We start from the raw sequence: 54681 nt of genomic DNA on the forward strand, positions 1-54681 counted from the left end.
ACCACCTTTCCCCCCACCCCCCGCAGGGCCTGGGGCTATACCCCGGTGTTTATCTACCCCCTGGGTTAGTCCCCCCCGCCGCGGCGCCCCCGGGCACCTGAAACCGGGGGGCGCCGCTGTCGTCGTCCCCCCCCGCCTGTCACGCCGCCCCCCGTCACGCTGCGCCCCGCGCCCCTTCACCGGGCCGGGGCGTTCGTCGTCCTCCGGGGTGAGTGGAATAGGCTCAACTTTGTGTAAGTTGGTTAGGTCAGGTACGAGCGACAGGAGGAGACAGCGCACGTGGACGCCGAGCTGACGAACCGGAGCAGGGACGCCCTCAACGCGGCGAGCAGCCGCGCCGTCGCCGGGGGGCACCCGGACCTCACCCCCGCACACCTACTGCTCGCCCTGCTCGACGGGGAGGGCGACCGGCCCGCCGAGAACATCATCGACCTGCTGGCAGCGGTGGAAGCCGACCAGGCGGCGGTGCGCGCCGGCGCCGAGCGGCTGCTCGGGGAGCTGCCCAGCGTGACCGGGTCCACCGTCGCGCCCCCGCAGCCCAGCCGCGAGACGCTGGCCGTCATCGCCGACGCCGCGCAGCGGGCGAAGGACCTGGGCGACGAGTACCTCTCCACCGAGCACCTGCTGATCGGCCTCGCCGCGAAGGGCGGCCGGGCCGGTGAGATCCTGGGCGAGCAGGGCGCGACGGCGAAGAAGCTGCTGGCCGCCTTCGAGGAGAACAGGGGAGGGCGCCGCGTGACCACACCGGACCCGGAGGGCTCGTACAAGGCCCTGGAGAAGTTCGGCACCGACTTCACGGCCGCCGCCCGGGACGGCAAGCTCGACCCGGTCATCGGCCGGGACCAGGAGATCCGCCGGGTCGTCCAGGTGCTGTCCCGCCGCACCAAGAACAACCCCGTGCTGATCGGTGAACCGGGCGTCGGCAAGACCGCCGTGGTGGAGGGGCTCGCCCAGCGCATCGTCAAGGGCGACGTACCGGAGTCGCTGAAGAACAAGCGGCTGGTGTCGCTGGACCTCGGGGCGATGGTCGCCGGGGCGAAGTACCGGGGCGAGTTCGAGGAGCGCCTGAAGACCGTCCTCGCCGAGATCAAGGGCAGCGACGGCCAGATCATCACCTTCATCGACGAGCTGCACACCGTCGTCGGCGCGGGCGCCGGCGGCGACTCCGCGATGGACGCCGGCAACATGCTGAAGCCGATGCTCGCCCGCGGCGAGCTGCGCATGGTCGGCGCGACCACCCTGGACGAGTACCGCGAGCGGATCGAGAAGGACCCCGCGCTGGAACGCCGCTTCCAGCAGGTGCTGGTCGCCGAGCCGACCGTCGAGGACACCGTCGCCATCCTGCGCGGGCTCAAGGGCCGCTACGAGGCCCACCACAAGGTGCAGATCGCGGACAGTGCGCTGGTCGCCGCCGCCACCCTCTCCGACCGGTACATCACCTCCCGGTTCCTGCCGGACAAGGCCATCGACCTGGTGGACGAGGCCGCGTCCCGACTGCGGATGGAGATCGACTCCTCGCCCGTCGAGATCGACGAGCTCCAGCGGGCCGTCGACCGGCTGCGCATGGAGGAGCTGGCCCTCGCCAAGGAGACCGATCCCGCCAGCCGCCAGCGCCTGGAGAAGCTGCGCCGCGACCTCGCCGACAAGGAGGAGGAGCTGCGGGGTCTGACCGCCCGCTGGGAGAAGGAGAAGCAGTCCCTCAACCGGGTCGGCGAGCTGAAGGAACGCCTCGACGACCTGCGCGGACAGGCCGAACGGGCCCAGCGCGACGGCGACTTCGACACCGCCTCCAAGCTGCTCTACGGGGAGATCCCCGATCTGGAGCGGGACCTGGCGGAGGCGTCGGCGGCCGAGCAGCAGGCGGCCCGGGACACCATGGTCAAGGAGGAGGTCGGCCCCGACGACATCGCCGACGTGGTGGGTGCGTGGACGGGAATTCCGGCCGGACGGTTGCTCGAAGGGGAGACGCAGAAGCTGCTGCGGATGGAGGAGGAGCTGGGCCGGCGCCTGATCGGGCAGGCCGAGGCGGTGCGCGCGGTGGCCGACGCGGTGCGCCGCACCCGGGCCGGCATCGCCGACCCCGACCGGCCCACCGGCTCGTTCCTGTTCCTCGGCCCGACCGGGGTTGGCAAGACGGAGCTGGCGAAGGCGCTGGCGGACTTCCTCTTCGACGACGAGCGGGCCATGGTCCGCATCGACATGTCCGAGTACGGCGAGAAGCACAGCGTGGCCCGGCTCGTCGGGGCGCCCCCCGGCTACGTGGGCTACGAGGAGGGCGGCCAGCTCACCGAGGCGGTGCGCCGGCGCCCGTACAGCGTCGTCCTGCTGGACGAGGTGGAGAAGGCGCACCCCGAGGTCTTCGACGTGCTGCTCCAGGTCCTCGACGACGGGCGGCTCACCGACGGCCAGGGCCGCACGGTCGACTTCCGCAACACCATCCTCATCCTCACCTCCAACCTCGGCAGCCAGTACCTGGTGGACCCGCTGACCGGCGAGGACGAGAAGCGCCGCCAGGTCCTCGACGTGGTCCGGTCCTCCTTCAAGCCGGAGTTCCTGAACCGTCTGGACGACCTGGTGGTGTTCACCGCGCTGGGCCGGGAGGAGCTGACCCGGATCGCCCGGCTCCAGGTCGGCCGGCTCGCCGGGCGGCTGGCCGAGCGACGGCTCACACTGGAGGTGAGCGAGGAGGCGCTCGCCTGGCTCGCCGAGGAGGGCAACGACCCCGCGTACGGTGCCCGGCCGCTGCGCCGGCTGGTGCAGACCGCGATCGGGGACCAGCTCGCCCGGGAGATCCTCGCGGGCGAGGTGCGCGACGGCGACACCGTCCGGGTCGACGCCTTCGGGGACGGTCTGCTCGTCGGCCGCGCCGGCGGGCCCCCGGACGGAACGACGGATTCCGGGGCTCCGCGGGAGGGGTCCGCGACGGGCGGAAAGACGCTCTGAGCGAACCCCGAGGGGGCCCGGTGGCCGAATTCGGCCACGGACGCGCAAAGCCAGCCGGGCGGGGGTTGCCAGTACCCGCCCGGCATGAGGGAGGATGACTCAATCCGTTCGAAGGGAAATACACGGTGAGCATCGACCCGTCCTCGATTCCGAACTTCGGGGGCCAGCCCGAGCCGCAGCCCGGCGGGCCGGCCGGCCCCGTCGTTCCGGATCAGGACCTCGTGAAGCAGCTCCTGGAGCAGATGGAGCTGAAGTACGTCGTCGACGACGAGGGTGACCTCGCGGCGCCGTGGGAGGAGTTCCGCACGTACTTCATGTTCCGCGGCGAGGACGAGCAGCAGGTCTTCTCCGTGCGGACGTTCTACGACCGGGCGCACGTCATTGAGGACAAGCCGGCGCTGCTGGAGTCCATCGACGACTGGAACCGGCGCACGCTGTGGCCCAAGGTCTACAGCCACACGCACGACGACGGCACCGTCCGGCTGATCGGTGAGGCGCAGATGCTCATCGGCACCGGGGTGAGCCTGGAGCACTTCGTCTCCTCCACGGTGAGCTGGGTGCGCGCCGCGATCGAGTTCGACCGCTGGCTGGTCGAGCACCTGGGCCTGGAGAAGGACGTCGACTCCGCCGAGGGGTCCGGCGACGACGCCGGCGACGGCGACGACAAGTAGTCGGTCGCCCCGCGCGTCTCGTCCGTCTCGTCCGCCCCGCCCGTCACAAGGGGGCGCGGCCGAAGGCGATCAAGAACGCCCCGTAGGACAGGGAGAGCCCGGTCAGGAACGCGATCACCACGATCGCGGGTCCCGGCCGGGCTCTCGCCGTGCGGGCCAACGCCCGCGCCAACGGGATCAGCAGCGGGAACGCGGGCAGCAGGAACCGCGGCTTGGACTCGAAGAACCCGGCGCCGCCGAGGGCCACCACCAGCAGCACCCCGGCGTAGACGACCAGCGGCAACGGTGTCCGTTCGACCAGCAGCAGCACGAAGAGCAGCACCGCAAGCAGCACGATCAGCAGCGCCATCGGGTACACGAACTTGCTGGTCCGGGCCAGCACCACGCCGACGAAGGCGAACGCGCCCTGCCCGAAGTCGAAGCGGGAGCCCCAGTCCCGTTGCACGGCGAAGTAGCCGCCGAGCGGGTCGCCCCGGCGCTGCCCCACCCACAGGACGTACCCGCACCAGCCGGCGGGCGCGAGCAGCGCCCCCGTCCACAGCCTGTGGACGGAGCCGCGCCCCTGCGCCCCGTACGCCCGCGCTCCCGCCCCCCGTACGCCCGACCCGGCCGGCCGCGGCCCGCGCGCCCCGACCTCGTGCGGGTGCGCCTCCCGGTGGCGGCGCCACAGCTCGTGGGCCGCCGCGGCCAGCACCGCCGCCGCCACCGCGAACCCGTTGGGCCGGGACAGCCCGGCGAGCGCGGCCAGGGTGCCCGCCCACACCCAGCGTCCGGTGAGCGCGGCGTACAGCGCCCAGGCGGCGAACGCGGTCAGCAGGGGCTCGGTGTACGCCATCGACAGCACCACCGAATGCGGGAGCACCCCCCACAGCAGTACCAGGACCACCCCGGTGGGCCGGCCGTACAGATGGCTGCCGAGGGTGAAGATGCCGCAGGCCGCGGCTGCCGCGGCGGTCCACGCCACCAGGAGGCCCGCCGCGCCCCAGGACACCGGCAGCACGGCCTCCACCCCGCGCACCAGCCCCGGGTACAGCGGGAAGAACGCCAGGTCGCTGAAGACGACCCCGGGCCGGTAGTGGGTGGTCCGGTGCCCGTAGCCGTACACCGCGATCCCCAGGTACCAGGCGGAGTCCCAGGACCGGCCGAGCATCCGGAGCACCGGCCGGTCCGTCGCGAAGGCGGCGACGGCGACCGCGAGCACGCCGGCGAGCCGGACCGCGGCGAACAGTCCGAGCGCGGAGACGACCGGCGGTAGCCGCCGCAGGCGCCGCGACCGCCACAGGCGCCGCAGGGGCCGCAGGGGGCGGGGGAGGTCCGGCCCGGCGGCGGGCGGCCGGGGGGCCGGGGGCGCGAGGGTGCTGGGGTGGCTCACACGGGAACCTTGGCGTCCCGCGCACCGTCCGGTCGCCGAGGCGCGGCGGGGTCCCGCCGAGGCCCACCCGATCCGGTGCACGGGCGACGCGGGCCCGGGGCGTCCCTTCCGGGTGCGTCCTGGTGTGCCTGCGCTGGTGCGTGCGGGTGCGCTGGTGTGTTGCGCAGTTCCCCGCGCCCCTGGTGGGGTACGCCTTGCCGTCGCGGTTCCGCCCGCCTGCCGGGACGCGCCCGCTGGGGCGCCCTGCCAGGGGCGCGGGGAACTGCGCGGGTGACCACGACGCACCCGCAGCGTCCCGAAACCTCGGCGGGGCCCGCTCAGGCCCACCCGATCCGGTGCACGGGTGGCGTGGGCGCGCCTCGCCGTCGCGGTTCCGCCCGCCTGCCGGGACCCGTCCGCCGGGGCGCCCCGTTAGGGGCGCGGGGAACTGCGCGGGGGACCACGACGCACCCGCACGCACGAGCGCAGGCCCGCGCCGGGGCTCGGGCCGCTGCGGGAGCGCCCCCTGGAAGTCAGACCACAATCTGAGTACAGTCTGAGTATGGGCGTCATACACCTCGGAGCGGAAACCGTCTCCTTCACCGACCTCTCCCGCAACCCGAAGGGCGTCGCGGCCAGGGCGGCGGCCTTGGGGCAGCTCCGCGTCACGCACCGGGACGCGCCGGACATGGTGCTGACGACCGCCGTGCGGGCCGAACACGCCGAGGAGAATCTGACCACCGCGTCCCGCCTCTTCCTCGCGCTGATGAAGCAGGACGACGGGGCCAAGTCCCTACTGCTCGCGCTGCCCGAGGTGTTCCCCTGGGTGCGACACCTGGACGCGGAGGAGGTCCGCGCCTTCACCGTCGAACTCCTCGACGCGCTGTCCGACGCGGCGGAGCTGGGCGCGGGCGAGGCCGTGCACCGTGCGATCGTCTCCTGGCGCGCCACCGCCCGTATCAACGCTGACCCCGAGCAGCTCGGGCAGTCGCTGCGCCCGCTCGACGGCGACGACCTCGGCCAGGTCGAGGTGCGTGCGTGAGCCCGAAGAAAGGGGACCGGGTCAGCGTCCCGCCGCTGAGTGGCTGGAACGTCGTCTTCGGGACGACGGACGCCGTGACGGGCTGAGAAGAGTTGTGTCGAGCGGCGCTGCCGAACGCCCATCGCTGCTTGGAGGCGCTTCGCAACGACCCCCAGTCCCGATCGAACTGGAACCGTCAGCACCAACTCCGTGGGCGGCACGCCACCAAGGAGTGGAAGGGGTCCGAGTTGGAGCAGTGGGAGTACGAGGTGACTAGCGGCGGCCGGGTCCGCTACCTGGTCAGTCCGGAGACCTCTACCGTCGTCCTCGTGTACGCCTCCCCGCGGCATCCGAAGGACACCGAGTGACCCGGGCTGACGGGTGCGCGGTGATGGTGCTGCGCACGCGGTAGGTGCCCCCGCACGCGCTCAGGTCGTGAGTTGCTTGAGGCGGTGGACGGCCTCAAGCAGGACCTCCTCGCGCTTGCAGAACGCGAACCGCACGAACGGCGCGCCCGCCTCCCGGTCGTCGTAGAAGACGGCGTTCGGGATGGCGACGACGCCCGCGCGCTCGGGCAGGGCGCGGCAGAACGCGAAGCCGTCCCGCTCGCCGAGCGGGCGGACGTCGGTGGTGATGAAGTACGTGCCGGCGGGGAGGTACACCGCGAAGCCCGCCTCGGTCAGGCCCCGGGCGAGCAGGTCCCGCTTGGCCCGCAGTTCGGTGCGCAGCCCGTCGAAGTACGCGCGCGGCAGGGACAGGGCCTCGGCGACCGCGTACTGGAACGGGCCCCCCGACACGTAGGTGAGGAACTGCTTCGCCGAGCGGACGGCGGCGACCAGCGGGGGCGGTCCGGTGACCCAGCCGACCTTCCAGCCGGTGAAGGAGAAGGTCTTGCCCGCGGAGGAGATCGTCAGCGTGCGCTCGCGCATCCCCGGCAGCGTGGCCAGCGGAACGTGCCCCCCGGCGTCGGCCTCCTCGGCCCCGTCCGCCCCGTCGCCCCCGTCCGCCGAACCCGCCGGCTCGGCGAAGACCAGGTGTTCGTACACCTCGTCCGTGAGGACGAGGAGGTCCCGTTCCACCGCGAGGCGGGCGATCTCGGTCAGCTCGGCCCGGGTCAGCACCGTGCCCGTCGGGTTGTGCGGGGTGTTGATCAGCAGCAGCCTGGTGCGCGGGGTCACGGCGGCCCGCAACTCGTCCAGGTCCAGCCGGAACCGGCCGTCCCGGGGCCGCAGGGTGACCGGGACCCGGGTGCCGCCCGCCAGCGCGATGCTCGCGGCGTACGAGTCGTAGTACGGCTCCAGGGCCACCACCTCGTCCCCGGGCTCCACCAGGGCCAGCAGGGAGGCCGCGATGGCCTCCGTGGCGCCGGTAGTGACCAGCACCTCGGTGCCGGGGTCGTACGCCAGCCCGTAGCGGTCGGCCTGGTGCGCGGCGATCGCGGTGCGCAGCTCCGGCACGCCGTCGCCCGGCGGGTACTGGTTGCCCCGACCGTCGCGCAGCGCCCGGACCGCCGCTTCCCGCACCGACTCGGGCCCGTCCGTGTCGGGGAAGCCCTGGCCGAGGTTGATCGCCCCGGTCCGGGCGGCCAGCGCGGACATCTCGGCGAAGATCGTCGTGCCGAACTCGGCGAGGCGGCGGTTGAGCAGCGGGCGGGCGGCGGGGCCGGGGGACGAGGTCATGGGCGCCATCCTGCGCCGAACCTCTGGACTTCCTCAACTTCGCTTTGGCGCGTCCGCGGCGGGGGCATCTCCGTTGCACACGGCGAGCGGGCCCCTCCCCGGGGCCGCTCACGGGGGAAGAGTCAGAATCGGCGCGAAACGTACAACGCGCCCGGGGCGGTCGTCGCCGGTCGGCGGCGGACCACCCGGCAGGGGCCCCGCGCGCGGGGTCAGGGAGGGGGAGTCATGGTCGTGGGCATCCTGGTCATCACGGGAGTCGTGGTGATCGCGGCCATCGCGGTGATCACCGCCAGCAGGACCCAGCGTCCGGCGAGGCGCAACAGCCGCAGCTGGTACACGGGCAGCAGCAGCACCAACCACGGAGGAGGGGGCGGGGGCGGGCACTCCTGCTCCGGCGGCGGCGGGTCTTCCTGCGGTGGGAGTTCCTCATCCTGCGGTGGGGGCGGGGGTGGGTGCGGCGGGGGCGGAGGCAGCTGACACGGGGCAGCTGGTCCGTCCACCCGCGCACACCGTGCAGCGCCCGTCGGCTCCGGCCGGCGGGCGCTGCGCCGTGTCCGGCCCGGCAGGAGGCGCCCGATGCGTGAGGGGGGCGTGCGAACTCGGTGCACTCCCCGGTCCGGGAGTCCGTCGCGCACCGTCCGTCCCATGAGTGCCGTTCCGTCATCACCGGTTCCCGCAACGGAGGTTGAACACGTGAGCAGGGCAGCCCTCTGGGGGATGGAATGCGCATGAACTTGGGTAAAAACGCTGTGGTGGCGCTGAAGTTCATGATTCCCTCTTAACGTCAACGCAGCCCTCGGACACCTCGTGGGCACGAGCCGGCATGCAGATCGCCCGGAACCGCTCCGGACCGTATCCCCCGCGCCCGCCGCGGGCGCCCCGCCGGCCCCCTCTCCCTTTGTGTGCTAGCGGAGCCGACCCATGCTCACGACCCTGAAAACCTCCTACACCGATACCAGTGCCACCGACCTGGCCTGGGCGCTGGGCCGGGAGCCGCTGCCCGCCCTGGCCACCCTCGACCTAGAACTGTCCGGCGCCAAGCTCCAGTTGCGCCTGCTCGGCGCGTCCCACCAGGTCCTGCTGGAGGAGGAGCGCGGCACCTGTTCGGAGACCGTCGCCTGCATCCCCGGCAGCAGCACCCCCCTCCCGCTCGGGGTGGCGGAGCGGGTCGGCGACTGGGAGTACGAGTTCGCGGCCCGCGTCGAGACCTTGTCCGGCGGGCAGTTCGCCGGTCGGGCGCAGGAACTCATCGCGCTCGTCTCGGACCACCCCAACGGTCTCGCGGGAGTCTTCCCCGGCGATCCGCACGCCTTCACGGCGATGCTCGCCCAGCTCCACAACGGCCATGTGCACTGGCGGACTTGGCACGCGTACCCGCAGGACGGCCAACTCGTCGCGACCCGTACCCGGGTGGGCGTGCGGGTCGCCGCCACGCTCTAGGCGCGCGTCGCCCGGGACGGCGTCCGGGGCAGCGTCCGGGACGGCACCTTCCCCCACCGCAGGTCCACACGTGTGGGTGACCAGCCCCGGTGAAACGGTGACGTACCGTCGCAACGTGATCGAATCGCCCCCGCCGGTCCCGGTCGCCGTTCCGCCCGGTGCGTCCCCCCGCGCGGAAGGCCGGACACCGCTGCCCGTTCCCGCGGGCGCGGCCCGGTTCCTCGTCCTGGTGGGCGTGTTCGTCTGCGCGGCCTGCGGGCTCGCCTACGAACTCGAACTCCTGGCCGTGGCCTCCTCCTTGTGGGGCGATTCGGTCACCCAGGCGTCCCTGGTGCTCTCCGTGATGGTCTTCGCGATGGGCCTCGGCTCGCTCGCCGCGAAACGGTTGCGCAGCCGTGCAGCGGTCGGCTTCGGACTCATCGAGGCCGTCCTCGCCCTGATCGGCGGGTGCAGCGGCATGGCCCTCTACGCGGCGTTCACCTGGACGGGCGGACCCGGTGCCGGAGCGGGCGGCGGGCCCGCGGCCTGGGCGCAGGACCACCGGGTGCTGCTCGTCGGGTTCTCCCTCGCGATGGGGGTGCTCATCGGCGCCGAGGTGCCCCTGTTGATGGTCCTCATCCAGCGCATCCGGCGCCAGGACGCCAGCGGCGCCGTCGCCGACCTGTTCGCCGCCGACTACGTGGGCGCCCTGGTCGGCGGGCTGGCCTTCCCGTTCCTGCTGCTGCCCGTGTTCGGCCAGCTCACCGGGACGCTGCTGACCGGCGTGGTGAACGCCGTCGCGGGCGGGCTGCTGGTCCTCGGGCTGTTCCACCGGGACCTGACCCGGCGGGCCCGGCGCCTGGTGCTCGCCGCCAACGTTATCGCCCTGGCGCTGCTCGCCGCCGCGGCCCTCCTCGTCGACGACTTCGAACGGACCGCGCGGCGGACGATGTACGGGGACGACGTGCGGTCCACCGCCTGGACCGGACAGCAGGAGGTGGTCCTCACCGGCGGCGGCGACCGTCCCGTCCACCTCTACGTCGACGGCCGGGCCCGGTTCGCCGCGGGGGACGCCCGCCGCTCCCACGAGCCCTACGAGGCCCTGGTGCGGCCCGCGTTGGCCGGGCCGCACGCCCGGGTACTGGTCCTGGGCGGCGGCGACGGGCTGGCGGCCCGCCAGGTCCTCGCGCACCCGGGGGTCCGCCGGCTCGACCTGGTGGAACCCGACGCCGGACTCGTCCGGTTGGCCCGTACCGATCCGGCGCTCACCGCCCTCAACGGCGGCGCCCTGCGCGATCCGCGGGTCCGGACCACCACGGCGGACGTCTTCGACTGGCTGCGCGCGGGCCGCGCGGGTCCGGCCGCCCGGGGCCGCTACGACGTGGTGATCTGCGATCTGCCCGGGCCCGGCCGGGTCGAGAGCGCCAAGCTGTACTCCCGGGAGTTCTACGAACTGGCCCGCCGGATGCTCGCGGACGGCGGACGGGTGGCCGTCCGGGCGGGCGGCCCGGAGGACGGCGCCCACGGCCCGCGCACGTTCTGGACCGTCGAGGCGACCGTACGGGCCGCCGGACTGCGGACCGTCCCGTACGCCTCGCCCGCGGCGGGGGTGCGCGGCTGGGCGGTCGTACTGGCCGGGCGCCGGGCGCCGACCCCCGGCGCGCTGCCCGCCGCGGGCCGCCCGAATGCCTCCGAGCCGCCGCCCGCCGTGCTCACCGCCCGGGCGCTCGGGGACGCGGTGCGGCGCGCGGCACGCGAGCGGCCGGCCGGGGCGCCCGTCTCCACCCTGGTGCACCCGCGGTACGCCTGAGGGACCCCCGGACGCGCCCGGCACCCGATCCGGGGGAACCGATCCGGCGGTCCGGCGGCCCGGGGCGGAGGACGTCGGTACGCTCGGGTCCCATGAAGCACGAGGTGTTCCTTCCGCTCGGGGTAGAACCTCTGCGCGCCGCGCTCGCCGATCCGACGACGGTGACCCGTTCGGTCCCGGGCTTCCAACAGGACGCCGGGGACGCACCCGGCACGGGTCGGCTCAAACTGCGCGCCGGCGGCACCACCATCACGTACCGGGGTGCCCTCCGGATCGGCGATGCCCCCGAGGACCCGGGCGGCCCCGGGAGCGTCACCCTCCGGGCCGAGGGCACGGAGGCGCGCGGCACGGGCACCGCGGACGTCACGGTCACGGTGACCCTGACGCCCACCGGGGAGGGGACCACCGCGGTCTTCACCGTCACCGGCAGCGGGGACGGCCGGGCCGCGGAGCTCACCGCGGAGGCGCTGGAGTCCGCGGGCGTACGGCTGCTGAACCGGTTCGCCGAGGCGCTGACCACCGAGCTCGGCGCGGACGTGGACGCGGCCGATGCCGATGCCGATGCCGATGCGTACGACGGCGACGACCTGAGCGCCGACCCCGGGACGGACGCGCCGCCGGCGACCCCCGACCCGGAGTTCGTCGACGTCGAACCCGGTACCTGGGCCGACGGGGACGGTACGGGTGAACCCGCGGACGCCGAGGACGAGCCCGACGCCGGCACCGAGGAAGACACCGACGGCGTCGACGAGGCCCCCGAGGACCAGGGCATCGAGGGCGTAGAGGACATCGATCACGTCGAGGACATCGAAGCGGTCGAACACATCGAGGGCATCGAGCACGTCGAAGGCGTCGGAAGCGCTGAGGGGCTGGACGTCGCGCACGCCGACGCGCCGCCCGTGGAGGCCGCGCACGCCCGGCGCACGATGATCGGCCGCAGCGCCGAGGAAGTGGACCACGCGCCCCCGCGCGGACGGTACGCCCCCGTGCCCGCGCCGGAGGCCACCGCCCCGGGCGCCACCCTGCGCTGGGCCGCGCCCGCCGCCGCCCTGGCGGTGGCCACCGCGATCGTCGTGGGGCGGGCCCTGCGCCGGCGGCGGTGACCGCTGACCGTAGGGTCGGACCGTGAGCAACGACAAGATCACGCTGACCGCGGGCGACGCGGAGGTGACCGTGCTGCCGGGCGACGGCGGCCGGATCGGGAGTCTGCGGATCGACGGGACGGAGCTGCTGCGCCAGGGCGGGCGCTACGGCTCGTTCCCGATGGTGCCCTGGTGCGGACGCATCCGCGACGGACGGTTCCGGGACGGCGCCGAGGTCCACCAGATGCCGTTGAACGCCGCCCCGCACGCCATCCACGGCACCGCCCGGGACGGCGCCTGGCGCACCGCCCGCAACAGCCTCGCCGCCGACCGCGCCGTCATCACCCACCAGCTGACCGAGCCGTGGCCGTACCCCGGGCTCGTCACGCAGACGGTCGAACTGACCCCCGACTCGCTGACGCTGGGCCTGGCCGTGGAGACGTACGACTCGTCCTTCCCCGCGCAGGTCGGCTGGCACCCCTGGTTCAACCGGCAGCTCGAACCGGAGGGCCCCACCGTCGAGATCGCGTTCGACGCCGCCTGGCAGGAGGAGCGGGGCGCCGACCACCTGCCGACCGGACGTCGCATCGACCCGCGGCCCGGCCCGTGGGACGACTGCTTCGGCATGCCCGACGGGGTGGACGTCACCCTGAGCTGGCCGGGCCGCCTCGCCCTCACCGTCACCTCCCGCGAGCAGTGGGTGGTGGTCTACGACGAGCAGGAGGCCGCCGTGTGCGTGGAGCCGCAGACCGGCCCCCCGAACGGCCTGAACACCGCCCCCCGGCTCGTCACCCCGGTGCAGCCGCTGGAGGCCACCACCACCTGGACCTGGCGCCGCCCGTGAGCCGGCGGCCGGGCCCCGGAGCGCGCGGCGCACCCCGGGGCCCGGCCTAAGCTGGCGGCATGAGCGACGCACGAAACGCCCTGCTGAAGCAGATCAAGGACAAGGCCGTGGTCCACGGCAAGGTGACCCTCTCCTCGGGTATCGAGGCCGACTACTACATCGACCTGCGCAGGGTCACCCTGGACGGCGAGGCCGCGCCCCTCGTCGGTCAGGTGATGCTCGACCTCACGGCCGACCTGGACTTCGACGCGGTCGGCGGGCTCACCATGGGCGCCGACCCGGTCGCCGCCTCGATGCTGCACGCCGCCGCGGCCCGCGGTCAGCGGCTCGACGCGTTCGTCGTCCGCAAGGCCGCCAAGGCGCACGGCATGCAGCGCCAGGTGGAGGGCCCGGACATCAAGGGGCGTCGCGTCCTGGTGGTGGAGGACACCTCGACCACCGGCGGTTCCCCGCTCACCGCCGTCGAGGCGGTGCGCGCGGCGGGCGCCGAGGTGGTCGCCGTCGCCACCATCGTGGACCGGGCGACGGGCGCCGCCGAGAAGATCACCGCAGGGGCCTCGGTGCCGTACCTGCACGCCTTCGGCAAGGACGAGCTGGGCCTCGACTGACCCCGTCGCACCGCCCGAGTGGCCACTGTGTCCGGTGTGACCCGGTTTCGCCGGGACACCCCGGACCGGGGCGGCCTTCCGCATCTGGAAGGATGGGTACGACGATGACGTCGCCACCCCGGAGCAGCGCCTGACGACGCGGCGGTGTCCGGGTCCGGAACACCTAGGTCGGGGTCGGTCAGAACCACATCCCGCACAGCATCGAGGAGCGGACAGATGCCCATCGCAACCCCCGAGGTCTACAACGAGATGCTCGACCGGGCGAAGGCAGGCAAGTTCGCCTACCCGGCCATCAACGTGACCTCGTCGCAGACCCTGCACGCCGCCCTCCGTGGTTTCGCGGAGGCCGAGAGCGACGGCATCATCCAGATCTCCACCGGTGGCGCGGAGTTCGCGGGCGGGCAGTACAGCAAGGACATGGTGACCGGCGCGGTCGCGCTCGCCGAGTTCGCGCACATCGTCGCCGCCAAGTACGACATCACGGTCGCGCTGCACACCGACCACTGCCCGAAGGACAAGCTGGACACCTACGTCCGGCCGCTCATCGACATCTCCGCCGAGCGGGTCTCGCGCGGCGTGAACCCGCTGTTCCAGTCCCACATGTGGGACGGTTCCGCGGAGACCCTCGCGGACAACCTGGCCATCGGCCAGGAGCTGCTGGCCAAGGCCGCCGCCGCCAAGATCATCCTTGAGGTCGAGATCACCCCGACCGGCGGCGAGGAGGACGGCGTCACCCACGAGATCAACGACGAGCTGTACACCACCGTCGACGACGCGATCCGCACCGCCGAGGCCCTGGGCCTGGGCGAGAAGGGCCGCTACCTGCTCGCCGCGTCCTTCGGCAACGTGCACGGCGTGTACAAGCCGGGCAACGTCGTCCTCCGTCCGGAGCTCCTGAAGGACCTCCAGGAGGGCGTCGCCGCCAAGTTCGGCAAGCAGGACCCGTTCGACTTCGTGTTCCACGGCGGCTCGGGCTCCACCGTCGAGGAGATCGCGACCGCGCTGGAGAACGGCGTCGTCAAGATGAACATCGACACCGACACCCAGTACGCGTTCACGCGTCCCGTCGTGGCCCACATGTTCCAGAACTACGACGGCGTCCTCAAGGTCGACGGCGAGGTCGGCGCGAAGAAGCAGTACGACCCGCGCACCTGGGGCAAGCTCGCCGAGGCCGGCATGGCCGCGCGGATCACCGAGGCGTGCGCCAACCTGCGCTCCACGGGCACCCGCATCAAGTAGTCCCGCACCCGCGTACGACGGAGGTCCGGCTCCCCGCCCCGGGGGCCGGACCTCCGTCGTGTCCGGTCCCCCCGGGTGGGAGCCGTAGTGCAGGAAGCCGTAGCGCAGGAAACGGAAGCGCTTCCCCCGCGCGCGGTGCGCGCCCCCGCGCACACGCTGGGTGAGGGCACCCACATCCCGCCACACCCCCCGCACCACCCCGGGGCACCTGGGAGACTGGAACCCATGGCCATTCACGAGAACCTGCTCGGGGGACCGCCCCCGACCCATCTGCCCGACGACCCCGGCCCGCGCGAACTGCTCGCCCAGGGCACCGCGTCCGCCGATGTCGCCGCCCAGTACCCCACCTCCTCCCTCGCCTGGGCGCAGCTCGCCGACGAAGCGTTCCAGCGGGGCAGCGTGGTGGAGTCGTACGCGTACGCCCGCACCGGTTACCACCGGGGCCTCGACGCGCTGCGCCGCAGCGGCTGGAAGGGCCACGGCCCGGTGCCGTGGGAGCACGAGCCGAACCGCGGCTTCCTGCGCGCCCTGCACGCCCTCGCGCGCGCCGCGCAGTCGATCGGCGAGCAGGAGGAGCACGCGCGCTGCGCGCAGTTCCTGAAGGACTCCTCCCCGACGGCCGCCCACACCCTGGGCTGACCCGCCGCGGTACCGGGCCCGCCCCCCCCCGTGGTGGTGCGGCCCGCACGGCCCGCCCGCCGTTCCCGGCCCGGGCGGGCCTTGCCGTGTTCCGGGTGATCGCGGAGGATGCCGGTGGGGACCGGGGCGTCCTGTCGGAACGGCAGGGGCGGACCGCTACCCGGAACACGCACGGAGACAGCGATGTCCCACCAGGCACAGCAGGGCGGCGCCGCCCCGGGGGCGCCCGAAGCGCCGCACCTCGACTTCCACGGCACGACGCCGTACGAGGACTACGTCCGCGCGGACGTGCTCACCCATCTCCAGCAACCCCTGTCCGACGATCCCGGGGAAATGGTCTTCCTGGTGACGACCCAGGTCATGGAGCTGTGGTTCACCGTGATCGTCCACGAGTGGGAGACCGCGTCGGCGGCCCTGCGCGGCGACGACGTGCCCGCCGCGACCGCCGCGCTGAAGCGGTCCGTCCGGGAACTCGACGCCCTCAACGCGTCCTGGCGCCCGCTCAGCGGACTCACCCCCGCCCAGTTCAACTCCTACCGGGACGCCCTCGGCGAGGGTTCCGGCTTCCAGTCCGCGATGTACCGGCGGATGGAGTTCCTGCTCGGCGAGAAGTCCGCGTCGATGCTGGTCCCGCACCGCGGCGCACCCCGCGCGCACGCCGAACTCGACGAGGCGCTGCACGCACCGAGCCTCTACGACGAGGTGCTGCGGCTGCTCGCCCGCCGCGGCCACCCCGTCCCCGCGGCCGTACTGGACCGTGACCCCGCCGCCCGCTACGAGCCGTCGCCGCAGGTCGAGGACGTGTGGACGTCCCTCTACGCGGCCGAGCAGCCCACCGGCAGTCCGGAGCCCACCGGTAGTCCGGAGTCCGCTGCCGGCGACGGCCCGCCGCCCGACCCGGAGCTGTTGCGGCTCGGCGAGGCGCTGACCGACGTGGCGGAACTCGTCTGGCGCTGGCGCAACGACCACCTCTCCGCCACCCGCCGGGCCATGGGCGCCAAGCAGGGCACCGGCGGTTCGGCGGGCGTGGCCTGGCTGGAGAAGCGGGCCGCGAAGAACGTCTTCCCCGAGCTGTGGACCGCCCGGAGCCGGGTGTGAGGCCCGCACTGGAGGAGAAGGCCGCCGCCCTGGACGCCGCCGACCCGCTGGGCGCCGTGCGCGAGCGCTTCGTCCGCGACGAGGACGTCACGTACCTGGACGGCAACTCGCTCGGCGCGCTGGCCCGTTCGGTGCCCGGGCGCATCGACGAGGTGATCCGCCGCGAGTGGGGCGAACTGCTGATCCGCTCCTGGGACCGGAGCGGCTGGTGGGACGCCCCCGAGCGCGTCGGCGACCAGATCGCCCCCTTGGTGGGCGCCGCCCCCGGACAGGTCGTCGTCGCCGACTCCACCAGCGTGAACGTCTTCAAGGCGGTCGTCGCGGCGGTCCGCATGGCGCGCGGCGCGGACCCCGGCGGCGCGGTACGGGACGAACTCGTCGTCGACTCCACCACGTTCCCCACGGACGGCTACCTCGCGGAGTCCGCCGCCCGGATGACCGGCTGTGCGCTGCGCCCGGTGGAGCCCGGGGAGGTGCCCGCGGTGCTCGGTCCGCGCACCGCCGCGGTGCTCCTCAACCACGTCGACTACCGCACGGGCCGCCTCCACGACCTGCCGGGCCTCACCCGGGCGGTGCACGCGGCGGGCGCGTACGCGGTCTGGGACCTGTGCCACAGTGCGGGGGCGCTGCCCGTCGACCTGGACCTGCACGGGGTGGACCTCGCGGTCGGCTGCACGTACAAGTACCTGAACGGGGGGCCGGGCGCGCCCGCGTTCCTCTACGTGCGCCGCGACCTCCAACCGCGGTTCGACTCCCCGCTGCCCGGCTGGACGGGCCACCGCGAACCCTTCGGCATGCGCCCCGCGTACGAGCCGGCGCCCGGTGCGGGACGCGGGCGGGTCGGCACGCCGGACGTGCTGTCCCTGCTGGCGCTGGAGGAGGCGCTGACCGTCTGGGACGGCGTCACCGTCGAGGCCGTCCGCACGAAGTCGCTCGCCCTGACGGACTTCTTCCTGGAGTGCGTGACGGAGTACGTCCCGTCCGGCCGCGTCGAGGTGGCCACGCCCGTGCCGCACGGCGAGCGGGGCAGCCAGGTCGCGTTGCGCTGCGAAGGTGCTGCCGCTGTGATGGGGGTGCTCGGTGAGCGGGGGGTGATCGGGGACCATCGGCCCCCGGACGTCCTTCGCTTCGGCTTCGCCCCGTTGTACGTGGGCTTCGCGGAGACGGAGCGGGCGGCGCGGGTCCTCGCGGGGGCGTTGGCGTAGGTCCCGCGGGGTCCTACGGTGCGCTGTTCGGCGCGGGTGCGCTGGGGTTGCCCGCGCCGTTCCCCGCGCCCCTATCGGGACGCCCACCTGCGGTCGAGTGAGGAGTCGGACAGCGTCATACCGATTCGAGCAGACCGTTGAGGATGGCCTTCTCGGCGAGGTAGAAGACGAGACCGCCCACGGGAGCGAGCACGGCGCACAGCCAGTACCGGCGCACCCCGGCGCGTGCCAGGTAGACGGTCAGGAGGGCGGTGAGCAGCACGCCGACCGTCAGGAAGGCGACCGCTTCTCCCCAGTAGTTGAGCGCCAGCCCCAGCCAGCACCCCTCGCCCAGCACCACCATCGCGATGACCGCTCCGGCTACCGGCCGCAGGTCGCCCCGCCCTCGTCGTACCGTCCACCCCGCCCATCCCAGAATGGGCCCTCCGACCAGCCCCGCCACCGACCACACGGCGGCAGTTCCGAGCGCTCCGCTCCCGAAGGTGTCTCCAAGAGTGGACGCCGCGTAGTAACCGCCGCAGGTGGTGAGCATCATCAACGCCCCGCCCCAGACGGCGAGCCGCCGGTCACGGATCAGCACACCGGCCAAGGCGGTCCAGATGATCCAGGTGGACGTCGAGTTGGTCACCCGCTCCAACAGGGGTGTCGTTCCGTGCAGGGCGTACGTTGCCCAGCCGAGCAGCAATCCGAAGACGCCGGTCGCGGTCAGGACGGCGACCGGGGTGTCGTAGCGGGATGCGGTGGTCACAAGAGCCATGCTCAGGACTATACACGTGGTGTATACGCTCGATGTATAGTCGTTTGGAGGTTCCCAGGGCCGCCCTGGGCGGTGTGTCCTGGCGCGCGAAGACCCCGTCGTTCTTGAGGGGATCGACGGGGTCGTGAGGGTCTGTCCGCGGGAGTGGTGCAGTGGTCGGCCCTGGTGATCAGGCGGTGTCGAACTCCCCGGTCTTGACGCTCGTGACGAAGGATGCGAAGGCGGGGGCGGGGAGATTCAGTATGGGTCCGCTGGGGTTCTTGGAGTCGCGGACGGGGACCGTGCCGGTTGCGGTGGCGTGTGCGGGCGCCCACTCGACGCACGTGCCACCGCTGCCGCTGTACGTGGACTTGGCCCACTGGGGGTCAGCCGGGTCAACGTTCACCTTGGAGCCCTTCCTGGTGCCGAAGGTCAGCGTGCGCTGAAGCCTGCCGTCTTGACGCCCGTGACGAACGACGCGAAGGCGCGGGCCGGGAGGTGCAGTACCGGTCCGTTCGGGTCCTTGGAGTCGCGGACCGGGACCACCGCGGTTGCGGACACGTGTGCGGGCGCCCACTCGACGCACGTGCCGCCTTGTCCGCTGTAGGAGGACTTGGTCCACTGAGTGTCAGCCGGGTCAACGTTCATCTTGAAGTCCTTCCTGGTGCCGAAGGTCTAGAGCGCGTTGAACCCACCGGTCTTTACTCCAGTCACGAAGGACGTGAAGGCGTGGGTGGGGAGGTTCAGTACGGGCCCGCTGGGGTTCTTGGAGTCGCGGACGGGGACGGTGCCGGTTGCGGTGGCGTGCGCGGGTGCCCACTCGACGCACGAGCCGCCTTGTCCGCTGTAGGAGGACTTGATCCAGACATGGACTTCTACGGTCACGAGATGCCCTTTCGTACCTGATCGATCATGTCTACGGACGCCGTTTGTGAGAGCGAGACGCCTTGAAGCTGATGGTAGGTCCTCACCAGCGGTAGGACAGAAGTCAGTTCGCGGTCTAGAAGTCCCTGCGTCTCCGATTCGACGTAGGACATCACGGATCGATCTGGCATGGTCAGCAGGTTCACCAGCCTTTTAAAGGGGCGACGCTCGCCCAAACTGAAGGGCGCGACTTGCAGCACGGTGTGTGGCTGCTCGGCGAACTCGATCAGGCTTGCCAATTGCCCGTCCATCACCTGGAGCCCTCCCACCAACCGGCGAATGCAGCTCTCGTCCAGCACGACGATCACGACGGGCGGTACCGGGCGCACCACTGCGGCTTGTCGCTCCGCCAGGAACTCGATCCGCTCAGCCGCCTGTTCCGGCGGGATCGCGCCGTGGGTGACGACGCTCTGCTCTATGGCCGCTGCGTACTCAGGCGTCTGAAGGAGTCCAGGGATGGCGCCCACCTCGAAGAGCCGAATCTCAGCCGCCCGGGCTTCGTAGCGGACGTACTCCGGGAAGCCCTCAAGAAGGCTCCCGTTCTTCATGTCCCGGTAGGCGCGCTCGAACGACTCGGATGCCGTTCCCAGCAGGCCAAATGCCTCGTCAGCTTTCCTCGAACTATGAAGGGTTGGAGGTTTCCGAGCAGTTTCCAAGGCCGAAATGTGCTGACTTGAGCATTTCATCGCCTCGGCTAGCTGCTCCTGGGTCCAGCTCCGTGCCTCGCGTGCACTGCGTAGACGTGCGCCGTACGCCGCTACGGGTCCCGCGTCGGGGTTCAGCGTCTTTCGGTTCAAGATCCGTTCCAACCCTTCCTTCGGTTGGGCCAAGTTGAAGGCAACCCGGCCCTGGGCCACTCTCGAAGCGCTTGGTGGCAGAGTCGCTACGGAGAGGAGCGGTCGTGTGCGGTGAGACCGTAGTGCCGCAAGGACAGTCAGGCGAACTCGCAGTGGGTGACCTCGTGTTCGACACCGTGCGGGGTGTCGTGGGGGTGGTGATGGATGTGACGTGGGGTCCGGTGTATCTCCGTCCGCCGGGTGGGGGTCTGGAGTGGCACGTGTGTCGTGAGGATGTGCGTGTGGCGACGGTGGTGGATCGGTTGCGGCCGGCGTTGGCGGAGTCGAACGTGCGCAGCAGTCGGGGTGGTGGGCTGCGGTGAGTCGGAGGTTTCGTCACATCGAGTGGACGTTGCGGCGGTTGGACTTCTGGGGGGCGCGTGCGTATGTGCAGTGCGTGTCGGGGTCGCCGTTGTGTGGTGCGGTGCCGCCGCGGGGGTCGGAGTGTCGGTCGGACGAGGGTTCGTTGCGGTGGGCGGAGTCGCATTTCCGGGAGACGGGTCATCGTCGGTTCGACCGGGCGTTGTTCGAGACGGTGCAGTGGGACCCGCCGCAGGACGTGGACCCGGGGACGTTGCCGGGGGTGACGACGTGATCGGTCACCGTCCGCGGAGGGGTCGCCGGGGGCCGGCGGTGCTGGACGATCCGGTGCCGTTGTACGTGGCGGGGGTCGTGGACCGGTGCGCGTACCGGACCCTGGTGGTCGTCGGCGCCCCGCGTCGCGGGCGGACGGTGCTGGGGTCGTTCGTGAGCCCGTATCCGGGGCGGGTGTTGCGGGGGCTCCGCGTGCAGGCGGTGCGGTGACACGTGACGCGCTGCTCGGCGGGCCGCCCGCCGAGTCCGGTGCGCACTGTTGCCTCTGCGGTTGCTGGACCGCGGCTCCCGTGGTGATCGGGTACGGCAGCCAAAGCGGCGCGAACTTCGTCACGCACCGGGTCTGCCCCCGCCACGTGCACACCCCGGGACCGTGCACCGCGAACCACGACGTACCGTTGCACGGGCTCACAGAGGAGTACGAACATGAGTGATCCGCACATCCTGTTGAGCGGCGAAGCGCTCGCCCTCGCGATGCCGCGCCAGGACATGCTGCCCAAGTACCACGCGTGGGAGAACGACCCCGGAACGATCAGCGGGTACGGGAACCAGTGGGCGCAGTCCTGGGAGGTGCGTGCCGCCGGCTACGAGCGTCAGCGCGGCAACGAGCGCTTCCAGCAGTTCGAGGTGGTCCGGTTGGACGACGGTACGCCCGTGGGAATGACGATCCTGGAAGTCAACACCTACGTGCGCACGGCCGAGTTCGTGATGGTCCTCGCCCCCGAGGAACGCGGGAAGGGTTACGCCGCGGAGGCGGCTCGCCTGACGCTGGACTGGGCGTTCCACCTCGCCCACCTACGCATGGTGTGGCTCAAGGTGCTGGAGCCCAACGCGGCCGGAGCCAGCGCGTACGAGAAGGCGGGGTTCCGTCCCGGCGGCCGGCTCCGGCGGTCCGGGTACTGGCTCGGCAAGCCCGTGGACGAACTGTTGATGGACGCCGTACCCGAGGACTTCCCCGGAACGTCCGCCGTGGCCACCGCTCTCGGCAGCTGAAGCCGGGTCGGGGCGGTGCGCGACGGCCCCCACCGGTCGGGTGTGCGGTGCGCACCGCACACCGTGCCCGACGCGGTGACGGCCACCGCACTCGTACAACGGGGTAGTGGGTGTGGAGCAGCCCCCACGCACCCGCACAGCACAGCGCACCGCAGGCAGAGCCCCGGTAGGGGCGCGAGGAACTGCGCGGCCAACCACCACGCACCCGCACGGGACAGCGCACGGGACCCCGCAGGGGGACGTCCCGAAGGGGCGCGGGGAGCCCCTGGTACGGTCCCGCCGATCAGTTCCGCGCGAAACGGAGGGCCGAACATGCCGGACGAAGACGACGACCCAGAAGCCGCAGCCGCAGCCACCGCAGAGGAAGCGTCCGCGTTCTCGCACCCGACCGTCCCCCCGGACGCCACCGCCGCGTACGGCCCCCACCCCGACCAGGTGATCGACTTCTACGCCCCCACCGCGCAGCGGAACCCCAGCGGTCCCGCGTCCGCCCCCCTGGTCGTCGCGTTGCACGGCGGCGCCTGGCGGGCCCCGTACGACCGGGCGCACCTGAGTCCGTTCGTCGCGCACCTGGCGCGGACCGGTCTCGCCGTCGCCTCCGTCGAGTACCGCAGGGGCCCGGCGCCGCTGCCCGCGCAGCGGACGGACACCGGCGCCCCCGCCGGACCGGTGGCCGGCCGCTGGCCCGACACCCTGGACGACGTCGCCGCGGCCCTGGACGCGCTGCCCGGGCTCGTCGCGCGGCTGCTGCCGGTCGCGGACGTCCGCCGCACCGTCCTGACCGGCCACAGCGCCGGCGGCCACCTCGCGCTGTGGGCCGCGTCCCGGCACGCGCTGCCGCCCGACGCGCCGTGGTTCCTGGAGCGGCCCCCCGCCCTGCGCGGAGTCGTCGCGCTCGCCCCGATCGCGGACCTGCGCACCGCCGCCGCGCTCGGCGTCTGCTCCGACGCGGCCCGCCAGTTCCTGGGGGGCCCGACCGCCTTCGAGGCGCGGCTGCCGTACGCCGATCCGGCGGCCCTGCTGCCCACCGGGATCGCGACGGTCCTGGTGCAGGGCGCCACCGACCGGGACGTGCCCCGGGCGGTCGCCGACGCCTACGCGGACGCCGCCGCGCGGGCCGGCGAGGAGGTGGGGCTCACCGTGCTGCCGGACGTCGGGCACTTCCCGTTGATCGACCCGGCGGCGGACGCCTGCGCGGTGGTCGCGGAGGAGATCGCCCAGCTCGCCTGGTGATCCCCGGGCCCCGACCCCCGACCCATGGGCCCGGGACCGCCGCGTAGGCCGTGTAGCCGCGTAGTACCTGAGGGGGACCCCGGGGAACCCGTCTCGCAGGGGACGACCGGGTCCGGCCGGGCGCTTACCTTCGTAGGGTGACGCAGACCCAGCAGATACCGAGTCCGAGGCCGGCCGCCGGTTCCTCCAGCCCCGAGTACGACCTCGTGAAGGACGTGTTCGGCGGGCTGCACGAGGACATGTTCCGGAACGCCTTCGCCTACCGTCCCCTCGCCCCGCTCACCGCGGACCGCGGGATCGCCACCTGGTTCGGCGGGCGCGGCAAGTGGGCGCCGCACGTGCTGGTCACCGCCCTCGCGGCGTTCACCTGCTTCGCCGGGGCCGTGTCCGCGTACGGGGCCCCGGAGCTGGCCGCCCTGATCATGGGCGCGCTGCCCGCGCTGGCGGTGCTGCTGACGATGGTCCGCCCGGTGCTCGCGTTCTTCGCCTCGCTGGCCTCGGTGCCCGTCATCGTGGCGCTGAGCGGTTTCGACGGGGGCACCTGGCCGTGGACCGGGGCCGGGTTCTTCGCGCACCTGGTGATCGTGACGGTGGTGACGATCCGGACCCGGACCCGTACGGGCCTGTGGATGTGGGTGCTGACCGCACTGTTCGCGACGGTCGTCGCCTCCGCGGACCGCGGGTACAACTCGGACTCCTGGGCGATGGTGATCCTGTCGGGGGTGCTGGTGCTGCTGGTCACGCTGTGGCACGTGCGGCGGGAGGCCAAGCAGGTGGTGGCCGCGGAGCGCACGGTGACCGCCGTGGAGCGGGACCGGCGCACCCTGCTGGAGGAGCGCACCACCATCGCCCGCGAGCTGCACGACGTGGTCGCGCACCACATGTCCGTGGTGGCGATCCAGGCGGAGGCGGCCCCGTACCGGGTGGAGAACCCGCCGCCGGAGCTGGAGCAGGCGTTCGTCACCATCCGGGAGAACGCGGTGGCGGCGCTCACCGAGCTGCGCCGCGTGCTCGGGGTGGTCCGCGCCGAGGACTACGAGGCGCCGGACGCCCCGCAGCCGACCCTCGCCGATCTGGACTCCCTGCTCGCCAACGTCCGGGACACGGGTCTCGACGTCACCAAGACGGTGACGGGCGCGGTCCGGGAGCTGCCGCCGGGCGTCGAGCTGTCGGCGTACCGGATCGTGCAGGAGGCGTTGAGCAACACCCTGCGGCACGCGCCGGGCGCGGCGGCCCGGGTGGAGGTCGGCTACGTGCTCGGCGGCCTCGGACTGCGGGTGGTGAACGGGCCCGCGCGGGGTCTGGTGAAGCCGTCCCCGGGCGCCGGTCACGGGATCACCGGGATGCGGGAGCGGGTGGCGATGCTGGGCGGCGAGATGACGGCGGACGACCAGGAGGACGGCGGCTACGAGGTCGCGGTGTTCCTCCCCGTCCGGGCCGTGGAGGAGCAGGCATGACGATCCGGGTGCTGGTCGTCGACGACCAGATGATGGTGCGCGAGGGCTTCTCGGTGCTGCTGAACGCGATGCCCGACATCGAGGTCGTCGGGGAGGCGGTCAACGGCCGCGAGGCGGTGGAGCGGGTGCGGGAGCTGGCGCCGGACGTCGTCCTGATGGACATCCGGATGCCGGAGCTGAACGGGTTGGACGCGACCCGGGAGATCGTCGCGGCGGGCGGCAGGACGAAGGTCCTCGTCCTGACCACCTTCGACCTCGACGAGTACGTGTACCAGGCGCTGCGCGCGGGCGCCTCCGGCTTCCTGCTGAAGGACGCTTCGGCCCGGCAACTCGCGGACGGGGTGAGGGTGGTGGCCGCCGGCGAGGCGCTGCTCGCACCGAGCGTCACCCGACGTCTGATCACCGAGTTCTCCAAGCTGTCGGACGAGCCGCGGTCCCTGGTCACGACGCAGAGCGCATACGGGGAGCTGACCGAGCGGGAGACGGAGGTCCTGGTGCTGATCGCGCAGGGCCTGTCCAACCAGGAGATCGCCTCGCGGCTGGTGGTCGCCGAATCGACGGTCAAGACCCATGTGAGCCGCATCCTGGTCAAGTTGGGGCTGCGGGACCGCACGCAGGCGGCGGTCTTCGCGTACGAGGCCCGGTTGGTCACCCCGGGCTGAGGTCCCGTGGGCCCGTGGTGTGGACGGGTCCCGAGGGGCGGTCACAGGATGGTGCGCCAGTTCCAGGGGCGCGGGCCGCGCCGTCCCCGCAGGGAGTCGACCCGCTGTTGGGCGTCGGCGTGCCAGTCGGGCCGGCCCACCGCGTACCGGACGGCGTACGACACCATGCGTAACTCCCTTACTGCGGCCATCAGTTCGTACCCGGCCCAGGTGGTGACGTCGGTCCCGTAGGACGTGCAGAAGTCGGCGTACTCGGCGGAGGTCACCGTACCGACCGTGCCGATCTTCGCGGCGGTCGCGACGAGGTCCCACTCGGGCGGTCCGACGGAGGCCCGTTCGAAGTCGATCAGCACCGGGTCCGGGGTCAGGACGACGTTCCCGAGCCAGGCGTCCCCGTGCACCACGCAGTGCGGCAGCCCCGCGGGCAGCGCGGCCCACCGGCCGCGCAGCTCCTCGTAGCGGCGGTGCAGCCAGGCCCGGTCGTCCGCGGGGGTCGTGGTGGCGGCGGCGATCCGCTCGGGGACCCGGACGAAGGGGTCGAGCCGGCCGAGTTCCCAGTCCGGCAGCGGCAGGGCGTGCAACCGTTTCAGCAGGTCGACCACGTCCGCGGTGGTGCCGCGTCGGTGCGGCGGCAACTCCTCCCAGAAGGTCACCGGGTGCCCCAGCGCCGCCACCGGTTGCGCCACCGGCAGCGGGCGCACCGCGGGCACCCCCTGCTCGGCGAGCCACCGGGCCACCCGCACCTCCCGTGCGGCGGCGGCGTCCTGCCCGGGGCGGACGATCCGTACGATCACCCGGCCGGGCAGGCGCCAGATCTCGTTCTCGGCGAGCCGGACCGGCTCGGCGCCCCGGGCGGTGAACCCGGCGGCCCGGCAGGCGACTTCCAGGACGGACTCGGAACGGTCGGGCACGGAACGGTCGGGCACGGGACCCTCGGGCGCGGCCGGCGTCGTCATGGTCCGCACGGTAGTGGCGGTGCGGCGCGGGCGACAGAACGCCGTCCGCCACCCCGGGGTCCTGGTGGCACGGGTCAGGACGAGGTGAGGTCCCGGCGCCGCAGTGCCGCGAGCCCCGCCGCCACCAGCCCCGCCGCGAGCGCCGTCAGCACCAGGACCGGCGCCCACCGCAGCTCCTCCCCGGGCAGCTTGGGCAGATGCCCGAACGGTGACGACTCCAGTACCCAGGAGGGGAGTTCCAGCGCGGGGCCGAGCCAGCCGATCAGCAGCACCGCGCCCGCGACGCCCCAGGACCCGGCCGCCCACCGCGGCGACGCCCCGGTCAGCAGCACGGCGAGCCCGCCGACCGCCCACACCGCCGGCACCTGCACCAGGGACGCGGCCAGCGCCTGCCCCGGGTCCTTCCCGTACCCGAGGGCGAGCCCGGCGCCGCTCAGCAGCAGGAGCAGCGCGGACCCGCCGAAGGCCACCAGCAGGTGGCCGGCCGCCCAGCCGGTGCGGCTCACGGGTGCCGCCAGCAGGGGTTCGGCGCGCCCGGAGGTCTCCTCCCCGTGCAGCCGCAGCACCGAGGAGACCACGTACAGCCCGGCGACCAGCCCGAAGATCCCGGCCATCGTGCCGAGGAACGCCTCGGTGATCGCGGAGGCGCCGCCCATCCGCTGGATGATCTCCCGGGTCCGTTCGTTGTTCCCGACGAGGTCCCCGGCGCCGGCCGTGATGCCGCCGAAGGCCACCCCGCTGACCAGGAAGCCCGCGCCCCAGCCGCACAGGCTGCCGCGCTGGAGCCGCCAGGCCAGTGCTCCGGCGGTGCGCAGTTCGCCCCGGGCGGGTCCGGGTCGGCTGGGCAGGAAGCTCATGCCGAGGTCCCGCCGGTCGGCGAGCCGGTAGGCCACCGCTCCCTGGACGAGGACGGCCGCGCCCAGCAGGGCGAGCACCCACCAGCGTTCGCCGGCGAAGGCGCGCAGGTTCTCCGTCCAGCCGAGGGGCGAGAGCCAGGTCAGCGGGGACGAGCCGTCGGCGGTGCCGGAGTCCCCGGCGGCGCGCAGCACGAACGCGGCGCCGAGCACCCCCGCCGTCAGGCCCTTGGCGAGCCGCCCGTTCTCGGTGAGCTGGGCGGCGATCGCGGCCGTGGCGGCGAAGACCAGTCCGGTGCCGCCGACGCCCAGCCCCAGCGCGAGCGCGCCGGCCCCGCCCTCGCCCCGGAGCCCGGCGGTGATCAGCAGGGCGAGCGCCGCGTTGGCGACGACGGCGGTCAGCAGGGCGGCGGTGAGCGGGGCGCGGCGGCCGACGACCGTCGAGGACACGAGTTCCTGGCGTCCGCTCTCCTCCTCGTCGCGGGTGTGCCGGACCACCAGCAGCAGGCTCATGATCCCCGCGAACAGGGCGGCGAAGACGCCGACGCGCATGGCGGTGAGCGCGCCGATCGAGTCGCCGAAGGAGGGCCCGTACATCGCCCGCAGGGAACTGTTCGCGGCGATCGACCGGGCGAACTCGGCGCGCTCGGCGGAGGTGTCGTACAGGTCGGCGAGGGTGCCGGGGATGCTGACGACCATCGCGCCGATGACGAGCACCCACACCGGCAGCGTCAGTCGGTCGCGGCGCAGGGCGAGCCGCAGCAGGGTGCCCGTGCCGGTGAACGGTCCGGAGCCGCGGGTCGTCCGCGTACGGGTCCCGGCGGCCGGGGCGACGGCACTCATCGGGCCACCGCCCCGGCCGTGGACCCGGCGTCCTGGTAGTGGCGCAGGAAGAGTTCCTCCAGCGTGGGCGGCGTCGAGGTCAGCGAGCGGACCCCGGACCCGGTGAGGGCGCGCAGGACGCCGTCGAGCTGGTCGGTGTCGACCTGGAGGCGGACCCGGTGGCCCTGCACCTCCACGTCGTGCACCCCGGGCAGGTGCTCCAACGGGCCGGGCAAGGTGGCCAGTTCGGCGCTGACGCTGGTACGGGTCAGGTGCCGCAGTTCGGCCAGCGAACCCGATTCGACGGTGCGGCCCTGCCGGATGATGCTCACCCGGTCGCACAGCGTCTCCACCTCGCTGAGCAGGTGCGAGGAGAGCAGTACGGTCCGGCCGCGGTCGCGTTCCTCGCCGATGCAGTCCTGGAACACCTCCTCCATCAAGGGGTCGAGGCCCGAGGTCGGTTCGTCCAGGACCAGCAGCTCGACGTCGGAGGCGAGGGCGGCGACGAGGGCGACCTTCTGCCGGTTGCCCTTGGAGTAGGTGCGACCCTTCTTCGTCGGATCGAGCTCGAAGCGTTCGACGAGCCGGTCGCGTCGGTTCCGGTCGAGCCCGCCGCGCAGCCGCCCGAACAGGTCGATGACCTCGCCCCCGCTGAGGTTGCGCCACAGGGTCACGTCCCCGGGCACGTAGGCGAGCTTGCGGTGCAGGTCGACGGCGTCGCGCCACGGGTCGCCGCCGAGCACCCGGGTGCTGCCGCCGTCGGCCCGCAGGAGTCCGAGGAGGACCCGGATGGTGGTGGACTTCCCGGCGCCGTTGGGTCCGAGGAAGCCGTGCACCTCGCCCGTCTCCACGGTGAGGTCGAGTCCGTCCAGCGCCCTGGTGCGGCCGAAGGACTTGTGCAGCCCGGCCGCGCTGATTGCCTTCGTCATGCTTCGGAACGTACGCTTCTTTCAGAAGTTTGTGAAGATAGGAAACCGTATAACCTCCTTGCGGGTGCTGCGCGACACGGGGAGATGATCGAGGCATGGCGGAGAACGACCGGGGGGCCGAACGCGACGAGGCCAAGGTCAACCGCTTCGTCGAGCACTTCGCGGCGCAACTCGTCAGCGCGGGCATGCCGTCCATGCCGGCCCGGGTGTTCGCGGCGATCCTCTCCTCCGACCGGGGGTACATGACCTCCGCGGAACTGGGGGAGCAGCTACGGGTCAGCCCCGCCGCGGTCTCGGGCGCGGTGCGGTACCTGTCGCAGCAGCACATGGTGTCCCGCGAACGGGAACCCGGCTCGCGGCGCGAACGGTACGTGGTGCACGGCACCCAGTGGTTCCAGGCGCTCACCAATCGGGACGCGGTGCTGAAGCGGTGGGCCGAGGCGATGCGCGAAGGGGTCGCCAGCTTGGGGGCGGGGTCGCCGGCCGGGCGTCGGTTGGCGGAGACCTTGCTGTTCTTCGAGTTCCTGGAGTCGGAGTTGGCCGAGCTCATGAACCGGTGGGAGGCCCACCGGCGCTCACTGGAACTCTGACCCTGCGGGTCGGGGCGCCCTCGGGTCGGGCGTTCACCTGCGGTGGGCTGTTCCGTGGGGGTGCGGCGCGTTGTCCGGTGCGGGTGCGTCGTGGTTGCTCGCGCCGTTCCCCGCGCCCCTTCGGGGGCGCACCTATGGGAATCGAGGGGGCACCCTCTTGGGTGAGTACCGTTTCGACGGAGGCTCAATTCCACGGGATGGGACGACGTGTATGCCGTACGAACGGGAAGAGCAAGAGGCCATCGGTCGCCGGATCAAGCGCCGCCGGCTCACCCTCGGGATGCCCCAAACGGACCTCGGTGCCGCGATCAACAAGTCACAGGGCTGGGTGTCCAAGGTCGAGAAGGGGCACATCGAGCTGGACCGGGCCGCGCTGATCAACAGCATCGCCGCCGCACTGCACTGCCACCCGAACGACCTGATCGACCGCCCGTACGTCGGCACGGCGCCGGACAACCAGTGGCAACTGGCCGCCGCGTCCATCCTGCGGGAGCTGCGTCGCTACGACCTGACGCCGGCCTTCGAGGGCACTCCGCGTTCCGCGGACGCACTGTGGCAGGAGATGACACGGCTGCACCGGCTACGGGACGCGGCAGCGAACGTGGCGATCCTGCGCAGCCTGCCCGATCTGCTGAGGGAAGCGAGCGCCCTGGCCGAGGCGGCCTCCGGCCGCGAGCGGGAGGAAGCGTTCGGCATCTACGCGGTCTGCTGCAAGTTCGCCCACACGGCCGCCCACGCCCTGGGGCATCCGGAACTGGTGGCCATGGCGTGTGAACGAGCGGCGTGGGCGTCCCGGTCTTCCGGCGACCCGGTGCTTCCGGCGGTGGCGGACTGGATGCGGATGTGGGACATGTGGGCCACCGCCGACTGGGCCGATGCCGTGGCGCTGGCGGACAAGGCACTGACCGGGATCGATCCCGAGTACGAGCGCGGGGACGCGCTCGCCGTACGGGCCTGGGGCACCCTCCAACTGCGGGCGGCGGTCTCCGCGGCCCGTGCGGGCAACGCAGCTGAGGCCGGCCACCGGCTCGGTCTGGCCCGGCAGGCGTCCGACCGCATGGGTGGCCCGGGCGGCGAGCCGGTCCGGGACCGGCACTCCCTGACCTTCTCCGCGGGCAACGTCACCGTCCACGCGATCAGCGTCGCGCTGGAGATGAGTGACCAGGGTGAGGCGCTGCGGCTGAACGAGCAGACGAGGCCGGATGAGATCGCCGCCCTGCCGAACTCGCGCCAGGGGCATCACCGGATGGACCTGGCCCGCGCATGGCTCTGGGACGGCGACCGCCACAAGGCCCTCGGCGAGCTGCGGAAGGCCGAGAAGCTGGCCCCGCAGCTGGTACGGAACCACCCCATCGCCAGGGCGACCCTTCGACAGATCGTCTACGCCGAACGGGCCTCCACACGCGCGGAGTTGCGGGGCATGTCCAGCCGTTTTCACCTGGAGTCCGCCGGGCGTACGCGGGACTGACCCGAACAGGCACCAGCCGGGTCATCGGGGCCGAGCTGTGCCTCTCTGCGTGGTCGGGGCGGACCTTCCGTTCGCGGTAGTCCCGCGAGGGGATCACCACGACCAGACGTCCACCGGCGTCCAGTACTGCCTCGGCGAAGAGTGAGTCGGCGCGCTTGGCGATGCAGGAGACGCCCACCAGGTCCCCGGCGTGCGGTGCCAGCGTCTCCGCCAGCGCGGCCCGGACCAACGGCACGCTGACAGCGGTCAGGTCCATGTGCCCCGTGACGGCGATCGTCGTCATGCCTCTCCCTCAGTTCGCCGGTGCGTCGCCGACCACGCGCACGGAGTGGGCCGCCAGTGATGGGCCGGCTGATGGCCGCGCGGACTACGGTAGGGCGTCGACCGCGCGGGACCAGGGGAACGACTTCGCGTCGCCCTGTTTCGGTGGGTGGGGGGTGTACCCGTCCGGGCCGATGAGGACACGTACGCCTTGCGCGCGTAGCCGCTCCACCGAGGCGGTCACCGCGGGCTGTGCTCCCTGCGCCTGGTTGAAGTACGGCATCGCCACGACGGGCACGCCCAAGTGCACGCCCTCCGCGGGCAGGCCGATCGCCAGCGTGTCCGAGATCCCGGCGCCCCACTTGTTCAGCGTCGTGCACGACATCGGGGCGACCAGCATCGCCGCGGCCCTCGGTAGTGCGTCCGTCTGCCACGGCAGCTTGTACTGCGACCGCACCGGATGCCCAGTCAGTTCCTCCAACTCGCTCATCCGGGGAGCCCACCAGCCTGCCGCGGACGGCGTCAGCACCAGACAGACATCCCAGCCCGCGCCTTGCGCGATCCGCACCCCCTCGTCCACGTACTGGGTCGGCCCGGCAGCGCACGCGATCAGATACAGAACCCGCTGACTGGTCATCCGCGCAGTCCACACGCTTTCGCGAGCCGCTGCAATGCCTCACCCGGCTGCGGATGCACGCTGATGAGGGTCTTGACCAGGTGTACGGTCGACGGGCGTCTGCGCACCTCTTCGGGGGCCAACGCATCAGCTTCGAGAAGCGATTGCACCGCTGCGTCCTTGCGCCGTGTCAGGAGTTGAGCGCGTGCCATCGAGAGGCGGTGTTGCGCACGCCGCTCCTTGGCGAGGTTGGCGATGAACGTGTCGTCCAGTCCGCTCGCCGCCGCAAGCGCTGACCATCCGTCCTCGAACCGCACCAGCACGTCGATCCGGTGGAGTCCCACGTTGGTGGGTCCGAACGCGGTCCAGTCGGCGTTGAGGTCGGACCCTTGCTGCTGGGCCACGTCGGCAGCGGCTTCGACGAGGTCGGTCGCGGACCGGATCGCGCGACTGGACTTCTCTTTCTCCCCTGATGCGGCGAGGGCGGCATTCAGGTAGAGCATTCCCAACGTCGACAGACCCACTGGTCCGCGGCCTCTGAGGTCACTCGCCAGTCGGGTGGCGGATGCGGTGGCGAAGGCAGCGGCGGCGGTTCCGCGGCCCTGACTCACCATGCTCTTCGCCACACGTCGGGACGCTGCGCCGATCGCGACCGGATCAGCAGACTGCTCAGCAGCGATGAGGGCCCGATCAGCGGCAATGGCTGCTTGGACCTTCGTGCTCTCTCCGTACTTGTGGAGGAAGGACGCGGTTAGTTGGTACACGCGTGAGAGAAGCCCCTGTGCCTCGCAGTTGCCGGATGGAGCTGCTGCAACCAAGCGGTGTGCCGACACGATGAGAGCTGGTAGGTGCTTGCCGAGCGCTGCGTAGTGGCACGCCTGGAACGCCTCGCAACAGTAGGCGAGCTGCCGTCGCAGTGCGGCAGTCGGCAGGCAGGCTTCTTCGCCGTCGCCCGCCCGGGCCAGCACGTCGTGTCGGTCCAGTACGTCCAGCACAGGGACCGCCTCAGCGGGCATCGCGACGATGTCGCACTCTGCCCGCTGGTCGTTCAACAGGCACTCCAGGGGCACCCGCAGTACTTCGGCTGCGCGGATCAGCACCGACAGACGAGGGTCCTGCTGGCGTTGTCCGCCTTCCAGGTCCTGTACCCAGCGTCTCGTCTGCCCCATCAGGTGTCCGAAGTCGGCTTGGGTGAAGCCGCGGCGATCGCGCCAGTATGCGATTCGGCGACTGATGCCTTCTGCGTCCACGGCGTGCTCCCAGAGCAAGGCACGCACTTTGCGTGCATGCCTCCGTTCTACCGGGTCTTACGGTGCGTGCACTGCCGATTACCAGATGGGGTACGCCATGGACAGGATCGTCGCGCCTACCACCGACCCGCCGACTCCCTTGTTGACCGACCGCCTCACCGAGTGGGCGCGTTCCCGGGATGTGGGTGAGCGGGCGGCGGTCGCTGCACTGATCCAGGAGGGCGACGTGCTGGCCCGCGGGGACGTCCGTGACCTGCTCGTGGTGGATTCGGGGAGGGTGGCGTCGTTGGACTGGCCGCGGTTCGAGGGCCAGTACCGCACGGTCCTCGTTCTCGACACCAGTGAGCGGGCGTTTCTGGATCTTGTCGTGGCGGTGGGGTTTCCGCGGTTGGTGCCGTTGTGGCAGGTGGAGAACTTGGGTGAGCGGCGGCTTGCGATCGTGTTGCGTGCGTTGGCGGCGTTGGCCGGGGCGGACACGATTGCGGTGGGTACGCGGGCGTGGTGATGTTCTGCGTGCGGTGTCTGCTGCCGATTCGCGAGGGTCAGCAGCATGACGCGCAGGTGCGTCAGTCCCCGGTCGGCACCCTGTACCGAGCCCACGCCCACGCGGAGTGCCCCGCCCCTGGGCCCGCTCGGGTCGTCGTGTCGGCGGAGCGGGTCGCGGTCACGCGCCGGTACTTGGACCACGTCACCACCTGCGTCGACTGCACCTCCGGTCACCTCGGCTGCCCGCCCGGGCGGGAGTTGCGTGCGGCGTGGAAGGCCACGGCCAGACCCGGACCCGACGCCGAGTCGTGAGCCCCCGTACCGAACAGGTGCTGTACGTCCTCACCCTCGCCGCGTTGCTCGGCGTCCTCGCGTACGGCATCACCACCCACCCCTGAACCACCCCTTGCCGGGTCGCCTTCGTCGACTCGCGCCCGTCATCCAAGGGACACCCATGCGTCGCACCCGCCTCCACTGCGCCCGCTGCCAGGAACCGATCCGCCCGTGGCAGCGCCGCACCCACCTACTCAGCTACTCCGACTCCGGACCTGGCACCACCCTCCACTTCCACCACCACTGCATCCCCACCACCACACCCTGCGCCCCCTGCCTGAAGGCCCGCATCTTCGACCTACCCGAACACACCTGCCACCTCTGGACCCCCACCAGCCCCGAGATCCACCAAGGCCGGCTACGACTCCGCCTGCGCGACCGCCCCCAACCCTGCCCATGCCCCTGCCGCACCCAGAACCGCGCCCGACGGGACACCAACCGCTAGACACACGCCATACTTTGACCCTGCGCAGAAGCGTCTCGACAGAAGGAGGATGCACAAGTGCAGCAAGCGAACCCCGTGCTCACCTTTTCAACCTCTTTGGGTGATTGGTCGGACTCTCGACTTGTTAAGGAAAACGGCCCTTCGGCCGGCTAACGTCGTAGGTCAGCTCCCTGCTCCCCGCGCACGCGGGGATGGACCCGTGCGAAGCGACATGCCGGACATGGTTCGGAGCTGCTCCCCGCGCACGCTGGGATGGACCGGTTCCGCCGCCCTTGCCCGACGGTGGCTCGCCGTCCCACACGGCCGCCAACCGGTCGGCACGTTGGAGCAGTTCGGAGTTGGCGGCGGCGTACGCGTGGCGGCAGGCGGTCTCGTAGGGGAGGACGACGACCTCTTCGGCTGCGGTGACGAGGCGTTCGAAGGTCTCTGCGTGGTCGGGGCGGACCTTCCGTTCGCGGTAGTCCCGCGAGGGGATCACCACGACCAGACGTCCACCGGCGTCCAGTACTGCCTCGGCGAAGAGCGAGTCGGCGCCCTTGGCGATGCAGGAGACGCCCACCAGGTCCCCGGCGTGCGGCGCCAGTGTCTCCGCCAGCGCGGCCCGGACCAACGGCACGCTGACAGCGGTCGGGTCCATGTGCCCCGTGACGGCGATCGTCGTCATGCCCTCTCTACGTCAGAATCAGCGTCGCCCGGCTCCCGGAAGACGGTTCGGGGCGGAACGCGTCAAGCTTGCCCCTGCGTTCCACGGTCAGTCGCGCGCCGGCACGCGGTCGACGGCGTCGAAGGCCAGCTGCCAGGGGTACGGCCGCCGCTCACCTGGAGGGTTGGGTACGAAGCCTCCTTCCCCGTAGAGCACTTCCACCTGCATCGCGCGCAGTCGCGCCACGCTCACGTCGAGCTGGGTGTGTTGTGCGTAGGCGGCGTTCACGCAGGGCATCGCCACGGTCGGGATGCCCTTGCCGATCGCTTCCGCCACCACGCCCACCACGAACCGGTCCGTGAGTCCGAGGGCCCACGCGTTGATCGAATGGAAGGTCGCGGGGGCGAAGAGGATCACGTCAGCGCGCGGCCATGCATCTGCTGCACCGGGACGTTTGTACGCGGACCGCACCGGGTGTCCGGTGAGCGCCTCCAACTCCCTGATGCGGTCCCCAAGCCAGCCGGCCGCAGTGGGCGTCAACCCCAGACACACGTCCCAACCGCGCCGTTGCAGTTCCTCGACGGCCCGGTCGACCTCCAGCACGGGCGGCGCCGCACTCCCGAACAGGTACACGGTCTTCGACATGCGCCCCATCCGACCACACGGCGATCACCCTCGCACTTAGGGAGAGAAGGGGGCGCAACGTGGGCCTGCGCGAGTAGCTTTCCAGATGACGAGTCAGGAACGGAGATCCAGCATGCCCGCACCCGACGACGGTCACATCGGAACCCGCATCAAGGAGCAGCGCAGGCTCGCGCACCTCAACCAACGGCAGCTCGCCGACCGGCTGCCGTATTCGTACAGCCTCCTCAACCAGGTGGAATGTGGCGCCCGGCGTGCCACGCCCGACTTCGTATCGGCCGTGGCTGACGTTCTCGGTATCGATGCCGCCTTGCTGACCAGCACGATGGGCGACGAGCCGCGCCGAGACCATCCCGCAGCAGTCGTCGCGCCCATCCGCGAAGCGCTCGACATTTACGATCTCGAACCACTCCCCGAACCGGTCTGCCGCCCCGTCGCTGTTCTTGCAGCTGAGGCTGACCGGGTGTGCCAGCTCGTGAGGGCAGCCCGTCTACGGAAAGCGACGGGTGTCCTGCCAAAGGTCATTGCTGAGTTGACCCATCTGGCATGGACCGCTCCAACAACTCCCGTATGGCGAGCCCTCGCGTCCACCTACCGGACGGCCCACGACATCACGCTGAAGCTTGGCCATCCGGACCTCTCGCAGGTGGCACTTGACCGCATGTACTGGGCTGCGGAACGCGCCTCGGACCCGCATCTTGCCGCTGTGCGCCAGTACAAACGGGCACTGCTCTGCAAATCGGGAAGTCACAGCACTGGTTTGCGTCTCATTGCCGAAGGCCATCGGTTGTTGGAAGGTGAGACGACGCGGGAAGCGTTGGCCGTTTCCGGTCAGCTCCACCTGGGGGCGTCTGCGCTTGCTGCCCGAGCCGGAGAGGGCGGGTTGGTCGACGCGCATTTGGCCTCCGCCCGGAATCTTGCTGCCCGTGTCGGCGGCGAGGCACCAGAGGTCCACTGGCTCTCTTTCGGAGCGAGAAACGCTGACCTGCATGCGTTCGGCGCCGCAGTGGCCATGGGCTGCTACGACGATGCCCTCTCTCGGGCGCGGTCGATCAGGGTGCCGCCCTCAACCCTGACCAGCCGCCGGGCTCGCTTCCTCGTGGACCGGGCCCGTGCGGAGATGGAGACCGGGCATCTGGACTCGTCGCTCCGGCACCTCGCCCAGGCCAGGCACGTAGCTCCTGAACAGACCCGTTATTACTCCGGCACCAAAGAAACGATCACCGGGCTGGTGCACCTCAGTCGCCGGACACCTGACAGCCTCGCGTACATGGCCCGCTGGGTCGGAATCTGATGCTCACAGCGCTCACAAGACTGTGAGCGTTCCGCCCTGCGTGAGCCCGCACTCTGGGGTCAGTACCGACCAGAGGCCGAGTGAGGGGCGCATGACGACAGCACACGAGTCACAGCCGAACCACACACCAACGCTGCTGAGCGATCGCCTCACGATGTGGGCGCGTTCCCGGGATGTGGGTGAGCGGGCTGCGGTCGCCGCGCTGATTCATGAGGGTGATGTGTTGTCTCGTGGTGATGTGCGGGACTTGCTGGTGGTGGATTCGGGGAGGGTGGCGTCGTTGGACTGGCCGCGGTTCGAGGGCCAGTACCGTACGGTCCTCGTTCTCGACACCAGTGAGCGGGCGTTTCTGGATCTTGTCGTGGCGGTGGGGTTTCCGCGGTTGGTGCCGTTGTGGCAGGTGGAGAACTTGGGTGAGCGGCGGCTTGTGATCGTGTTGCGTGCGTTGGCGGCGTTGGCTGGGGTGGACACGATTGCGGTGGGTACGCGGGCGTGGTGATGTTCTGCGTGCGGTGCCTGCTGCTGATTCGTGAGGGTCAGCAGTATGACGCGCAGGTGCGTCAGTCCCCGGTCGGCACCCTGTACCGGGCCTACGCCCACGAAGAGTGCCCGACGCCGAGGCCCGCTCGGGTCGTCGTGTCGGCGGAGCGGGTCGCGGTCACGCGCCGGTACTTGGACCACGTCACCACCTGCGTCGACTGCACCTCCGGTCACCTCGGCTGCCCGCCCGGGCGGGAGTTGCGTGCGGCGTGGAAGGCCACGGCCGGACCCGGACCCGACACCGAGACCCGGTAGCCGCGCCGTGAGTCCCCGTACCGAACAGGTCCTGTACGTCCTGATGCTCGCCGCGTTGCTCGGCGCCCCGAGATCCACCAAGGCCGGCTACGACTCCGCCTCCGCCTGCGCGCCCGACCTCTGCCCTGCTCGTGCCCTTGCCGCACCGAGAACGGTGCCCGACGGGGCACCAACCGCTAGACAGACGCCATACTTTGGCCCTGTGCAGAAGCGTCTCGACGGAGGGAGGATGCGCAAGTGCAGCAGGTGGAACCCGTGCTCACTTTTTCAGCTGCTTTGGGTGTTTGGTTGGATTCTCGACTTGTTAATGAAAACGGCCTCTCGGCCGGCTAACGTCGCAGGTCAGCTCCTCTGCTCCCCGCGCACGCGGGGATGGACCCTCGGCGTACTGCGTCTGGAGCTCCATCAGGCTCTGCTCCCCGCGCACGCGGGGATGGACCCTGCGTAAAGCGACCCGGGAAGCCATGCGAGGGCTGCTCCCCGCGCACGCGGGGATGGACCCGTGGGCGCGTGTCGCCACCTCCGCGGTCCACCCTGCTCCCCGCCCCCGCGGGGATCCCATCCGCCAAGTCGCCGCACCGCGACGGCCCACCGAAAGAGCAACCCGGAACCCGAACCGCAGGCACCCCCGAGCCCCACGGACCCCCCCCGCACCCCGCCGACCCCTCACCCCCAAGCCCCCAGGCCCCCAGGCCCCCCTCACCCCCCAGGCAACGTCAGACTCCACCCACCCGGCCGACAGCTCCAGGTCCGCCGCCGAACCGGGCCGGAGGCCACCGCGTCGACGTAGTACCGGAAGTCCGCCCCGGACACGCTCACCACCCGCCCCCGAGCCCTCCGCACCCGCGCCCCCACCCCCGCATCGGCCCACCGCACCTCCACCTCGCACAGTCCGCCCTCGCCCGGCGTCACCCCGACCGACTCGATGACCTCCCCGAGGTCCACCACGGTCCGCCCGTCCACCTCGACCCGCACCCGACCCCGTACCCGGTCCTGACCCCGACCGCGTGCCCGTGCCCCCGGGGTCCCCGCGGCTCCCGCACCCCACGCGCCCGCGCCGCCGCCCCGCACCCGCGTCAGGAGGGCCCGCAGCCGTCCGCCGCCGCCGGCCGCCACCGCGGGCGTCCCGTCGCCGCACGGAATGCGGAGCCCGCCGAGCACCACGCCGTCGCTGTCGTCCACCAGCAGGTCGAGCCGGCGCCCGGCCCCCTCCAGCACCGCGCGCGCCGCGCCGACCGCCTCGGTGGGCACGCCCAGCGACTTGGCGAGCGAGACCTCGTGCCCGATGGGGACGAGGGACAGCACGGTCGTGGACAGCACCCGTTCCCGGTGCAGCAGGGTCACGGTCCGTAGCAGAGCGTGGTCGTCGCCGATCACCACGGGGCGACGATTGCCGCGTCTGGCCAAGGATCGGGCGAATTCTTCGGGGTTGTTCGGCAGGCACACTTTCAGGCCCGCACCCGCGCTGAGCACGTCTTTCGCGATCCGGACCGACTCCCCGTCGTGGCGCCGGGCGACCGGATCGACGAGGACCAGCAGCTGGTCGGAAACCGACACCTCGGTCCTGCCTCGCTTCCTCGGGTAGCATCTTTGTGCAAGAGCCCCTTGCGCTATTGCGCCAGGGGCTTCGTCTATTCCGGGGCACCGGTCCGACGGGTGTGCGGCCGACGAGGGTCGCCGGGGTGTGCGACACGTACGCCCCTGACCCTGGACATGCCCCGCCCGGAAGGGGTGTACGCCTGTGCCCGCACTTGTGCTGCTCGGTGCTCAGTGGGGTGATGAGGGCAAGGGGAAGGCCACCGACCTGCTCGGTGGCTCGGTGGACTACGTGGTGCGCTACCAGGGCGGCAACAACGCCGGCCACACGGTCGTCGTCGGCGACCAGAAGTATGCGCTCCACCTGCTCCCCTCCGGAATCCTCTCACCGGACTGTGTTCCCGTCATCGGCAACGGTGTCGTCGTGGACCCGTCGGTCCTGCTCTCCGAGCTGAGCGGCCTGAACGACCGCGGTGTCGACACGTCCAAGCTGCTGCTCAGCGGAAACGCACACATCATCACGCCGTACAGCGTCACCGTCGACAAGGTCACGGAACGTTTCCTCGGCAAGCGCAAGATCGGCACGACCGGACGCGGCATCGGCCCGACGTACGCGGACAAGATCAACCGCGTGGGCATCCGGGTCCAGGACCTGTACGACGAGTCGATCCTCACCCAGAAGGTGGAGGCGTCGCTCGACTTCAAGAACCAGGTGCTCGCGAAGCTGTACAACCGCCGCGCGATCGCCGTCAGCCAGGTCGTGGAGGAACTGCTCGGCTACGCGGAGCAGATCAAGGGCTACGTCGCCGACACCACGCTGATCCTGAACCAGGCGCTGGACGAGGACAAGGTCGTCCTGTTCGAGGGCGGCCAGGGCACCCTCCTGGACATCGACCACGGCACGTACCCCTTCGTGACCTCGTCCAACCCGACGGCGGGCGGCGCCTGCACGGGTTCCGGTGTGGGTCCGACCCGGATCAGCCGGGTGATCGGCATCCTGAAGGCGTACACCACCCGGGTCGGCGCCGGCCCGTTCCCGACCGAGCTGTTCGACGCGGACGGCGAGGCGCTGCGGCGCATCGGCGGCGAGCGCGGCGTGACCACCGGCCGGGACCGTCGCTGCGGCTGGTTCGACGCGCCGATCGCGCGTTACGCGACCCGGGTCAACGGTCTGACGGACTTCTTCCTCACCAAGCTGGACGTGCTCACCGGCTGGGAGCAGATCCCGGTCTGCGTCGCGTACGAGATCGACGGCAAGCGCGTCGAGGAGCTGCCGTACTCGCAGACGGACTTCCACCACGCGAAGCCGATCTACGAGAACCTGCCCGGGTGGACCGAGGACATCACCGAGGCCAAGACGTTCGCCGACCTGCCGAAGAACGCGCAGGCGTACGTCAAGGCGCTGGAGGAGATGTCGGGCGCTCCGATCTCCGCGATCGGCGTCGGTCCGGGCCGGACCCAGACGATCGAGATCAACTCGTTCCTCTGAGCACGGCCGAGTAGCTGAGCACGGCCGAGTGGCCGTGTAGCTGACGCGCCCCGTGATCGGTCACTGATCGATCATGGGGCGTGTTGCGTTTTCCGGAATAGGCTGGACCGTGCAAGGGGGGCAGCGTTCCAACGGTTCTACGGCTGTTTGCCGAGGTGAGAGCGATGCGTGTGATGCTCCGGGCCACTCTGGACACCGAGAAGACCAATGAGCTCCGGCGCAACGGGAAGCTGTCCGAGATGATCCAGCAGACGATGGACGAGCTGAAGCCCGAGGCGGCGTACTTCCTGCCGATGGGCGGCCGGCGGACCTGTCTGATGGTCCTGGACATGGCGGACAGCTCCGACCTGGTGCCGTTGGGGGAGCCGTTCCTGACGGACCTGGGCGCGGAGGTGGAGGTCCTGCCGATCATGAACGCCGAGGACCTCCAGCGCGGCCTGGGCAAGCTCCACTGACCCCGCCCCGCCCCAGCCCACTCCGCCGCGCCCGTCCCCGCCCCACCGCATCCGTCCGCGCGTCAGTCGTCGTCCGCGGGCGCACCGTCCGCAGGTGCGGGCGCGTCCCGGGAGTCACCGTCCCCGGGCGCGTCCCGGGCGATCCGGTCCAGCGCCGCGGACAACCGCTCGACGGCCCGGACGGTCGCGGCGAACTCCTCGTCGCCGAGCTCCGCGGCCAGCCGCTGCGCCAGCCGCGCGTGCCCGGGGCCGATGAGGGCGACCGCCGCACGTCCCGCCGCGGTGGGCCGCAGCAGCTTGGCGCGCCGGTGGGCCGGGTTGGGCACGTACTCGGCGAGCCCCTGACCGGCGAGCACGTCGGCGACCCGCTGCACGCTCTGCCGGGTGATGCCCATGGCCCGGGCGATGCCGGCGACCGGCAACGGCTCGTGCAGCACCGCGCCCAGCACCTGCCAGCGGGCCGCCGACAGCCCGGCCGGGGCGGCCAGCTCGTCGGAGACGGCGAGGAACTGGCCGTTCAGCCGGAAGACGCCGAGGGCGGTGGCGCTGAGCAGGTCCCGCCGCTCCCGAGTGGTCAGGCCGTCCTCGGGAGTGGTCGGTCCCTCGCGCTCACTCATCGCCGTCGGCCGCGCTGAGCTGCGCGTACGCGGCCGGGTCCGAGTGGTGGAACAGCCGGTACCAGGCGTCCAACAGCTCGCCGTCGAAGACGCCCAGCAGGCCCAGCACCTCACGGGCGAAGGCGACCGGCTCGGTGGGCCCGGCGGTGATCAGCCCGCGGTCGGTGACGGCGTCCCGTTCCGCGTACCGCGCGGCGCCCCCGTAACCGGTCGCCGCCAGGTAGGGGGCCGCGGCGCTGGTGTGCTCGCGGTCGTCGAGGAGCCCGGCGCGGGCGAGCCCGGCGGTGGCGCCGCAGATCGCGGCGACCGGCACTCCCGCGTCGAGGAAGGCGCGGGCCGCCCCGGCGAAGGGGGCGAGTTCGTCGCCGGTGTCCCAGCGGTCGGCGCCCGGGAGGATCAGCAGCGCGGCGTCCGCGGGGTCCAGTGCGTCGAGCGCGAGGTCGGGCTGCACGCGGAGCCCGCCGATGCTGGTGACCGCGGAGCGGGTGGCGCCGACGGTACGGACCTCGTAGCCGCCGCGGGCGAGGAACGCGGTGGCGTGCCCGGTCTCCCAGTCGGCGAACGTGTCGTAGACCGCGAGGTACACGGGCTGGCGGGGGGTGGTCTGCGGACCGGTCATGACGACCTCCAGTTCGGACCGCGCACGATGCGCTGTATGTGAGCATGCTGTCATGACGACAGCATGCTGTCAATTAAGCTCCGGCCGCCACCCGCCCCCGATCACACGCCCACCGGCCCGCCCCCGATCACGCGCCACCCGCCCGCGAAGACGCACCCGCCCGCCCGCGAAGACGCGACCACCCGCCCCCGACCCCGCGGCCACCCGCCCCCGACCCCGCGGCCACTGGACGAACTGTCCGCCCGACGCCCCGAGACCCGTACAAGGCGCCGATACCGTCCCCCGCGCCCCGCCGCCTACGCTCCGGCCATGACCCCTCAGGCACCTCAGGCACCTCAGACGCCCGGCAGCCCCGGAACCCCGCAGCCCGACCCCGCGAAGGGCGCCGCCGTGAAGGCCGCCGACCGCGCGCACGTGTTCCACTCCTGGTCGGCGCAGGAACTCATCGACCCGCTCGCCGTCGCGGGCGCCCGGGGTGCGCACTTCTGGGACTACGAGGGCAACCGCTACCTCGACTTCACCAGCGGACTCGTCTTCACCAACATCGGCTACCAGCACCCCCGGGTGGTCGCCGCGATCCAGGAGCAGGCCGCCCGGCTCACCACCTTCGCCCCCGCCTTCGCCGTCGAGGCCCGCTCCGAGGCGGCCCGCCTCATCGCCGAGCGCACCCCCGGCGACCTGGACCGGATCTTCTTCACCAACGGCGGCGCCGAAGCCGTCGAGAACGCCGTCCGGATGGCCCGGCTGCACACCGGGCGCCCCAAGGTGCTCTCCGCGTACCGCTCGTACCACGGGGCCACCGCCGCGGCGATCAACCTCACCGGCGACCCGCGCCGTTGGCCCTCCGACAACGGTTCCGCCGGTGTCGTCCGCTTCTGGGCGCCCTTCCTCTACCGCTCCCCGTTCCACTCCGAGACCGAGGAGCAGGAGCGCGACCGCGCCCTCGCGCACCTCGCGGACACCCTCGCCTTCGAGGGTCCGGGCACCGTCGCCGCGATCGTCCTGGAGACGATCCCCGGCACCGCCGGCATCATGACCCCGCCGCCCGGCTACCTCGCCGGCGTGCGCGCCCTGTGCGACGAGTACGGGGTCGTGCTCGTCCTCGACGAGGTCATGGCCGGCTTCGCCCGCACCGGGAAGTGGTTCGCCGCGGAACACTTCGACGTCGTCCCCGACCTGCTGACCTTCGCCAAGGGCGTCAACTCCGGTTACGTACCCCTCGGCGGCGTCGCCATCTCGCCCGAGATCGCCGACACCTTCGCCCGCCGCCCCTACCCCGGCGGCCTCACCTACTCCGGCCATCCGCTGGCCTGCGCGGCGGCCGTCGCCACCATCGAGGTCATGGAGGACGAGGACGTCGTCGGCAGCGCCGCCCGGCTCGGCCGCGAGGTGCTCGGTCCCGGACTCGCCGAGCTCGCCGCCCGCCACCCCAGCGTCGGCGAAGTGCGCGGCACCGGCGCCTTCTGGGCCCTCGAACTGGTCCGGGACCGCGCCACCCGCGAACCGCTCGTCCCCTACAACGCGACCGGCGAGGCGAACGCCCCCATGGCCGCGTTCGGCGCCGCCGCCAAACGCCACGGACTGTGGCCGTTCATCAACATGAACCGCACCCACGTCGTGCCGCCCTGCAACCTCACCGACGAGGAGGCCGCGGAGGGGCTCGCCGCGCTGGACGCCGCGCTGACGGTCGCCGACGAGCACACGGCGTGACCCCCGGCTGAGCACCCGGCGAGTGTTCCACGACGGCGAACTCCGACGGATCGCCGTTGCCGTGGGAGCAGGAAGGCCAAACTGTTCCCCGGCGCGGCCGATGTCCATACGATCGAGCCCTGCCGACGCTCAGGAAGGGGCGCGATGCAGGCTTCGGAGTTATCCGGTTGGGCACTGCAAGTACTGACCGGAGGGGTGTCGGCCTCGCCGGAGCTGACCGGGGCAGTGCGCGAACTGGTCTGGGGGCAACTCGGGCGAAGCGCTCTGGGGGCCTCGGCACTGGCCCGCCTGCACGAGCAGCCAGGCGAGGGATCAGCAAGCATCGTCGGCTCCGTGCTGACCGATGAATTGCGGGCCGATCCGAGGTTCGCCGAACGGCTGCGCAACGCCCTGGAGCCGCTCTCCAGCTCCCCGGCGCGTGACGCCTCCCAGGGCATCACCACAGCTCCGCCGCCTCCGGTCCTCCCTCCCCAGCCGACCGCATCCGTACCTCCGGCCGCTCCCGATCCGGGCGAGGTGTGGAAGGCATGGCTCTTGGGGGTCCCGCAGTTCCTCCTGGCCTACGTCGTCCTCTCCGTCATTTCGCGACTGTCCTGGTCGCCCGCACTGCAAATCGTCATCATCGTCGCCTCCGCTGGACTGACCGCGTACGGAGTCCGGCTCGTGTACCACCTCCTGCGCCGGGCACGCAGTACGTCACTCGTCGTCGCCATGGTGCTCAACGCGCTCGTGCTGCTCATTTGGGTTCGAGGACTGCTGGGCTTCATGGGGGCGTAGGTCGCCCGAGACGCCATGTGCGGGCCGTCTCACCGCCCTGCCGTGCACTGGTTGTTCGGGTACGACGTCTCCCCGGGACCACCTTCGATGACGATCGATCGAGTTTCCCCGTCACCGGACAGAGGGTTCCCCGGGAGCCCCAGGGCCCGCCGACCGCGTAGGGTTACCTCCGCTCGTCAGAGCGATTTCGCACCCGTCACGCGGGGGAGGGACGCGCACATGTCCGGCACGGGAACCGGTAGCAGCGACGGTACGAGAGGTCACGGCACCGGGACGAACGCCGCCGTGACCAGGAGCACGCTGCGCCAACAGATCGCGGACGCCCTGAGGGACGAGGTCCTCGCGGGCCGCCTCCAACCGGGGCAGGAGTTCACCGTCAAGGAGATCGCCGAGCAGTACGGGGTGTCCGCGACCCCGGTGCGCGAAGCGCTCGTCGACCTGTCCGCGCAAGGGCTCCTCGACGCCGTCCAGCACCGCGGCTTCCAGGTGCACGAGTACTCGTTCGCGGACTTCCGCGGCATGGTCGAGGCCCGTGCCCTCGTCACCGACGCCCTCTTCCGCGGGCTGACCGGCGCCGCCTGGAGCGCCGAGGTCGAGGAAGCGCTGTGCGGGGTGCGCCGCCGCGGCGAGGAGGCCGGGCGGGCCGCGCTCGCCGGCGACCTCAACGTCCTCATCGGCTACGACCTGAGGTTCTGGCGCGAACTCGGCGCCATCTTCGGCAATCCGTACCTCACCGACTTCCTGCACCGGCTGCGCGTGCAGTCCTGGAGCTGCGCGGTGCCGCTGCTGCGCCGCGAGGGGGAGTTGGCGGGCAGGCTGTGGGCCGCGCACACCGACCTGGTGGACGCGCTGGCCGGACGGGACCAGGCGACCTCCCGTGCGCTCTTCGCCGCGTACAACGCCCATGCGCTGGAGCTGATCGAGTCGCTGGCCGCCGGGCCGCCGCCGTCCTCCTGAGCACCGGCTCCTGCCGACCGGGAGCCGGAACGGCCCGTGCGCATTACCCTTCCGATGACCAGGGTGCGCACCGCACGGTGCGTCCCGAGCCGCCCTGTCCGCCGGAAAATGCAAGGAGAGCCCACCCTTGGCCTGTGACCTCTGGCTGGTCCCGCTCGTCGACGTGCTCTGCCACAGCCCCGACAACCCCTTCGCCGAGGAACTCGCGCTCTACGACCGGACACTGGCCGAGGCGGGGCTCCCCCCGGTACCGGTGTACGCGTACATGCCGGGGTTGTCCGGGGACGTCGCCCCCGTCGCCGGATTCGACTACGACGCCCTGCACTTCCTGCGCCGGGCCTACCTGCTCCAGCTGTGCGGGCTGGCGGTGACCCCCGTGGACGCGCTGGGGGGCGACTACGAACAACTCCTGGAGATGTTCGAGGCGACCGCCCAACAGTCGCACCTCGTCTGGCACTACGACCACGCCGGCGCCTACGTCCCGCTGGACTTCCCGCAGCCGCTGTCCAACGACGAACTCCTCGCCGGCGGCGGGCCGTTGGGCTCCGCCCAGGGCCTGCTGCGGGATCTGGAGTACGTGGCCCCGGCCATCGGCATCGACCCGCGCAACCCGCCCCTGGCCCCGCTGCCCCCGGCCGGCCCCACCGCGCTGGAGGAGCCCGCCGCGCCGGCGCCCCTCGACGACAACCCCTTCGCCCGGGAACGCCACGTGTGGCTCGGCCTGCACGCCGCGGCCACCCGTAGCCTCGCCCAGGGCTCGATGATCATCTTCAGTTAGCGGATGTCGTGGTCCGGGTGCTCCCGGTCGTACCGGCCCCGGGCCTCGGCGATGACCCCGCGATGGGTGAGCGACCAGTCGGCGAGCGCCTTGACCAGGTGGGTCAGGCTCGCCCCGGTCTCCGTCAGGCGGTAGTCCACCTGCGCCGGAACGGTCGCGTGCACGGTGCGGACGACCAGCCCGTCCCGCTCCAGCCGCCGTACGGTCAGGGTGAGCATCCGCTGCGAGATGCCGTCGATCGCCCGCTGGAGCTCCCTGAACCGGCGTACGCCCTGGGCGAGTTCGACGACCACCAGGACCGACCACTTGTCGCCGACGCGGTCCAGTACGTCGCGGATGCCGCAGTCCTGGTGCTCCTCGCGCCCGCAGGGTTCGAGGGGCGCGGTGGTTACTCCGGTGTGCGTGGGTGACATCGAACTGCCTCCTTGTGGGCGGTGGACGGGCGCAGCAGGATCGACCGCAGTTACCGAAGAGAACCACGACGGAGGGCTGCGCGCACATGATTCTGGTGACCGGGGCGAACGGGAACCTGGGCTCGGCCGTGCTGGCCTCGCTGAAGCAGCGCGGGGCGACCGCCACGGGGGGCAGTCGCACTCCGGGGGCGGGGATGCGGCGCCTCGACTTCGACGACCCCGCGGGCCTCGACCTCGTCGGGGTGGACACGCTGGTCCTGGTCTCCGCCGGGTACGCGGAGGACGACCGGGTCGTACGCAGGCACCGGGCCGTCCTGGACGCCGCGGTGCGCGACGGGGTGCGGCACGTCGTCTACACGAGCCTGACCGGTGCGGGCGACCACCTGGGCTTCGCGCTGGCCCACCGGGTGACCGAACGGCTGCTGCGGGCCAGCGGCCTGTCGTGGACCGTGCTGCGCAACGGGCTGTACGCCGAACTGTTCGGTGCGCTGCTGACGTGGTCCGTGGACGGGGCGCTGAACTCGCCCTTCGGGGACGGTGCGTTGGCCGCGGTCGTCCGCGGGGACCTCGCGGAGGCGGCGGCGGTCGTCGCGGCGGCGCCCGGGTCGCACGGGGGGCGCACCTACGAGCTCGTCGGGGCGCCCGTTACCGCTGCGGATGTCGCCGCGCGGCTTGGGGTGCCCCTCCGGGACGTCGACCTGGAGGCGTACCGGGGTGGGCTCCTCTCCGCGGAGGGGTTGTTGCCGTTCCAGCCGCCGATGCTGGTGTCTTTGGCGACGGCCGTCCGGCACGGGTTCCTCGCGGGTACGGCGCCGGACCTCGCGTCCCTCCTCGGCCGCGCCCCGCACAGCCCCCTCCCCGCGGTGGTCGCGTGCGCTGTGCCTTCGCGCAGTTCCCCGCGCCCCTGATCAGGTCCGTGGTCCCCTGCGGGTGCGTGGTGGGTCACCCGCGCAGTTCCCCGCGCCCCTTCCGGTGCGTCCTGCTCGGCGTGCGCTGTCCCGCACGGGTCCGCTGTGGGATTGCGCAGTTCCCCGCGCCCCTGACGGGGCCCGTCCTGCTCGGGGTGCGCTGCGGGATTGCGCGACCGGTCCGCCGAGCAGAGCGCCCCGATAGGGGCGCGGGGAACTGCGCGAATCCGGGTCGCACGGCGCGGGACAGCGCACCCCGAGCGGGTCGCACCCGATCAGGGGCGCGGGGAACTGCGCAAAACCACCGCGCACCCGCACCGAGCAGCGCACCCCGAGCAGGACGCACCGGATCAGGGGCGCACCGAGCAGCGCACCCCGAGCGGGACGCACTGGAAGGGGTCGCGGGGAACTGCGCGGGACCAAGCCTCAGCGAGGCTCGGGAGGCCGCTGCCGAGGCATGTTGGGCCGCGCCCCAGCGGACGGATGCGCAAGAGCAACCCTCTGCACGGGGGCGTCCCCCCGGACGCCCCCACCCGCGGAACCCACCTGGAGCCCCAACGGCGCGGGCCCCCCACGAAACTCCACCATCCAGTCCGCGGTCTCGACCCGCACCAGCTCCAACACGTCGTCGGAGAACCGCCGCAACACCCCGAGGCACCGCTCGACCGCCTCCGAGGCGGTCCCCTCCGCCGGCCCGAGCACCTCCCGCACGCACTCGGACGCCCAGTCGAACTGGAGCACCTGGAGCCTGCGCTGCACCGCCTGCGCGGTGGCCACGTCCCGCATCCACCCGGAGGTCAGCCCGAAGAACCGGTCGCACCCGACGCACGCGACGGAGAGCAGCAGCGCCAGGTACCCCCACCGGGCGACCGGGCCCCCCGTCCCCGCGGGGTCGGCCAGCGGCAGCACCACGCCGATCAGCGCCAGCGCAGCCGCACCGCCCCGCAGCGCCCGCGCACCGCGCCGTTTCCACACCCGGTCCGCGAGGTACCACTCGGCCATGTCGAGCGCCCCGCGCTCCACCCACTGGTACAGCTCGTCGAGCCGGTCCGCGGGGTCGCCCCAGTCCCCGTGCGGAAGCCGCCGTCCCACCAGATCGCCCGGCCGCAGGCCCCTGCCCCCGCCGCGGTCGTCCGGGGTGTTCCCCTCGGACGTCCCCTCGGGCTGCATCTCCGGCTGGCTCACCCGGCACTCCCCTTGTTCCCTCGTCCGTCGCGGTCCCTGCCCGTGTGCGCGCGTTCCCGGGCCCACGCGTCCCGTGCTCGGGTGTCCGCGGGTCGCCCGCGTGTTCGTACCGGCCGTCGGCGGTGCCCGGCCGCCCTCGGACGTCACGTGTGCGCGAGGTGACCGTACGTGACGCGGGTGGGGTGTTCCGCGCACCCGGTCGGCCCCCTGCCTACCGCCCCAAGGGTGGTTTACGGGCACCTGTTCACGGGATACGCGCTTCGGGGAGCCGCCCGGTCGGATATGGGCGGGGCGGCCGTGTCACCCGAAAGAGTGCTGGGGCGAGTGGCCCCCGGAGCACGTAGGCTCGTGCCAGGCGGGCGAAACCGCCCGATCGTCGTACCGTCGTCCGCCGATGCACCAGGTGTCGGCAACAGGAGCTGATCGTGATTCCCGGTGGTGGCCAGCCCAACATGCAGCAGCTGCTCCAGCAGGCCCAGAAGATGCAGCAGGACCTCGCCCGGGCCCAGGAGGAACTGGGGCGGACCGAGGTCGAGGGCCAGGCGGGCGGCGGCCTCGTCCGGGCCACGGTGAACGGTTCCGGGGAGCTGCGCGGCCTCGTCATCGACCCCAAGGCCGTCGACCCGGACGACACGGAGACCCTCGCCGACCTGGTGGTCGCGGCGGTCCAGGCCGCGGGCGAGAACGCCCAGCGGCTCCAGCAGGAGAAGCTCGGCCCGTTGGCCCAGGGCCTCGGCGGCGGAGGCATCCCCGGCCTGCCCTTCTAGGACGCGAGGAGGCCGGGAGCTTCTGCGGCGGCCCGCGGACAACTACGGTGATGACCGGAGGAACGCGGGCCGCACCCGGCTCGTGTCCACCACCGAGCGCACGGCCCCGGACGGGGCCGGCACGTGGGAAAGGCTGATCCGTTGTACGAAGGCGTGGTCCAGGACCTCATCGACGAGTTGGGCAGGCTGCCCGGCGTCGGTCCCAAGAGCGCGCAGCGGATCGCCTTCCACATCCTCCAGGCGGAGCCGACGGACGTCCGTCGGCTGGCGCAGGCGCTGATGGAAGTGAAGGCGAAGGTTCGTTTCTGCTCCGTCTGCGGCAATGTGGCGCAGGAGGAGCAGTGCGGCATCTGCCGTGATCCCCGCCGGGACCTGTCCGTGATCTGCGTGGTCGAGGAACCCAAGGACGTCGTGGCGATCGAACGGACCCGGGAGTTCCGGGGCCGCTACCACGTACTGGGCGGCGCGATCAGCCCGATCGAGGGCGTCGGCCCCGACGACCTGCGCATCCGGGAGCTGCTGGCCCGCCTCGCGGACGGTTCGGTCACCGAGCTGATCCTGGCGACCGATCCCAACCTGGAGGGCGAGGCCACGGCCACGTACCTCGCGCGCATGATCAAACCCATGGGGCTACGGGTCACCCGGCTGGCGAGTGGCCTTCCCGTGGGCGGAGACCTGGAATATGCGGACGAGGTGACTCTGGGCCGCGCCTTTGAGGGGAGACGACTCCTAGATGTCTGATGTGACGTTGCACTCGACGACGCAGGACCCGGATGACTTCGCGGTCCAGATCTCCGACCAGATCGCGAGTTTCCTGGTCGCGGTCACCGAGGTCGCGAAGGGGGACGAGCCGGACTCAGCGGTGCCGTTCCTGCTCCTGGAGGTCTCCCAGTTGCTCCTGGCCGGGGGACGGCTCGGGGCGCACGAGGACATCGTCCCCGACGAGCGGTACGAGCCGGACCTCGGTCCGGAGCCGGACGTGGACGAGCTGCGGGAGCGGCTCGCGGTGCTGCTCGCGCCGATCGACGTCTACTCGGAGGTCTTCGACCCGTACGAGCCGCGCAAGGCGCCGGTGCCGTGCCGGATCTCCGACGACCTGGCGGACGTCATGGCGGACCTGCGGCACGGCATGGCCCACTACCGGGCGGGGCGCACCACCGAGGCGCTGTGGTGGTGGCAGTTCTCGTACTTCTCCAACTGGGGGTCGACGGCGTCCGGTGCGCTGCGGGCGCTCCAGTCGTTGGTGGCCCACGTGCGGCTGGGGCAGCCGCTCCAGGAGCTGGACGGGCTCGACACGGACCAGGACCTCGGTGACGAGGTGCTCGCCGAGGAGGCGGGGCGCGTCATGACGGAGGAGATCGCGCACCCGCTGGGGCTGCGCAGCCCCAGCTGAGCCGGTGCGGGCGGGGTCGGTGCGGGGTGTGAGGCGCCCCACTTTGCGCGTGCGGGGGGAGCCGGGTGGGCAGGTGACGTGCTGATCACCCTGTGGTCTCCGCGTCTCAGGATGCGATCCGACCGGGGTGATTCACCCCTGCTAGTTAAACTGTCCTGCACCCCCCAACTGACCGATCCGGTCGCCACCAGGCGGACCCACCGGACCGAGCGAGGAGCGTACGCAAGTGGGCCTTGTCGTGCAGAAGTACGGAGGTTCCTCCGTAGCCGATGCCGAAGGCATCAAGCGCGTCGCCAAGCGGATCGTCGAGGCCAAGCAGAGCGGCAACCAGGTGGTTGTCGTGGTCTCCGCGATGGGCGACACGACGGACGAGCTGATCGATCTCGCGGAGCAGGTGTCGCCGATGCCCGCCGGGCGCGAGTTCGACATGCTGCTGACCGCCGGGGAGCGCATCTCCATGGCGCTCCTGGCGATGGCGATCAAGAACCTGGGTCACGAGGCCCAGTCGTTCACCGGGAGCCAGGCCGGCGTCATCACCGACTCCGTCCACAACAAGGCCCGCATCATCGACGTCACCCCGGGCCGCATCCGGACGGCGCTGGACGAGGGCAACATCGCCATCGTCGCCGGTTTCCAGGGCGTCTCGGCGGACAAGAAGGACATCACCACGCTCGGTCGGGGCGGTTCGGACACCACGGCCGTGGCGCTCGCCGCGGCCCTGGAGGCCGAGGTCTGCGAGATCTACACGGACGTGGACGGTGTCTTCACCGCCGACCCGCGCGTCGTGAAGAAGGCCCGCAAGATCGACTCGATCTCCTTCGAGGACATGCTGGAGCTGGCCAGCTCGGGCTCGAAGGTGCTGCTCCACCGCTGTGTGGAGTACGCCCGCCGTTACAACATCCCGATCCACGTCCGTTCGTCCTTCTCCGGACTCCAAGGCACCTGGGTCAGCAACAACGAACCACACCCTGGCAAGGGGGAGCGCAACGTGGAGCAGGCCATCATCTCCGGTGTCGCCCATGACACCTCAGAGGCGAAGATCACCGTCGTCGGGGTGCCCGACAAGCCGGGCGAGGCGGCTGCGATCTTCCGTGCCGTCGCCGACGCCGAGATCAACATCGACATGATCGTGCAGAACGTGTCGGCCGCGTCCACCGGTCTGACGGACATCTCCTTCACCCTCCCGATGGCGGAGGGCCGCAAGGCGATCGACGCGCTGGAGTCCACCAAGGCCGGCGTCGGCTTCGACTCCCTGCGCTACGACGACCAGGTCGCGAAGATCTCCCTGGTCGGCGCCGGGATGAAGACCAACCCGGGGGTCACGGCCGCGTTCTTCGAGGCGCTGAGCGACGCCGGAGTGAACATCGAGCTGATCTCGACCTCCGAGATCCGCATCTCGGTGGTCACCCGCGCCGATGACGTCAAGGAGGCCGTCCGGGCCGTGCACACCGCCTTCGGTCTCGACTCCGACTCGGACGAAGCGGTCGTCTACGGGGGCACCGGGCGATGACCGGCCGTCCGACGCTCGCGGTCGTGGGGGCGACCGGGATCGTCGGCTCGGTCATGCTCCAGATCCTGTCCCAACACGCGGACGTCTGGGGCGAGATCCGTCTGCTCGCCTCACCGCGCTCGGCCGGCCGCAAGCTGGCCGTGCGCGGCGAGGAGGTCGAGGTGCTGGCGCTCACCGAGGAGGCCCTCGACGGGGTGGACGTCGCGGTGTTCGACGTGCCCGACGAGGTCGCCGCCCGCTGGGCGCCGATCGCCGCCGCCAAGGGCGCGGTGGTCGTCGACAACTCGGCGGCCTTCCGCATGGACCCGGACGTCCCGCTGGTCGTCCCCGAGGTCAACCCGCACGCCGTGCGGGTCCGTCCGCGCGGCATCGTGGCCACCCCCAACTGCACCACCCTGTCGATGATCGTCGCGATCGGTGCGCTGCACGCCGAGTTCGGCCTGCGCGAGCTGATCGTCTCCGCCTACCAGGCGGCCAGCGGTGCGGGCCGCGCGGGCGTCGAGACGCTGCGCGAGCAGATCGCCCTGGTCGCCGGCACCGAACTGGGCACGGCACCCGGCGACGTCCGCCGCGCGGTCGGGGAGCGCACCGGACCGTTCCCCGAGCCGGTCGCCCTGAACGTCGTCCCGTGGGCGGGTTCGCTGCGGGACGGGGGCTGGTCCTCGGAGGAGATGAAGGTGCGGGAGGAGTCCCGCAAGATCCTCGACCTGCCGCAGCTCAAGGTCACCGCGACCTGCGTACGGGTTCCGGTGGTCACCACGCACGCCCTGACGGTGCACGCCCGCTTCGAGGACGAGGTCACCGTGGACCGGGCCCGGGAGATCCTGGCGACCGCGCCGGGCGTGGTCCTTTTCGACGACCCCGGGGCCGGCGAGTTCCCGACGCCCGTCGACGTCGTCGGCACGGACCCCACCTGGGTGGGACGCGTCCGCCGCAACCTCGACGACCCGGCCGCCCTGGAGCTCTTCGTCTGCGGGGACAACCTGCGCAAGGGTGCCGCGCTCAACACCGTCCAGATCGCCGAACTCGTCGCGGCCGGCCTGACCTGACACCGGGTCGCTCCCCCCGCTGCGCGGCCCCGGGCGATCCCACGCGGAGCCCAAAACCATCCAAGGCACGACCGGTCAGAAAAAATCACACCTGTTCAAGCCCGATTTCATTTGTAGGATCACCGTAAGTCTCACAGGACCACCACGGCTCACCGGATCTCCTCCCCCGCGGCGCGCAACCAAGCGCACCGCGGTCCGCGTCTTCGCGCGTACGCCCTCGGGGGCGTCAGGGCCTACCAGGTGGGCGCGGGGGGCGCGGACAAATCGGGGTCAAGGGAAGAGCTGGTACGCATGTGGGCAGATGACGCCATGTCAGACGGAGTGCCCGGAAACAATCCGAGGCCCGGTGCGTACAACCCTCACCCGGGGGAGCGTGTCCAACTGGCGTGGCAGAGGTACTCGATTTCACAGCGGTCCAGGTTCGCGGCAGTGTCCTGCGGCCGTCCCGGCGCCCCCGCGCGGTCGCCGCGCCCGGCGGCATGCCGGTGATCGCGCCCGTGCCCGCGACCCGTCCCACGCCGGTGTCCTCCCCGCGCCAAGGCGCCGAGGACGTACCCGCGGAGGGCACGACCGTTGACCACCTCACCGAGACCTACCGCGCGCACTACCGCTCGCTGCTCGGCCTCGCCGCCCTGCTCCTCGACGACACCGCCTCCTGCGAGGACGTCGTCCAGGAGGCCTTCATCCGCGTGCACTCCGCACGCAAGCGCGTCCGCGACCCGGAGAAGACCCTCGCGTACCTGCGCCAGACGGTTGTGAACCTCTCCCGCTCCGCGCTGCGCCGCCGCATACTCGGCCTGAAGCTGCTCTCGAAGCCGATGCCGGACATGGCGAGCGCGGAGGAGGGCGCGTACGACCTGCTGGAGCGCGACGCCCTGATCCAGGCGATGAAGGGCCTCCAGCGCCGTCAGCGCGAGGTCCTCGTCCTGCGGTACTTCGCGGACATGACCGAGGTCCAGGTCGCCGAGACGCTCGGTGTCTCCCTCGGTTCGGTGAAGGCGTACGGGTCCCGGGGGATAGCCGCCCTACGGGTCGCCATGGGGGCCAAGAAGTGAGCGGCGAACGCCGGGGCCACGACGGCCCGCCCGCC

Annotated in this window: 58 protein-coding genes, 1 pseudogene and 1 CRISPR repeat array; of the genes and pseudogenes, 39 read left to right on the forward strand and 20 right to left on the reverse strand. The window is 71.9% G+C overall.

Annotated features, from left to right (window positions below):
- Nucleotides 1-279: 279 nt before the first annotated feature.
- Together clpB and ACFWIA_RS13125 are read left to right on the forward strand one after the other, a co-directional pair.
- Nucleotides 280-2943, forward strand: a complete 2664-nt coding sequence (gene clpB / locus ACFWIA_RS13120; protein WP_387003335.1) for an ATP-dependent chaperone ClpB — start codon at nucleotides 280-282, stop codon at nucleotides 2941-2943.
- A 125-nt stretch (nucleotides 2944-3068) separates the two neighbouring features.
- Nucleotides 3069-3614, forward strand: coding sequence for a YbjN domain-containing protein (locus ACFWIA_RS13125; protein WP_387003338.1), 546 nt, complete (start codon nucleotides 3069-3071; stop codon nucleotides 3612-3614).
- Between the two features lie 43 nt (nucleotides 3615-3657).
- Here the strand turns inward: ACFWIA_RS13125 and ACFWIA_RS13130 are convergent, their stop codons facing one another.
- Complete coding sequence (locus ACFWIA_RS13130) at nucleotides 3658-4986, reverse strand: hypothetical protein (RefSeq protein WP_387003341.1); 1329 nt, start codon at nucleotides 4984-4986, stop codon at nucleotides 3658-3660.
- Nucleotides 4987-5527: 541 nt separating this feature from the next.
- Here ACFWIA_RS13130 and ACFWIA_RS13135 point away from each other — a divergent pair.
- A complete protein-coding gene (locus tag ACFWIA_RS13135) occupies nucleotides 5528-6007 on the forward strand; it encodes a prevent-host-death family protein (protein ID WP_387003343.1) in 480 nt (159 codons plus the stop codon).
- A gap of 128 nt (nucleotides 6008-6135) precedes the next feature.
- Complete coding sequence (locus ACFWIA_RS13140) at nucleotides 6136-6354, forward strand: hypothetical protein (RefSeq protein WP_387003346.1); 219 nt, start codon at nucleotides 6136-6138, stop codon at nucleotides 6352-6354.
- A 60-nt stretch (nucleotides 6355-6414) separates the two neighbouring features.
- Here ACFWIA_RS13140 and ACFWIA_RS13145 read toward each other — a convergent pair whose 3' ends face one another.
- The gene (locus ACFWIA_RS13145; RefSeq protein WP_387003349.1) at nucleotides 6415-7674 is read right to left on the reverse strand and encodes a pyridoxal phosphate-dependent aminotransferase; all 1260 of its coding nucleotides are present in this window, start codon (nucleotides 7672-7674) and stop codon (nucleotides 6415-6417) included.
- 200 nt (nucleotides 7675-7874) lie between these two features.
- Nucleotides 7875-8021, reverse strand: a complete 147-nt coding sequence (locus ACFWIA_RS13150) for a hypothetical protein (RefSeq protein WP_387003352.1) — start codon at nucleotides 8019-8021, stop codon at nucleotides 7875-7877.
- 565 nt (nucleotides 8022-8586) lie between these two features.
- On the opposite strand from ACFWIA_RS13150, the gene ACFWIA_RS13155 reads away from it, so the two are divergent.
- The 9 genes from ACFWIA_RS13155 (at nucleotide 8587) to ACFWIA_RS13195 (ending at nucleotide 17609) form a co-directional block, all read left to right on the forward strand.
- The gene (locus ACFWIA_RS13155; protein WP_387003355.1) at nucleotides 8587-9105 is read left to right on the forward strand and encodes a DUF2617 family protein; all 519 of its coding nucleotides are present in this window, start codon (nucleotides 8587-8589) and stop codon (nucleotides 9103-9105) included.
- 115 nt (nucleotides 9106-9220) lie between these two features.
- Nucleotides 9221-10894 carry a polyamine aminopropyltransferase gene (locus tag ACFWIA_RS13160; RefSeq protein WP_387003358.1) on the forward strand — a complete coding sequence of 558 codons (1674 nt, stop codon included), beginning with the start codon at nucleotides 9221-9223 and terminating at the stop codon, nucleotides 10892-10894.
- Nucleotides 10895-10986: 92 nt separating this feature from the next.
- Entirely contained in the window at nucleotides 10987-11997 is a 1011-nt protein-coding gene (locus tag ACFWIA_RS13165; protein ID WP_387003361.1) for a carbon monoxide dehydrogenase, read from the forward strand.
- 22 nt (nucleotides 11998-12019) lie between these two features.
- Nucleotides 12020-12820 (forward strand): aldose 1-epimerase, encoded by an 801-nt coding sequence (locus ACFWIA_RS13170; RefSeq protein ID WP_387003364.1) that lies wholly within the window; start codon nucleotides 12020-12022, stop codon nucleotides 12818-12820.
- Between the two features lie 59 nt (nucleotides 12821-12879).
- A complete protein-coding gene (gene pyrE, locus ACFWIA_RS13175; RefSeq protein WP_385484778.1) occupies nucleotides 12880-13428 on the forward strand; it encodes an orotate phosphoribosyltransferase in 549 nt (182 codons plus the stop codon).
- A 216-nt stretch (nucleotides 13429-13644) separates the two neighbouring features.
- A complete protein-coding gene (gene fbaA / locus ACFWIA_RS13180) occupies nucleotides 13645-14667 on the forward strand; it encodes a class II fructose-bisphosphate aldolase (protein WP_387003367.1) in 1023 nt (340 codons plus the stop codon).
- A 225-nt stretch (nucleotides 14668-14892) separates the two neighbouring features.
- A complete protein-coding gene (locus ACFWIA_RS13185; protein WP_385484774.1) occupies nucleotides 14893-15306 on the forward strand; it encodes a DUF3151 domain-containing protein in 414 nt (137 codons plus the stop codon).
- Between the two features lie 183 nt (nucleotides 15307-15489).
- Nucleotides 15490-16404, forward strand: a complete 915-nt coding sequence (locus ACFWIA_RS13190; RefSeq protein ID WP_387003371.1) for a tryptophan 2,3-dioxygenase family protein — start codon at nucleotides 15490-15492, stop codon at nucleotides 16402-16404.
- Nucleotides 16401-17609, forward strand: a complete 1209-nt coding sequence (locus ACFWIA_RS13195) for a kynureninase (protein WP_387003374.1) — start codon at nucleotides 16401-16403, stop codon at nucleotides 17607-17609. The genes ACFWIA_RS13190 and ACFWIA_RS13195 overlap by 4 nt, the downstream gene beginning before the upstream one ends.
- Before the next feature lie 115 nt (nucleotides 17610-17724).
- Here the strand turns inward: ACFWIA_RS13195 and ACFWIA_RS13200 are convergent, their stop codons facing one another.
- The 5 genes from ACFWIA_RS13200 to ACFWIA_RS13220 all read right to left on the reverse strand — a co-directional run bounded on the left by ACFWIA_RS13200 (nucleotide 17725) and on the right by ACFWIA_RS13220 (nucleotide 20069).
- Nucleotides 17725-18366, reverse strand: a complete 642-nt coding sequence (locus ACFWIA_RS13200) for a DUF6518 family protein (RefSeq protein ID WP_387003377.1) — start codon at nucleotides 18364-18366, stop codon at nucleotides 17725-17727.
- 169 nt (nucleotides 18367-18535) lie between these two features.
- Nucleotides 18536-18751 (reverse strand): DUF397 domain-containing protein, encoded by a 216-nt coding sequence (locus tag ACFWIA_RS13205; protein WP_387003380.1) that lies wholly within the window; start codon nucleotides 18749-18751, stop codon nucleotides 18536-18538.
- A 26-nt stretch (nucleotides 18752-18777) separates the two neighbouring features.
- Nucleotides 18778-18993, reverse strand: coding sequence for a DUF397 domain-containing protein (locus ACFWIA_RS13210; protein ID WP_387003383.1), 216 nt, complete (start codon nucleotides 18991-18993; stop codon nucleotides 18778-18780).
- Between the two features lie 27 nt (nucleotides 18994-19020).
- On the reverse strand, nucleotides 19021-19230 hold the full coding sequence (locus ACFWIA_RS13215) for a DUF397 domain-containing protein (protein WP_387003386.1): 210 nt from the start codon (nucleotides 19228-19230) through the stop codon (nucleotides 19021-19023).
- The gene (locus tag ACFWIA_RS13220) at nucleotides 19227-20069 is read right to left on the reverse strand and encodes a Scr1 family TA system antitoxin-like transcriptional regulator (protein WP_387003558.1); all 843 of its coding nucleotides are present in this window, start codon (nucleotides 20067-20069) and stop codon (nucleotides 19227-19229) included. The genes ACFWIA_RS13215 and ACFWIA_RS13220 overlap by 4 nt, the downstream gene beginning before the upstream one ends.
- Nucleotides 20070-20738: 669 nt before the next feature.
- On the opposite strand from ACFWIA_RS13220, the gene ACFWIA_RS13225 reads away from it, so the two are divergent.
- From ACFWIA_RS13225 to ACFWIA_RS13245, 5 genes are all read left to right on the forward strand, one after another.
- Nucleotides 20739-20909: a hypothetical protein gene (locus ACFWIA_RS13225; protein ID WP_387003388.1), complete on the forward strand. Its 171-nt coding sequence runs from the start codon at nucleotides 20739-20741 to the stop codon at nucleotides 20907-20909.
- Nucleotides 20910-21125: 216 nt separating this feature from the next.
- Nucleotides 21126-21692, forward strand: coding sequence for a GNAT family N-acetyltransferase (locus tag ACFWIA_RS13230; RefSeq protein WP_387003391.1), 567 nt, complete (start codon nucleotides 21126-21128; stop codon nucleotides 21690-21692).
- A gap of 312 nt (nucleotides 21693-22004) precedes the next feature.
- A complete protein-coding gene (locus ACFWIA_RS13235) occupies nucleotides 22005-22925 on the forward strand; it encodes an alpha/beta hydrolase family protein (protein WP_387003394.1) in 921 nt (306 codons plus the stop codon).
- A gap of 137 nt (nucleotides 22926-23062) precedes the next feature.
- Complete coding sequence (locus tag ACFWIA_RS13240; protein ID WP_387003396.1) at nucleotides 23063-24382, forward strand: sensor histidine kinase; 1320 nt, start codon at nucleotides 23063-23065, stop codon at nucleotides 24380-24382.
- Nucleotides 24379-25044 (forward strand): response regulator, encoded by a 666-nt coding sequence (locus tag ACFWIA_RS13245; RefSeq protein ID WP_387003399.1) that lies wholly within the window; start codon nucleotides 24379-24381, stop codon nucleotides 25042-25044. The genes ACFWIA_RS13240 and ACFWIA_RS13245 overlap by 4 nt, the downstream gene beginning before the upstream one ends.
- 41 nt (nucleotides 25045-25085) lie before the next feature.
- Here ACFWIA_RS13245 and ACFWIA_RS13250 read toward each other — a convergent pair whose 3' ends face one another.
- The 3 genes from ACFWIA_RS13250 to ACFWIA_RS13260 all read right to left on the reverse strand — a co-directional run bounded on the left by ACFWIA_RS13250 (nucleotide 25086) and on the right by ACFWIA_RS13260 (nucleotide 28605).
- Entirely contained in the window at nucleotides 25086-26000 is a 915-nt protein-coding gene (locus ACFWIA_RS13250) for a phosphotransferase family protein (protein WP_387003402.1), read from the reverse strand.
- 74 nt (nucleotides 26001-26074) lie between these two features.
- Entirely contained in the window at nucleotides 26075-27697 is a 1623-nt protein-coding gene (locus tag ACFWIA_RS13255) for an ABC transporter permease (RefSeq protein ID WP_387003404.1), read from the reverse strand.
- Nucleotides 27694-28605: an ATP-binding cassette domain-containing protein gene (locus tag ACFWIA_RS13260; protein ID WP_387003407.1), complete on the reverse strand. Its 912-nt coding sequence runs from the start codon at nucleotides 28603-28605 to the stop codon at nucleotides 27694-27696. The genes ACFWIA_RS13255 and ACFWIA_RS13260 overlap by 4 nt, the downstream gene beginning before the upstream one ends.
- Nucleotides 28606-28700: 95 nt before the next feature.
- Here ACFWIA_RS13260 and ACFWIA_RS13265 point away from each other — a divergent pair, with 95 nt between their 5' ends.
- Together ACFWIA_RS13265 and ACFWIA_RS13270 are read left to right on the forward strand one after the other, a co-directional pair.
- A complete protein-coding gene (locus tag ACFWIA_RS13265; RefSeq protein WP_387003409.1) occupies nucleotides 28701-29195 on the forward strand; it encodes a GbsR/MarR family transcriptional regulator in 495 nt (164 codons plus the stop codon).
- Nucleotides 29196-29406: 211 nt separating this feature from the next.
- A complete protein-coding gene (locus ACFWIA_RS13270; RefSeq protein ID WP_387003412.1) occupies nucleotides 29407-30663 on the forward strand; it encodes a helix-turn-helix domain-containing protein in 1257 nt (418 codons plus the stop codon).
- A 43-nt stretch (nucleotides 30664-30706) separates the two neighbouring features.
- On the opposite strand, the pseudogene ACFWIA_RS13275 reads toward ACFWIA_RS13270, so the two are convergent.
- The 3 genes and pseudogenes from ACFWIA_RS13275 to ACFWIA_RS13285 form a co-directional block, all read right to left on the reverse strand.
- A pseudogene (locus ACFWIA_RS13275) lies at nucleotides 30707-30946 on the reverse strand (hypothetical protein); the annotation flags it as partial.
- Nucleotides 30947-31030: 84 nt separating this feature from the next.
- The gene (locus tag ACFWIA_RS13280) at nucleotides 31031-31561 is read right to left on the reverse strand and encodes a flavoprotein (protein WP_387003415.1); all 531 of its coding nucleotides are present in this window, start codon (nucleotides 31559-31561) and stop codon (nucleotides 31031-31033) included.
- Nucleotides 31558-32790, reverse strand: coding sequence for a helix-turn-helix domain-containing protein (locus tag ACFWIA_RS13285; RefSeq protein WP_387003418.1), 1233 nt, complete (start codon nucleotides 32788-32790; stop codon nucleotides 31558-31560). Before ACFWIA_RS13285 ends, ACFWIA_RS13280 begins: the two co-directional genes overlap by 4 nt.
- A 97-nt stretch (nucleotides 32791-32887) precedes the next feature.
- On the opposite strand from ACFWIA_RS13285, the gene ACFWIA_RS13290 reads away from it, so the two are divergent.
- The 3 genes from ACFWIA_RS13290 (at nucleotide 32888) to ACFWIA_RS13300 (ending at nucleotide 34054) form a co-directional block, all read left to right on the forward strand.
- Nucleotides 32888-33295: a hypothetical protein gene (locus ACFWIA_RS13290; RefSeq protein WP_387003421.1), complete on the forward strand. Its 408-nt coding sequence runs from the start codon at nucleotides 32888-32890 to the stop codon at nucleotides 33293-33295.
- A 56-nt stretch (nucleotides 33296-33351) separates the two neighbouring features.
- Entirely contained in the window at nucleotides 33352-33588 is a 237-nt protein-coding gene (locus ACFWIA_RS13295) for a hypothetical protein (RefSeq protein WP_387003423.1), read from the forward strand.
- Nucleotides 33589-33730: 142 nt separating this feature from the next.
- Nucleotides 33731-34054, forward strand: a complete 324-nt coding sequence (locus ACFWIA_RS13300; RefSeq protein WP_387003426.1) for a hypothetical protein — start codon at nucleotides 33731-33733, stop codon at nucleotides 34052-34054.
- A gap of 751 nt (nucleotides 34055-34805) precedes the next feature.
- On the opposite strand, the gene ACFWIA_RS13305 is transcribed toward ACFWIA_RS13300, so the two are convergent.
- Entirely contained in the window at nucleotides 34806-35342 is a 537-nt protein-coding gene (locus ACFWIA_RS13305; RefSeq protein WP_387003429.1) for a flavoprotein, read from the reverse strand.
- A 112-nt stretch (nucleotides 35343-35454) separates the two neighbouring features.
- Here ACFWIA_RS13305 and ACFWIA_RS13310 point away from each other — a divergent pair, with 112 nt between their 5' ends.
- The 3 genes from ACFWIA_RS13310 to ACFWIA_RS13320 all read left to right on the forward strand — a co-directional run bounded on the left by ACFWIA_RS13310 (nucleotide 35455) and on the right by ACFWIA_RS13320 (nucleotide 37428).
- Nucleotides 35455-36633 (forward strand): helix-turn-helix domain-containing protein, encoded by a 1179-nt coding sequence (locus ACFWIA_RS13310; protein ID WP_387003432.1) that lies wholly within the window; start codon nucleotides 35455-35457, stop codon nucleotides 36631-36633.
- Nucleotides 36634-36724: 91 nt separating this feature from the next.
- A complete protein-coding gene (locus ACFWIA_RS13315) occupies nucleotides 36725-37132 on the forward strand; it encodes a hypothetical protein (RefSeq protein ID WP_387003435.1) in 408 nt (135 codons plus the stop codon).
- 56 nt (nucleotides 37133-37188) lie between these two features.
- On the forward strand, nucleotides 37189-37428 hold the full coding sequence (locus tag ACFWIA_RS13320) for a hypothetical protein (RefSeq protein WP_387003438.1): 240 nt from the start codon (nucleotides 37189-37191) through the stop codon (nucleotides 37426-37428).
- 349 nt (nucleotides 37429-37777) lie between these two features.
- A CRISPR array of direct repeats spans nucleotides 37778-37991; the repeat unit is 29 nt; unit sequence CTGCTCCCCGCGCACGCGGGGATGGACCC.
- Nucleotides 37992-38127: 136 nt separating this feature from the next.
- Here the strand turns inward: ACFWIA_RS13320 and ACFWIA_RS13325 are convergent.
- Nucleotides 38128-38985 carry a diacylglycerol kinase gene (locus ACFWIA_RS13325; RefSeq protein ID WP_387003441.1) on the reverse strand — a complete coding sequence of 286 codons (858 nt, stop codon included), beginning with the start codon at nucleotides 38983-38985 and terminating at the stop codon, nucleotides 38128-38130.
- 184 nt (nucleotides 38986-39169) lie between these two features.
- On the opposite strand from ACFWIA_RS13325, the gene ACFWIA_RS13330 reads away from it, so the two are divergent.
- Together ACFWIA_RS13330 and ACFWIA_RS13335 are read left to right on the forward strand one after the other, a co-directional pair.
- The gene (locus tag ACFWIA_RS13330; RefSeq protein ID WP_387003444.1) at nucleotides 39170-40453 is read left to right on the forward strand and encodes an adenylosuccinate synthase; all 1284 of its coding nucleotides are present in this window, start codon (nucleotides 39170-39172) and stop codon (nucleotides 40451-40453) included.
- A gap of 164 nt (nucleotides 40454-40617) precedes the next feature.
- Nucleotides 40618-40908: a hypothetical protein gene (locus tag ACFWIA_RS13335; protein WP_385484711.1), complete on the forward strand. Its 291-nt coding sequence runs from the start codon at nucleotides 40618-40620 to the stop codon at nucleotides 40906-40908.
- A gap of 62 nt (nucleotides 40909-40970) precedes the next feature.
- On the opposite strand, the gene ACFWIA_RS13340 is transcribed toward ACFWIA_RS13335, so the two are convergent.
- The gene (locus tag ACFWIA_RS13340; RefSeq protein WP_387003447.1) at nucleotides 40971-41525 is read right to left on the reverse strand and encodes a MarR family winged helix-turn-helix transcriptional regulator; all 555 of its coding nucleotides are present in this window, start codon (nucleotides 41523-41525) and stop codon (nucleotides 40971-40973) included.
- The gene (locus ACFWIA_RS13345; protein WP_387003450.1) at nucleotides 41518-42144 is read right to left on the reverse strand and encodes a DJ-1/PfpI family protein; all 627 of its coding nucleotides are present in this window, start codon (nucleotides 42142-42144) and stop codon (nucleotides 41518-41520) included. Before ACFWIA_RS13345 ends, ACFWIA_RS13340 begins: the two co-directional genes overlap by 8 nt.
- A gap of 309 nt (nucleotides 42145-42453) precedes the next feature.
- On the opposite strand from ACFWIA_RS13345, the gene ACFWIA_RS13350 reads away from it, so the two are divergent.
- From ACFWIA_RS13350 to ACFWIA_RS13365, 4 genes are all read left to right on the forward strand, one after another.
- Complete coding sequence (locus ACFWIA_RS13350) at nucleotides 42454-43854, forward strand: aspartate aminotransferase family protein (protein ID WP_387003452.1); 1401 nt, start codon at nucleotides 42454-42456, stop codon at nucleotides 43852-43854.
- Nucleotides 43855-43998: 144 nt separating this feature from the next.
- On the forward strand, nucleotides 43999-44631 hold the full coding sequence (locus tag ACFWIA_RS13355; protein ID WP_387003455.1) for a hypothetical protein: 633 nt from the start codon (nucleotides 43999-44001) through the stop codon (nucleotides 44629-44631).
- 219 nt (nucleotides 44632-44850) lie between these two features.
- Complete coding sequence (locus ACFWIA_RS13360; RefSeq protein WP_387003458.1) at nucleotides 44851-45588, forward strand: GntR family transcriptional regulator; 738 nt, start codon at nucleotides 44851-44853, stop codon at nucleotides 45586-45588.
- Nucleotides 45589-45715: 127 nt separating this feature from the next.
- Entirely contained in the window at nucleotides 45716-46366 is a 651-nt protein-coding gene (locus ACFWIA_RS13365; RefSeq protein ID WP_385484694.1) for a hypothetical protein, read from the forward strand.
- On the opposite strand, the gene ACFWIA_RS13370 is transcribed toward ACFWIA_RS13365, so the two are convergent.
- Nucleotides 46363-46779, reverse strand: a complete 417-nt coding sequence (locus tag ACFWIA_RS13370; protein WP_387003461.1) for a winged helix-turn-helix transcriptional regulator — start codon at nucleotides 46777-46779, stop codon at nucleotides 46363-46365. The two genes, ACFWIA_RS13365 and ACFWIA_RS13370, sit on opposite strands and share 4 nt — an antisense overlap.
- A gap of 86 nt (nucleotides 46780-46865) precedes the next feature.
- Here ACFWIA_RS13370 and ACFWIA_RS13375 point away from each other — a divergent pair, with 86 nt between their 5' ends.
- Nucleotides 46866-47687, forward strand: a complete 822-nt coding sequence (locus ACFWIA_RS13375) for an NAD(P)H-binding protein (protein ID WP_387003463.1) — start codon at nucleotides 46866-46868, stop codon at nucleotides 47685-47687.
- Between the two features lie 426 nt (nucleotides 47688-48113).
- Here ACFWIA_RS13375 and ACFWIA_RS13380 read toward each other — a convergent pair whose 3' ends face one another.
- Nucleotides 48114-48872, reverse strand: a complete 759-nt coding sequence (locus ACFWIA_RS13380) for an SLATT domain-containing protein (RefSeq protein ID WP_387003466.1) — start codon at nucleotides 48870-48872, stop codon at nucleotides 48114-48116.
- A 425-nt stretch (nucleotides 48873-49297) separates the two neighbouring features.
- On the opposite strand from ACFWIA_RS13380, the gene ACFWIA_RS13385 reads away from it, so the two are divergent.
- From ACFWIA_RS13385 to ACFWIA_RS13410, 6 genes are all read left to right on the forward strand, one after another.
- Nucleotides 49298-49639 carry a YbaB/EbfC family nucleoid-associated protein gene (locus ACFWIA_RS13385; protein WP_385484683.1) on the forward strand — a complete coding sequence of 114 codons (342 nt, stop codon included), beginning with the start codon at nucleotides 49298-49300 and terminating at the stop codon, nucleotides 49637-49639.
- Between the two features lie 141 nt (nucleotides 49640-49780).
- Nucleotides 49781-50380, forward strand: a complete 600-nt coding sequence (recR, locus tag ACFWIA_RS13390) for a recombination mediator RecR (protein ID WP_385485175.1) — start codon at nucleotides 49781-49783, stop codon at nucleotides 50378-50380.
- Nucleotides 50373-51032, forward strand: coding sequence for a DUF5063 domain-containing protein (locus ACFWIA_RS13395; protein WP_387003469.1), 660 nt, complete (start codon nucleotides 50373-50375; stop codon nucleotides 51030-51032). Before recR ends, ACFWIA_RS13395 begins: the two co-directional genes overlap by 8 nt.
- A gap of 226 nt (nucleotides 51033-51258) precedes the next feature.
- Nucleotides 51259-52542, forward strand: coding sequence for an aspartate kinase (locus tag ACFWIA_RS13400; protein ID WP_385484678.1), 1284 nt, complete (start codon nucleotides 51259-51261; stop codon nucleotides 52540-52542).
- Nucleotides 52539-53591: an aspartate-semialdehyde dehydrogenase gene (locus ACFWIA_RS13405; protein WP_387003473.1), complete on the forward strand. Its 1053-nt coding sequence runs from the start codon at nucleotides 52539-52541 to the stop codon at nucleotides 53589-53591. The genes ACFWIA_RS13400 and ACFWIA_RS13405 overlap by 4 nt, the downstream gene beginning before the upstream one ends.
- Before the next feature lie 386 nt (nucleotides 53592-53977).
- Nucleotides 53978-54646: a SigE family RNA polymerase sigma factor gene (locus ACFWIA_RS13410; RefSeq protein ID WP_387003475.1), complete on the forward strand. Its 669-nt coding sequence runs from the start codon at nucleotides 53978-53980 to the stop codon at nucleotides 54644-54646.
- Nucleotides 54647-54681: the final 35 nt, after the last annotated feature.

This window comes from Streptomyces sp. NPDC127068 (assembly GCF_042724695.1).
GTDB lineage: Bacteria > Actinomycetota > Actinomycetes > Streptomycetales > Streptomycetaceae > Streptomyces.

Excerpts from the sequence above, each read along its gene's own strand:
- ACFWIA_RS13135 (WP_387003343.1), top strand. The coding sequence starts at position 5,528 with ATGGGCGTCATACACCTCGGAGCGGAAACCGTCTCCTTCACCGACCTC.
- ACFWIA_RS13145 (WP_387003349.1), bottom strand. The coding sequence starts at position 7,674 with ATGGCGCCCATGACCTCGTCCCCCGGCCCCGCCGCCCGCCCGCTGCTC.
- ACFWIA_RS13155 (WP_387003355.1), top strand. The coding sequence starts at position 8,587 with ATGCTCACGACCCTGAAAACCTCCTACACCGATACCAGTGCCACCGAC.
- ACFWIA_RS13165 (WP_387003361.1), top strand. The coding sequence starts at position 10,987 with ATGAAGCACGAGGTGTTCCTTCCGCTCGGGGTAGAACCTCTGCGCGCC.
- pyrE (WP_385484778.1), top strand. The coding sequence starts at position 12,880 with ATGAGCGACGCACGAAACGCCCTGCTGAAGCAGATCAAGGACAAGGCC.
- fbaA (WP_387003367.1), top strand. The coding sequence starts at position 13,645 with ATGCCCATCGCAACCCCCGAGGTCTACAACGAGATGCTCGACCGGGCG.
- ACFWIA_RS13185 (WP_385484774.1), top strand. The coding sequence starts at position 14,893 with ATGGCCATTCACGAGAACCTGCTCGGGGGACCGCCCCCGACCCATCTG.
- ACFWIA_RS13190 (WP_387003371.1), top strand. The coding sequence starts at position 15,490 with ATGTCCCACCAGGCACAGCAGGGCGGCGCCGCCCCGGGGGCGCCCGAA.
- ACFWIA_RS13200 (WP_387003377.1), bottom strand. The coding sequence starts at position 18,366 with ATGGCTCTTGTGACCACCGCATCCCGCTACGACACCCCGGTCGCCGTC.
- ACFWIA_RS13210 (WP_387003383.1), bottom strand. The coding sequence starts at position 18,993 with ATGAACGTTGACCCGGCTGACACTCAGTGGACCAAGTCCTCCTACAGC.
- ACFWIA_RS13230 (WP_387003391.1), top strand. The coding sequence starts at position 21,126 with ATGAGTGATCCGCACATCCTGTTGAGCGGCGAAGCGCTCGCCCTCGCG.
- ACFWIA_RS13235 (WP_387003394.1), top strand. The coding sequence starts at position 22,005 with ATGCCGGACGAAGACGACGACCCAGAAGCCGCAGCCGCAGCCACCGCA.
- ACFWIA_RS13245 (WP_387003399.1), top strand. The coding sequence starts at position 24,379 with ATGACGATCCGGGTGCTGGTCGTCGACGACCAGATGATGGTGCGCGAG.
- ACFWIA_RS13250 (WP_387003402.1), bottom strand. The coding sequence starts at position 26,000 with ATGACGACGCCGGCCGCGCCCGAGGGTCCCGTGCCCGACCGTTCCGTG.
- ACFWIA_RS13255 (WP_387003404.1), bottom strand. The coding sequence starts at position 27,697 with ATGAGTGCCGTCGCCCCGGCCGCCGGGACCCGTACGCGGACGACCCGC.
- ACFWIA_RS13260 (WP_387003407.1), bottom strand. The coding sequence starts at position 28,605 with ATGACGAAGGCAATCAGCGCGGCCGGGCTGCACAAGTCCTTCGGCCGC.
- ACFWIA_RS13265 (WP_387003409.1), top strand. The coding sequence starts at position 28,701 with ATGGCGGAGAACGACCGGGGGGCCGAACGCGACGAGGCCAAGGTCAAC.
- ACFWIA_RS13270 (WP_387003412.1), top strand. The coding sequence starts at position 29,407 with ATGCCGTACGAACGGGAAGAGCAAGAGGCCATCGGTCGCCGGATCAAG.
- ACFWIA_RS13280 (WP_387003415.1), bottom strand. The coding sequence starts at position 31,561 with ATGACCAGTCAGCGGGTTCTGTATCTGATCGCGTGCGCTGCCGGGCCG.
- ACFWIA_RS13290 (WP_387003421.1), top strand. The coding sequence starts at position 32,888 with ATGGACAGGATCGTCGCGCCTACCACCGACCCGCCGACTCCCTTGTTG.
- ACFWIA_RS13300 (WP_387003426.1), top strand. The coding sequence starts at position 33,731 with ATGCGTCGCACCCGCCTCCACTGCGCCCGCTGCCAGGAACCGATCCGC.
- ACFWIA_RS13305 (WP_387003429.1), bottom strand. The coding sequence starts at position 35,342 with ATGTCGAAGACCGTGTACCTGTTCGGGAGTGCGGCGCCGCCCGTGCTG.
- ACFWIA_RS13310 (WP_387003432.1), top strand. The coding sequence starts at position 35,455 with ATGCCCGCACCCGACGACGGTCACATCGGAACCCGCATCAAGGAGCAG.
- ACFWIA_RS13315 (WP_387003435.1), top strand. The coding sequence starts at position 36,725 with ATGACGACAGCACACGAGTCACAGCCGAACCACACACCAACGCTGCTG.
- ACFWIA_RS13335 (WP_385484711.1), top strand. The coding sequence starts at position 40,618 with ATGCGTGTGATGCTCCGGGCCACTCTGGACACCGAGAAGACCAATGAG.
- ACFWIA_RS13340 (WP_387003447.1), bottom strand. The coding sequence starts at position 41,525 with ATGAGTGAGCGCGAGGGACCGACCACTCCCGAGGACGGCCTGACCACT.
- ACFWIA_RS13345 (WP_387003450.1), bottom strand. The coding sequence starts at position 42,144 with ATGACCGGTCCGCAGACCACCCCCCGCCAGCCCGTGTACCTCGCGGTC.
- ACFWIA_RS13350 (WP_387003452.1), top strand. The coding sequence starts at position 42,454 with ATGACCCCTCAGGCACCTCAGGCACCTCAGACGCCCGGCAGCCCCGGA.
- ACFWIA_RS13355 (WP_387003455.1), top strand. The coding sequence starts at position 43,999 with ATGCAGGCTTCGGAGTTATCCGGTTGGGCACTGCAAGTACTGACCGGA.
- ACFWIA_RS13360 (WP_387003458.1), top strand. The coding sequence starts at position 44,851 with ATGTCCGGCACGGGAACCGGTAGCAGCGACGGTACGAGAGGTCACGGC.
- ACFWIA_RS13370 (WP_387003461.1), bottom strand. The coding sequence starts at position 46,779 with ATGTCACCCACGCACACCGGAGTAACCACCGCGCCCCTCGAACCCTGC.
- ACFWIA_RS13375 (WP_387003463.1), top strand. The coding sequence starts at position 46,866 with ATGATTCTGGTGACCGGGGCGAACGGGAACCTGGGCTCGGCCGTGCTG.
- ACFWIA_RS13395 (WP_387003469.1), top strand. The coding sequence starts at position 50,373 with ATGTCTGATGTGACGTTGCACTCGACGACGCAGGACCCGGATGACTTC.
- ACFWIA_RS13405 (WP_387003473.1), top strand. The coding sequence starts at position 52,539 with ATGACCGGCCGTCCGACGCTCGCGGTCGTGGGGGCGACCGGGATCGTC.